Source organism: Bacteroides sp. AM54-2NS (genome assembly GCF_003602935.1).
Taxonomy (GTDB): domain Bacteria; phylum Bacteroidota; class Bacteroidia; order Bacteroidales; family Bacteroidaceae; genus Bacteroides; species Bacteroides xylanisolvens.
The window spans coordinates 115,343-171,747 of sequence record NZ_QTMZ01000002.1 but is presented as its reverse complement, the minus strand read 5'-3'; the positions used below and the strand labels follow the sequence as shown (position 1 = coordinate 171,747).

The 56,405-nt window shown below is 39.5% G+C and carries 66 protein-coding genes, 5 tRNA genes and 5 pseudogenes (2 of these 76 running past the window's edge); 3 read left to right on the top strand and 73 right to left on the bottom strand.

The annotated features are described in order from the left end of the window. The 66 genes and pseudogenes from DXA05_RS01805 to DXA05_RS01520 all read right to left on the bottom strand — a co-directional run. Positions 1-1,212, bottom strand: the 5' portion of a protein-coding gene (locus DXA05_RS01805; RefSeq protein ID WP_128858690.1) for an RNA-directed DNA polymerase. The gene continues 210 nt to the left of window position 1, outside the view; only the first 1,212 of its 1,422 coding nucleotides appear in the window; its start codon is at positions 1,210-1,212; its stop codon lies beyond the left edge, outside the window. A 14-nt stretch (positions 1,213-1,226) separates the two neighbouring features. After that, entirely contained in the window at positions 1,227-1,634 is a 408-nt protein-coding gene (locus DXA05_RS01800; RefSeq protein WP_004300306.1) for a four helix bundle protein, read from the bottom strand. A gap of 146 nt (positions 1,635-1,780) precedes the next feature. Beyond that, the gene (locus DXA05_RS01795; RefSeq protein WP_128858689.1) at positions 1,781-2,590 is read right to left on the bottom strand and encodes a DUF1566 domain-containing protein; all 810 of its coding nucleotides are present in this window, start codon (positions 2,588-2,590) and stop codon (positions 1,781-1,783) included. Between the two features lie 25 nt (positions 2,591-2,615). Continuing rightward, positions 2,616-3,403, bottom strand: a pseudogene (locus DXA05_RS01790) (Vir protein). Between the two features lie 2 nt (positions 3,404-3,405). Continuing rightward, a complete protein-coding gene (locus DXA05_RS26915) occupies positions 3,406-4,329 on the bottom strand; it encodes a hypothetical protein (RefSeq protein WP_284515369.1) in 924 nt (307 codons plus the stop codon). 167 nt (positions 4,330-4,496) lie between these two features. Further along, on the bottom strand, positions 4,497-6,251 hold the full coding sequence (locus tag DXA05_RS26910) for a hypothetical protein (protein WP_284515368.1): 1,755 nt from the start codon (positions 6,249-6,251) through the stop codon (positions 4,497-4,499). Further along, a complete protein-coding gene (locus DXA05_RS26905; protein WP_284515367.1) occupies positions 6,248-9,577 on the bottom strand; it encodes a hypothetical protein in 3,330 nt (1,109 codons plus the stop codon). Before DXA05_RS26905 ends, DXA05_RS26910 begins: the two co-directional genes overlap by 4 nt. A gap of 33 nt (positions 9,578-9,610) precedes the next feature. Further along, the gene (locus DXA05_RS26900) at positions 9,611-10,402 is read right to left on the bottom strand and encodes a hypothetical protein (protein ID WP_284515366.1); all 792 of its coding nucleotides are present in this window, start codon (positions 10,400-10,402) and stop codon (positions 9,611-9,613) included. Then, positions 10,369-10,854, bottom strand: coding sequence for a hypothetical protein (locus tag DXA05_RS26895; RefSeq protein ID WP_284515365.1), 486 nt, complete (start codon positions 10,852-10,854; stop codon positions 10,369-10,371). Before DXA05_RS26895 ends, DXA05_RS26900 begins: the two co-directional genes overlap by 34 nt. 4 nt (positions 10,855-10,858) lie before the next feature. Next, on the bottom strand, positions 10,859-12,850 hold the full coding sequence (locus DXA05_RS01775) for a hypothetical protein (RefSeq protein ID WP_004311560.1): 1,992 nt from the start codon (positions 12,848-12,850) through the stop codon (positions 10,859-10,861). A gap of 233 nt (positions 12,851-13,083) precedes the next feature. Then, positions 13,084-13,830: a hypothetical protein gene (locus tag DXA05_RS01765; protein WP_128858688.1), complete on the bottom strand. Its 747-nt coding sequence runs from the start codon at positions 13,828-13,830 to the stop codon at positions 13,084-13,086. A 232-nt stretch (positions 13,831-14,062) separates the two neighbouring features. Beyond that, on the bottom strand, positions 14,063-14,533 hold the full coding sequence (locus DXA05_RS01760) for an RNA polymerase sigma factor (protein ID WP_117512303.1): 471 nt from the start codon (positions 14,531-14,533) through the stop codon (positions 14,063-14,065). 385 nt (positions 14,534-14,918) lie between these two features. Next, positions 14,919-15,188 (bottom strand): hypothetical protein, encoded by a 270-nt coding sequence (locus tag DXA05_RS26890; protein WP_284515364.1) that lies wholly within the window; start codon positions 15,186-15,188, stop codon positions 14,919-14,921. Positions 15,189-15,205: 17 nt separating this feature from the next. After that, complete coding sequence (locus DXA05_RS26885) at positions 15,206-15,499, bottom strand: hypothetical protein (RefSeq protein ID WP_284515363.1); 294 nt, start codon at positions 15,497-15,499, stop codon at positions 15,206-15,208. A gap of 2 nt (positions 15,500-15,501) precedes the next feature. Further along, the gene (locus DXA05_RS01745) at positions 15,502-19,425 is read right to left on the bottom strand and encodes a phage tail tape measure protein (protein WP_128858687.1); all 3,924 of its coding nucleotides are present in this window, start codon (positions 19,423-19,425) and stop codon (positions 15,502-15,504) included. Positions 19,426-19,427: 2 nt separating this feature from the next. Further along, complete coding sequence (locus DXA05_RS26380) at positions 19,428-19,589, bottom strand: hypothetical protein (protein ID WP_004311558.1); 162 nt, start codon at positions 19,587-19,589, stop codon at positions 19,428-19,430. Between the two features lie 30 nt (positions 19,590-19,619). Further along, on the bottom strand, positions 19,620-20,141 hold the full coding sequence (locus DXA05_RS01740) for a hypothetical protein (protein WP_004300282.1): 522 nt from the start codon (positions 20,139-20,141) through the stop codon (positions 19,620-19,622). A gap of 49 nt (positions 20,142-20,190) precedes the next feature. Beyond that, positions 20,191-20,346: a hypothetical protein gene (locus DXA05_RS26375; protein WP_004300280.1), complete on the bottom strand. Its 156-nt coding sequence runs from the start codon at positions 20,344-20,346 to the stop codon at positions 20,191-20,193. Further along, positions 20,343-21,182: a hypothetical protein gene (locus tag DXA05_RS01735; RefSeq protein ID WP_004300278.1), complete on the bottom strand. Its 840-nt coding sequence runs from the start codon at positions 21,180-21,182 to the stop codon at positions 20,343-20,345. Before DXA05_RS01735 ends, DXA05_RS26375 begins: the two co-directional genes overlap by 4 nt. Beyond that, positions 21,179-21,750, bottom strand: a pseudogene (locus DXA05_RS01730) (hypothetical protein). The gene DXA05_RS01735 and the pseudogene DXA05_RS01730 overlap by 4 nt, the downstream one beginning before the upstream one ends. Beyond that, the gene (locus DXA05_RS01725; protein ID WP_004300274.1) at positions 21,747-22,289 is read right to left on the bottom strand and encodes a hypothetical protein; all 543 of its coding nucleotides are present in this window, start codon (positions 22,287-22,289) and stop codon (positions 21,747-21,749) included. Before DXA05_RS01725 ends, DXA05_RS01730 begins: the two are co-directional and overlap by 4 nt. Positions 22,290-22,297: 8 nt before the next feature. Beyond that, on the bottom strand, positions 22,298-22,720 hold the full coding sequence (locus DXA05_RS01720) for a hypothetical protein (protein WP_008770950.1): 423 nt from the start codon (positions 22,718-22,720) through the stop codon (positions 22,298-22,300). A gap of 4 nt (positions 22,721-22,724) precedes the next feature. Beyond that, positions 22,725-23,615, bottom strand: coding sequence for a phage major capsid protein (locus DXA05_RS26880; RefSeq protein WP_284515374.1), 891 nt, complete (start codon positions 23,613-23,615; stop codon positions 22,725-22,727). Between the two features lie 38 nt (positions 23,616-23,653). After that, positions 23,654-24,298, bottom strand: coding sequence for a hypothetical protein (locus DXA05_RS26875; protein WP_284515361.1), 645 nt, complete (start codon positions 24,296-24,298; stop codon positions 23,654-23,656). A 17-nt stretch (positions 24,299-24,315) separates the two neighbouring features. Continuing rightward, the gene (locus DXA05_RS01710) at positions 24,316-25,377 is read right to left on the bottom strand and encodes a phage prohead protease HK97 family (protein WP_004311553.1); all 1,062 of its coding nucleotides are present in this window, start codon (positions 25,375-25,377) and stop codon (positions 24,316-24,318) included. Next, positions 25,331-26,776, bottom strand: coding sequence for a phage portal protein (locus tag DXA05_RS01705; protein ID WP_004311552.1), 1,446 nt, complete (start codon positions 26,774-26,776; stop codon positions 25,331-25,333). Before DXA05_RS01705 ends, DXA05_RS01710 begins: the two co-directional genes overlap by 47 nt. A gap of 125 nt (positions 26,777-26,901) precedes the next feature. Beyond that, a complete protein-coding gene (locus tag DXA05_RS01700) occupies positions 26,902-28,917 on the bottom strand; it encodes a PBSX family phage terminase large subunit (RefSeq protein WP_128858686.1) in 2,016 nt (671 codons plus the stop codon). Between the two features lie 61 nt (positions 28,918-28,978). Next, on the bottom strand, positions 28,979-29,524 hold the full coding sequence (locus DXA05_RS01695; RefSeq protein WP_118313731.1) for a terminase small subunit: 546 nt from the start codon (positions 29,522-29,524) through the stop codon (positions 28,979-28,981). Between the two features lies 1 nt (position 29,525). After that, complete coding sequence (locus DXA05_RS01690; protein ID WP_128858685.1) at positions 29,526-30,089, bottom strand: phosphoribosyltransferase; 564 nt, start codon at positions 30,087-30,089, stop codon at positions 29,526-29,528. Further along, positions 30,058-30,849, bottom strand: coding sequence for an SDR family oxidoreductase (locus DXA05_RS01685; protein WP_128858710.1), 792 nt, complete (start codon positions 30,847-30,849; stop codon positions 30,058-30,060). The genes DXA05_RS01690 and DXA05_RS01685 overlap by 32 nt, the downstream gene beginning before the upstream one ends. 129 nt (positions 30,850-30,978) lie before the next feature. Then, positions 30,979-31,164: a hypothetical protein gene (locus tag DXA05_RS01680; protein ID WP_128858684.1), complete on the bottom strand. Its 186-nt coding sequence runs from the start codon at positions 31,162-31,164 to the stop codon at positions 30,979-30,981. Positions 31,165-31,545: 381 nt separating this feature from the next. Next, positions 31,546-31,866: an ASCH domain-containing protein gene (locus tag DXA05_RS26870; protein WP_284515360.1), complete on the bottom strand. Its 321-nt coding sequence runs from the start codon at positions 31,864-31,866 to the stop codon at positions 31,546-31,548. Between the two features lie 246 nt (positions 31,867-32,112). Beyond that, complete coding sequence (locus tag DXA05_RS01670; RefSeq protein ID WP_128858683.1) at positions 32,113-33,105, bottom strand: SAM-dependent DNA methyltransferase; 993 nt, start codon at positions 33,103-33,105, stop codon at positions 32,113-32,115. Then, on the bottom strand, positions 33,062-34,168 hold the full coding sequence (locus DXA05_RS01665) for a tyrosine-type recombinase/integrase (protein ID WP_077154465.1): 1,107 nt from the start codon (positions 34,166-34,168) through the stop codon (positions 33,062-33,064). The genes DXA05_RS01670 and DXA05_RS01665 overlap by 44 nt, the downstream gene beginning before the upstream one ends. A gap of 16 nt (positions 34,169-34,184) precedes the next feature. After that, positions 34,185-34,793: a hypothetical protein gene (locus tag DXA05_RS01660; RefSeq protein WP_077154466.1), complete on the bottom strand. Its 609-nt coding sequence runs from the start codon at positions 34,791-34,793 to the stop codon at positions 34,185-34,187. An 11-nt stretch (positions 34,794-34,804) separates the two neighbouring features. Beyond that, a complete protein-coding gene (locus DXA05_RS01655) occupies positions 34,805-35,311 on the bottom strand; it encodes a hypothetical protein (RefSeq protein WP_122138972.1) in 507 nt (168 codons plus the stop codon). A gap of 23 nt (positions 35,312-35,334) precedes the next feature. After that, positions 35,335-35,580, bottom strand: coding sequence for a hypothetical protein (locus DXA05_RS01650; RefSeq protein ID WP_004300227.1), 246 nt, complete (start codon positions 35,578-35,580; stop codon positions 35,335-35,337). Positions 35,581-35,668: 88 nt separating this feature from the next. Continuing rightward, positions 35,669-36,391, bottom strand: a complete 723-nt coding sequence (locus DXA05_RS01645) for a phosphoadenosine phosphosulfate reductase family protein (protein WP_128858682.1) — start codon at positions 36,389-36,391, stop codon at positions 35,669-35,671. Between the two features lie 344 nt (positions 36,392-36,735). Continuing rightward, complete coding sequence (locus DXA05_RS01635) at positions 36,736-37,200, bottom strand: hypothetical protein (protein ID WP_074911562.1); 465 nt, start codon at positions 37,198-37,200, stop codon at positions 36,736-36,738. 25 nt (positions 37,201-37,225) lie between these two features. Next, complete coding sequence (locus DXA05_RS01630; protein WP_074911564.1) at positions 37,226-37,876, bottom strand: DUF3560 domain-containing protein; 651 nt, start codon at positions 37,874-37,876, stop codon at positions 37,226-37,228. A gap of 48 nt (positions 37,877-37,924) precedes the next feature. Further along, positions 37,925-38,499, bottom strand: a pseudogene (locus tag DXA05_RS01625) (hypothetical protein). 111 nt (positions 38,500-38,610) lie between these two features. Next, positions 38,611-39,363, bottom strand: a complete 753-nt coding sequence (locus DXA05_RS01620) for a hypothetical protein (RefSeq protein ID WP_004300221.1) — start codon at positions 39,361-39,363, stop codon at positions 38,611-38,613. Further along, positions 39,332-39,988, bottom strand: coding sequence for a ParB N-terminal domain-containing protein (locus tag DXA05_RS01615; RefSeq protein ID WP_074909859.1), 657 nt, complete (start codon positions 39,986-39,988; stop codon positions 39,332-39,334). Before DXA05_RS01615 ends, DXA05_RS01620 begins: the two co-directional genes overlap by 32 nt. A gap of 60 nt (positions 39,989-40,048) precedes the next feature. Further along, entirely contained in the window at positions 40,049-40,342 is a 294-nt protein-coding gene (locus DXA05_RS01610; RefSeq protein ID WP_004318818.1) for a hypothetical protein, read from the bottom strand. 109 nt (positions 40,343-40,451) lie between these two features. Beyond that, positions 40,452-40,889, bottom strand: coding sequence for a hypothetical protein (locus DXA05_RS01605; RefSeq protein WP_004300218.1), 438 nt, complete (start codon positions 40,887-40,889; stop codon positions 40,452-40,454). Further along, positions 40,886-41,650: an HNH endonuclease signature motif containing protein gene (locus tag DXA05_RS01600; protein ID WP_009039411.1), complete on the bottom strand. Its 765-nt coding sequence runs from the start codon at positions 41,648-41,650 to the stop codon at positions 40,886-40,888. Before DXA05_RS01600 ends, DXA05_RS01605 begins: the two co-directional genes overlap by 4 nt. A gap of 27 nt (positions 41,651-41,677) precedes the next feature. Then, positions 41,678-43,395: pseudogene (locus DXA05_RS01595) on the bottom strand (ParB N-terminal domain-containing protein). 101 nt (positions 43,396-43,496) lie between these two features. Continuing rightward, positions 43,497-43,718, bottom strand: coding sequence for a hypothetical protein (locus DXA05_RS01590; RefSeq protein WP_117512283.1), 222 nt, complete (start codon positions 43,716-43,718; stop codon positions 43,497-43,499). Further along, the gene (locus DXA05_RS28280) at positions 43,675-44,091 is read right to left on the bottom strand and encodes a hypothetical protein (RefSeq protein ID WP_004318823.1); all 417 of its coding nucleotides are present in this window, start codon (positions 44,089-44,091) and stop codon (positions 43,675-43,677) included. The genes DXA05_RS01590 and DXA05_RS28280 overlap by 44 nt, the downstream gene beginning before the upstream one ends. A 579-nt stretch (positions 44,092-44,670) precedes the next feature. Further along, positions 44,671-45,030 carry a DUF6291 domain-containing protein gene (locus DXA05_RS26855; RefSeq protein WP_284515356.1) on the bottom strand — a complete coding sequence of 120 codons (360 nt, stop codon included), beginning with the start codon at positions 45,028-45,030 and terminating at the stop codon, positions 44,671-44,673. A 35-nt stretch (positions 45,031-45,065) separates the two neighbouring features. Further along, entirely contained in the window at positions 45,066-45,530 is a 465-nt protein-coding gene (locus DXA05_RS01575) for a recombination protein NinG (protein ID WP_004300212.1), read from the bottom strand. 5 nt (positions 45,531-45,535) lie between these two features. Next, positions 45,536-46,693: a DEAD/DEAH box helicase gene (locus tag DXA05_RS01570; RefSeq protein WP_008999323.1), complete on the bottom strand. Its 1,158-nt coding sequence runs from the start codon at positions 46,691-46,693 to the stop codon at positions 45,536-45,538. Further along, the gene (locus DXA05_RS01565; RefSeq protein WP_229070380.1) at positions 46,690-47,040 is read right to left on the bottom strand and encodes an HNH endonuclease; all 351 of its coding nucleotides are present in this window, start codon (positions 47,038-47,040) and stop codon (positions 46,690-46,692) included. Before DXA05_RS01565 ends, DXA05_RS01570 begins: the two co-directional genes overlap by 4 nt. 12 nt (positions 47,041-47,052) lie before the next feature. After that, entirely contained in the window at positions 47,053-47,613 is a 561-nt protein-coding gene (locus tag DXA05_RS01560; RefSeq protein WP_284515355.1) for a hypothetical protein, read from the bottom strand. 30 nt (positions 47,614-47,643) lie between these two features. Continuing rightward, entirely contained in the window at positions 47,644-48,096 is a 453-nt protein-coding gene (locus DXA05_RS01555) for a hypothetical protein (RefSeq protein ID WP_004300208.1), read from the bottom strand. Positions 48,097-48,102: 6 nt separating this feature from the next. Further along, positions 48,103-48,552, bottom strand: coding sequence for a single-stranded DNA-binding protein (locus tag DXA05_RS01550; RefSeq protein ID WP_004300206.1), 450 nt, complete (start codon positions 48,550-48,552; stop codon positions 48,103-48,105). Continuing rightward, positions 48,549-49,462: pseudogene (locus DXA05_RS01545) on the bottom strand (hypothetical protein). The gene DXA05_RS01550 and the pseudogene DXA05_RS01545 overlap by 4 nt, the downstream one beginning before the upstream one ends. A 5-nt stretch (positions 49,463-49,467) precedes the next feature. Further along, positions 49,468-49,725: a hypothetical protein gene (locus DXA05_RS26845; RefSeq protein WP_284515352.1), complete on the bottom strand. Its 258-nt coding sequence runs from the start codon at positions 49,723-49,725 to the stop codon at positions 49,468-49,470. 47 nt (positions 49,726-49,772) lie between these two features. After that, on the bottom strand, positions 49,773-50,249 hold the full coding sequence (locus DXA05_RS26840; RefSeq protein ID WP_284515351.1) for a hypothetical protein: 477 nt from the start codon (positions 50,247-50,249) through the stop codon (positions 49,773-49,775). Positions 50,250-50,476: 227 nt separating this feature from the next. Beyond that, positions 50,477-50,559, bottom strand: a tRNA-OTHER gene (locus DXA05_RS26370). Between the two features lie 101 nt (positions 50,560-50,660). Continuing rightward, a tRNA-OTHER gene (locus DXA05_RS26365) sits at positions 50,661-50,727 on the bottom strand. Positions 50,728-50,954: 227 nt separating this feature from the next. Continuing rightward, positions 50,955-51,052: transfer RNA gene (locus DXA05_RS26360), tRNA-OTHER, on the bottom strand. Between the two features lie 96 nt (positions 51,053-51,148). Further along, a tRNA-OTHER gene (locus DXA05_RS01535) sits at positions 51,149-51,219 on the bottom strand. Positions 51,220-51,281: 62 nt separating this feature from the next. Then, positions 51,282-51,473 (bottom strand): hypothetical protein, encoded by a 192-nt coding sequence (locus DXA05_RS01530; RefSeq protein WP_128858681.1) that lies wholly within the window; start codon positions 51,471-51,473, stop codon positions 51,282-51,284. Next, complete coding sequence (locus tag DXA05_RS01525) at positions 51,470-51,733, bottom strand: hypothetical protein (RefSeq protein WP_128858680.1); 264 nt, start codon at positions 51,731-51,733, stop codon at positions 51,470-51,472. The genes DXA05_RS01530 and DXA05_RS01525 overlap by 4 nt, the downstream gene beginning before the upstream one ends. 13 nt (positions 51,734-51,746) lie before the next feature. Next, positions 51,747-51,941 (bottom strand): hypothetical protein, encoded by a 195-nt coding sequence (locus tag DXA05_RS01520; RefSeq protein ID WP_008775948.1) that lies wholly within the window; start codon positions 51,939-51,941, stop codon positions 51,747-51,749. A gap of 109 nt (positions 51,942-52,050) precedes the next feature. Here DXA05_RS01520 and DXA05_RS01515 point away from each other — a divergent pair, with 109 nt between their 5' ends. Then, positions 52,051-52,404: a hypothetical protein gene (locus DXA05_RS01515; protein WP_032851135.1), complete on the top strand. Its 354-nt coding sequence runs from the start codon at positions 52,051-52,053 to the stop codon at positions 52,402-52,404. Positions 52,405-52,598: 194 nt separating this feature from the next. Here the strand turns inward: DXA05_RS01515 and DXA05_RS01505 are convergent, their stop codons facing one another. The 7 genes from DXA05_RS01505 to DXA05_RS01485 all read right to left on the bottom strand — a co-directional run bounded on the left by DXA05_RS01505 (position 52,599) and on the right by DXA05_RS01485 (position 55,482). Beyond that, on the bottom strand, positions 52,599-52,826 hold the full coding sequence (locus DXA05_RS01505) for a hypothetical protein (protein WP_009039402.1): 228 nt from the start codon (positions 52,824-52,826) through the stop codon (positions 52,599-52,601). After that, the gene (locus tag DXA05_RS01500; protein WP_128858679.1) at positions 52,826-53,635 is read right to left on the bottom strand and encodes an SPFH domain-containing protein; all 810 of its coding nucleotides are present in this window, start codon (positions 53,633-53,635) and stop codon (positions 52,826-52,828) included. The genes DXA05_RS01505 and DXA05_RS01500 overlap by 1 nt, the downstream gene beginning before the upstream one ends. 398 nt (positions 53,636-54,033) lie before the next feature. Beyond that, positions 54,034-54,243, bottom strand: coding sequence for a hypothetical protein (locus DXA05_RS01495; RefSeq protein ID WP_032856102.1), 210 nt, complete (start codon positions 54,241-54,243; stop codon positions 54,034-54,036). After that, positions 54,227-54,487 (bottom strand): hypothetical protein, encoded by a 261-nt coding sequence (locus DXA05_RS26355; protein WP_032856101.1) that lies wholly within the window; start codon positions 54,485-54,487, stop codon positions 54,227-54,229. Before DXA05_RS26355 ends, DXA05_RS01495 begins: the two co-directional genes overlap by 17 nt. Positions 54,488-54,514: 27 nt before the next feature. Further along, a tRNA-OTHER gene (locus tag DXA05_RS26350) sits at positions 54,515-54,647 on the bottom strand. Between the two features lie 274 nt (positions 54,648-54,921). After that, positions 54,922-55,158 carry a hypothetical protein gene (locus DXA05_RS01490; protein ID WP_008775951.1) on the bottom strand — a complete coding sequence of 79 codons (237 nt, stop codon included), beginning with the start codon at positions 55,156-55,158 and terminating at the stop codon, positions 54,922-54,924. Positions 55,159-55,173: 15 nt separating this feature from the next. Beyond that, a complete protein-coding gene (locus tag DXA05_RS01485) occupies positions 55,174-55,482 on the bottom strand; it encodes a hypothetical protein (RefSeq protein WP_009039399.1) in 309 nt (102 codons plus the stop codon). Positions 55,483-55,576: 94 nt separating this feature from the next. On the opposite strand from DXA05_RS01485, the gene DXA05_RS26835 reads away from it, so the two are divergent. Both DXA05_RS26835 and DXA05_RS01475 read left to right on the top strand, forming a co-directional pair. Next, positions 55,577-56,029 carry an XRE family transcriptional regulator gene (locus DXA05_RS26835; protein WP_284515350.1) on the top strand — a complete coding sequence of 151 codons (453 nt, stop codon included), beginning with the start codon at positions 55,577-55,579 and terminating at the stop codon, positions 56,027-56,029. 20 nt (positions 56,030-56,049) lie between these two features. Beyond that, positions 56,050-56,405, top strand: the 5' portion of a protein-coding gene (locus tag DXA05_RS01475) for a hypothetical protein (protein ID WP_128858678.1). The gene runs 301 nt beyond the window's last position; the window shows 356 of its 657 coding nt (coding positions 1-356); the start codon lies at positions 56,050-56,052; its stop codon lies beyond the right edge, outside the window.

Below are 56,405 nucleotides of genomic sequence, written 5' to 3'. Positions count from 1 at the left end.
GTTCATTGTACTCACAAACTTCTCAACATACGCTTCTGCAAATCCATTTTCAGCTATTTTATTAAATTTCCTGACAGCGTTATATGTGTTACCAACCACCCTGTTAGATACATAAATTCTACCAGGCAAAATGAACGCCCCAACAAACAAGACTCCTTTTTTATAATGCTGAAGATACAGTTTGCGTGGATGCAACCGTAAAAGGAGTTGTTCTTTCAGGAAGCCATCAAGAAGATGGACTTTGGACAATATTTCTTCCGGAGATTTCACCACGATACAAAAGTCATCAACAAAGCGTACATAATGCCTGAATCCTAATATCACCATTACATAATAATCGAAAACAGACGCCAAGAAGTTAGCTATGAGTTGCGACGGCAAGTTCCCGATAGCCACTCCCCTGTCAGGATCATTATGAAACAGACTCTTATTACTGGGAAGTTTGTCCCACATGGAGACGGGAGAGCGTCTGATACACTTATTTTGTGGGCAATGAAAGATAGTAACGGCTAGAAGATAAAGCAGACATTCAATATCATCGCCTTTATAATTGTCCCTTACGAATATGTTCAGCATTTCCCATACCAACGATTTCGAGATAGACATGAAGAAACTGAACAGGTCATCTTTGAAAATGTACGCATCGGCAGTATAATTCTCACTGACCTCGACTATCATGTTATTCAGATAGTGCACGGCAGACAGACATCCCTCACCTTTCCGGCAGTTCTTCGAGACGTTCCCTTGTTCCCGAAAACGTTCCTCTAAAATCGGCTCGATACGAAGAGCGATCCAGTGATGGACAACACGATCAATGAAAGCGGCGGCAAAAACCTCCCGATATACCGGGTAAGTCCGTATGAATACTTTTGAAAAGTCCGGTACATATTCACCGTAAATAATAGAATACCATAGCCGCACCAATGCAGACTGATAATCATTATAGAACTCAACACAATCCGTACTCGTTCTTTTCTGCCTGGCACAATCTTCGGATGCTTCGAAAATACTGCTAAGAAGTATGTCATAGATTATATTACCTGTTGCGGCGAGGGGACGAACCCGGTTCGCGTTCTGGCGGTTGTTCGTGTTGACGTTGCCGTTGTTGAAGTTCACGTTCCAACTGCTGGAAGCCGTTGCATCCGCTATCTTAGTCTTTCCCGGCTCATCACCGGGGGGATGCCCAATAAATAATTCTAATTGCTCACTCATAATCCCCTTGGCGATTATGACTCCGGCTTTGCGACTTGTTGCGATCCGTTAGCTTTTTGCCGTTGGAGATCTGCAACCGTTTTTTTGTACCAACCGGTACTTTGCTTACCGATGCTCTCTGCAAGCAGACAGATTTCGGCAGTTTGAGTCAGGCTGGTCAAATGTCGTTCTTCACACACTCTTAGCAGTAATTTCAATGCATCAAACTCACACAAAAACTTCATCAGATAATCTGCACGGTGCTCAAGGTTCATATCTGTATTTGCATAACGGATATATTCGCAACAATGGACGGCAAGCATCATCAACTCCGTACCAAATTCATACCGGAACGCCTTGGGGAATTGTTGCCGGGCATCAATGATAAGGTTCAGAAGCTTATACATCGAATTTGATATAGGAAGGTCTTGTGTAAGTGCCATGTTAATTTTTTAATATTTTGATGTACGTATTAGAAGACACAAAGTTAATAACTGTAAAGCAATTAACACAATTTTAGCTCAAAAAAGTGAAACTAAAAAGCCCCTGCCGGGGCTTTTATTTAGCTAACTCTTTAAGGGATAAAGAATTAAAGAGATAAAGAGTTTATTGCGGCGAGGGGACGAACCCGGTTCGCGTACTGGCGGATGTGCGTGGTGACGCCGCCGCGGGTGAAGTACACGCCCCAACTGCTGGAAGCGTCATATTCGGTACTAGACCAATACCAATCATTTGTAAATATATTTTGATTGCCAAACATAGAAGTTATGAGCTCATTGATTTCGGTTTTATACTTGGCCATAAGCATAAGTTCACCCAATGCGGGCAGGTTCCACACGGTTGTATCTTCAATTCCGTCAGATTCAAGCGTACAGGCTTTATAGGCTCTGGCAACTTCGGCGGCAGGGGCGCCGACAGTTCCCTGGGTGTCCTTGACGCCTGCAAGGGTTTCTATTATAACATCGGTATTTTCCTTGCCGTCGAAGGTATCATAGAGTCCTTGGTTACCACTGCCGTAGTTTTTCAGGCCGCGTAGGTCGGTACCGTAGCCACCCCATTTGAACGTTTTATTGCCGCCTGCGTCAACGCAGTCGCTTTTGGCGATAATGAACTGGTGGCATTCGGCGCGAAGTCGGATGCCGATACGGATATACTTGGAGCGATTATTCGCGCTCATGGAGTTCCATTCGGAAGCCGTGAAAAAGACTTGTTCACCGTCTTCAATCCGGAGCGTAGCCAAAGAAAGGTCAAGAAGCGTACCTGACCATTGCATATATTTGGCGATGTCGCTTGCGGGGGTGTTTTCATTCACGGTTGTAAAACCTATTGATTTTAAGGCTTCTATCTGGTCTTGTTTATTCAAGCGCAGAAGCATGGCGTTGGCGATATTTTTATCCATTTTATTGTATAATATTAAGTTAATACTATTCGGAAGCAACAGCTCTCACATGAAGAAGGGCTGAATTTTTGTTTTGATTCGTAATACGCCCGGTATTCAGTTCGAACGCCCAGGCGGAGTTAGTATCCCAAATTGTTGATGACCAGTAGTATTTATCAGTCATCAGCATACTGTCACTACTCCAAAAGGTACGCATCATCTCATTGATTTTATCGCGGTAGCGGTACATCAGAAGCATTTGGCCGGATGAAGGAAGGAACCAGTTGGATTCATCCTCGATACCGTCACTTTCCAAAGTGTAGGCACGGTATGCACGGGCGGCTTCGGCAGCCGGCGCACCGATTACACCGCTATTGTTTTGGTCTTTCAGGCCGGTGATAATCAGGTCGGTATCTTCCTCACCCGTGAAGCAGCCGTACATGGCACCCAGTCCTTTTTGGTTCAGCCGTCTATGGCTTTACCCTGACCGCCCCAATAGAAGGTAGTAGTCATATCGGCATTATAGCACTCCTGGGCGGCGATTACGAAGGAGTGTCCATGGGCACGGATACGAAGCCCGCGTTTGATATACAGTTGCTTATTAGCGAGCGTAAGGGAGTTCCATTCGGCAGCAGTAAAGTATGCCTTGGAGTTATCCGAAATACGATTACAGGCAAGATGCAGATCAAGCAGACCGGCGGCCCACTTGATACGTTGTCCAAATTCAGATGCGCGGGAATTCTCGGTGACATCCGAGAAGCCCACGGCGTTCAGTGCTGCCACTTGTGCCTGTTTATTCAAGCGAAGCAGCGTTGCGCTTTGTTCATTCGTCATAGTTACTTGTTGATTAAATCATTAATATCCATATTGTCTTCAGCGAAGCGTTCGAGATATTCTTCGTAGGTTTCGCCGTTATAATATTCAAGGACTTCATTGATGTTGTCCAGCGTTACGTTATCGTAGTACGGTTCTCCGCCATAAGACTCATTATTGAACCAGTTGATCAGGTCGATGTAGGCATCTATGACGGTAAGGATGACAAGGCCGTCGATACCGGATTCAAGGGATTCGATTTCATCCGTTTCACGGATAACTGTCAGTTCATACGTGCCGTTGACTACCGGTTTATCCTGTCTGTTGCCGTCCTCATCTATTCCGGCAACTCCATATTCGAGAATGGCAAGAAGCTCGGAGCCGTCAGCCTTCAGTGTCATGTTCGAGATACGGAGCATGGAAAGTTTACGGGATGCCGTTTGTGAAGCGAGGACGTCACGGAGCATCTGAATGGCGTCAAGTTTAGGCGACGTTTCAAGACGCAGGCGTTGGACGTTCGGCATGGATTCTATTTGCAGGCCGGACGGGGCGGAAAGACCTGTATAGGTCAGTTCAGGAAGACCGACAAAACGGAGGCTTGTCATTGTTGGTGGAAGAGAGATGTCATTAATCGGAGAAGTCTCTGCAAGAGTGATGTTCTCCAGTTTGCTACCGGACGCATTGATATGGGCGATACGTGGGCATTTGTCGGTGACGAGCGTAGCGATTTGTGTGTTCCGGATATCGAGTGATACGAGGAAGGGCATTTCGCCGCAGTTCAACGAGGTAAGCGGTGCGTAAGAACCGATGGATTGTTCCGTATGGGTGTCAGAGCCCAAGATAAGGGTTTCCACAAGTTGCATGGCGGAGAAGCTCACCGTACTTGACAGGGAGATTTCAGACAGGTCGAGCAGCTTCATGCGGTCAGCCTGATAGATATACAGCAAGGCGCCTTCCTCATGTGAGAAGTTGGTGAATACATATTCTTCGCCCGCTTCAAGGAAGCAGCTTTCGGAAAGGTTGCCGCTAGCGTCATTGCCAACACCGAAGTAACCGTTTTTAGCGGCGACAATCCGGATGGTGGCGTTTGGTTTGGAAGATACGCGCCCGGAAATTACACCGCTGAAGAAATCACCTGTTTGGAAATAGCCGTCACGAATACGCCAACGTCTTTCAATGAAGGACGGAAGGGCGGTAAGTCCAAGACCTTGCAGGGCATAGAAGTAAATAGCGTCAGAGGTGGCTGTATAGGAGATGTATTTCCGTTCACCGTCGTAAGAACTAACCAGTTTCTGCCATTTTTTGAGCCGTTTGTCAATGAAGAAATGCGTAGCTCCTCGGGTGAGAACGGGTGCAGGGTGACGCCGTCAATGGTCGCCTGAACGTTACGCATAGCGGCGGCAACAGTACGCAGGGAGAGTTCCGTACCGGATGAGTCAGTCCACACTACTTGCTGGAGATAGATGTTATTAAACAGAACGGAGCCGTAGCCAGCATAAGGGTTAGTGAATGTTTCATCGCTCGTCCGGTTGGGGTCCACCTCGGCATCAACCGTGCAACCACCGTCGTTGTCCTTGCTGTTGAGCGTATCGCAGTCATAGATTTTATTCAGGTACATGCGCATGGCATCCTCGGAGCTGTACACACCGTCTGTTACGGAAGCATACTCTTCCAAGAACCACATCGGCTGCATATTCTTGGCGCGTTGGTCAGTGGCGGCAAGGTAGTCGGTGAAGATGTCATAACTCAAGACACTTTCCGGGCAGGCGTATTTATACAGGTTTTCCTTCCATGTTCTTTGCCAGTTCCCGCCTTTGGAGTAATCGCAGGAATCACAGAAGCGCAACCATCGGTAGAGGTTATAGGGCACTTTCTTACCCAAAGCGTAATCAATGGCGAGCTGGTCATCATCGACAAGCGATTCAAAGTAGTAAGTCCATGCCGGGAAGGTATCAGCAGAGATAGTTCCGTTATCCACGAGTTTCTGAACCCATGAGGACTTGTCCGTTTTCATGGCCATCATGTCCTGAACGGAGCCGACGCCCTGGAACCAGTCCATTCCCTGGTAGTTCAGAAGTTCAAAGCCTTCGACCGGATTCAGGACGTCACCGGTGACATTCCATTTGCCGTTTTCATACTTCATGGAACCGGACTGCTTTTTCCATGAGCCGTCCTGATACCTCATTATCCGGTATGAGCTGCCACAATACAGGGAAAGCAGGTACACGCTGTCCGTATCGAGTCCGTCAGTCTGTTTGAAGCGTATCTCAATTGCATCTAAAGTTTCGTCAGGAGTACCGAAGAACTCTATGAAGTCACCATAATTCAGGCAACCTTTGTTATAGCCGGGGGTATCTTTGAAGCCGAGGGCGAACTGTTCCCCTTTGTCTTCTTTCCAGTTGCCTTTGGCATGGAAATAGACGTTTTGCAGGCTGTCATCCTTACACCGATAGGTGGCTACCGGGTGATTGGCGGTAGAGTGGTTCATCTGCAAGTCTTCGATATGCAAGTCACCGCTGTCAAATGTTCCGTCAAATGCACGTTGGACAGGTGTCATATAGTTACCACCTAAGGCACGGTATGTAACGTTCATCATTTCACAGGCGCCGCAGTCGTTCGCATTGCCGGAATCGGAGTAATCGACTTTTACGGTAATGACATCGACCGGGATTGTATTATCACCGACCTGTACTTTGTTGATGGCAGCCAAGGCTATTGCACGGCGTCCTTCCTCCGTCGTATCGTCCGGATTAAGTAGTATGATTCGAGTGTCCTTGTTTTTGCCTTTGCTCTTGGCGAGGTAGTAGCGTTTATTCTTTACCGGGCGTTTGGCAGAGGTGGTTCCCTGGTTGCGGGTTTGGACACTCACGGCCTTGAAGTTACGCCACGGGCGTCGGGGTCAAAGTAATAGAGCGTGATGTATATCTTCGTACTGGTGGAAGTGGTGCCGTCCAGTGCTTCTATATCGGAGCCTTCATAGGGGCATTCGACAATGTAAGGCATACCGCGTGAATAGATTTCGGCAGCCGACGGGCGGCTTTGGGTACTACCCTCGGCTGTCTGGCTTTTAAGGATGTCCTCAAAGGCGTATTCCTTCACCATTACCTCTGTATCGGTCAGACGGACAAGGTAGTTCTTGAACGCCTGTGCCCATTCCATATAGGAGTTCCAGGCCATCATGTAATAAAGATACAAATCACCCAGTTTGCCGTCCATCGTTATATACTTGGTCTGAATCAGGGAGCCGCCGCCCGGAACATAACCAAGGCAGGCGACTTCCTCACCGTTGAGGAAGAGTTTCATCATGGAATACCGTGTGCCGTCACGTTCAACGTAGTTGCTTGCAGGTTCAACAACCACGGCTACGGTTATCTTTTCACCCTGTCGATAGGCGCGTTCTTCACGACGGGAAACGCCATTGTTACAGAAGATGCCGACCACCCGGCCGGTGACATAGAAGCCGGCACCGGACGTTTCGTCATAGCAGCTAAGGAGCAGGGCATCATCATCGGTCACGTTCTTGGAAGCGAAAGCGAACTGGATGGCGGCACCGTTGGATTCGATGGACGAGCCGGCAAACGGGGCATGGTTTAATGACACGCCCACATTCTCGGCTACGCGAAGGCAGTTCTCACCCAAGAATGTGCCAAAACCGTTGGTAGTCCAGTTGGCACCGTCCACTTTCATTTCATAATTACCGCTGACAATGCTATGGTCAGTTTCCTGATTGGTACGGGATGAGAAGTCAAAGTTATAGATGGCGCCTTCTTTTATGGCGGCGTCAATGGCGGAACCGCTAACTGTCACCCGGACAGGTTCGCTAGTCACGTCCTTGCATACGGCGGTATAGTTGACCGTATCGGTGCCGTCAGCCTTGTAGCCCTGCAGTTGTTGTTTGACCTGATAGGTTTTGTTACGACTGGCAGCAATTTGTGTTACTTGCACGTCATTGGCTTTCACGCTGACGGGTGAAGTCATTTCCAACGGGTCATAACAGGCAACATCAAGTTCTACGGTTTCATACAGTCGGACTACTCCACCGTTTTTATCATCGTATCTCAAGGCGACAAGAGGTGTAGAACTATTCGGGTCAATTACCATGACAGCCGTGTAGATGACATTTCCTTTCACTCCGGATGCGACATCCGTTCCTTGGATTCGCAAGGGATAGGTACCGTGTTCTAGGCCGAGGGAAGCAGGGCGGATTACAACGGAGTGCGAGTAGTTGTCATTTACAACGGTGGTAGACAGGGATTGCCATTCACCATTAATCTTGATGTCAACCTGGGCACTGATACCTTTATCAGAGGTGTTGTTTCCGAACTTATAGAGTGGAAGGCTGAAACTTTCAGTTGTCGGAGTAAGCAGAGTTTCAGGGGTATAGTTGAGCACCTGCACACAGGTACAGGTAATATCAACAGCTGTTACATTGACATTCTTGGAACCGGTGTTGCCGCTTTCGTCAGTGGCTATCAGCTTGAATTTCCGAGTACCAGCAGCCGTAAAGTATGTGGTGAAGTCCAGTTCAAAGGAGAAGTCCTTCATGTCACCGGAAGATGCTTTGTTGACGGTTTCAGTCCAGACGGTAAGCCCGCTTTCACGGTCTACGAGTTCCAGTTTCTCAATCAGGTTGTCAGAGGATTCGACACCGTTCGAGGTCACGGAACGAATGGCGGCAAAGGTTCGTAGCGTGGAGCCGTAAGAGCCATAGACAGGTGTCGACTGGAAAGCAATGGCAACAATGGTACCACCAGTTTGACCGCCGCCACCCGTGCCGATAGCGAACTGCACTTCATCGCCAAGGGTTTCACCGGCAGCGTTCTTCATCTGAAGTTTTACAATGCCTTCTGTTTCCACGTTTACGTCGAGGTTGGCCGGAACATAGGCATAGGCGCCACCAGTTGAAAAGGCGTCCTTTCCCCCTTCCGCCGGTTCATCGGAAGTTTCAAAAACGGAACTGCCACCACCATTCCCGAAGGGTTTCCAAAGAGAAGGGGTCGCAAAATCGGACACAGCACCCTGGAACTGCCGGGTTTCCATTTCATACTCGCCTGTTTTGTAAGTAATGATGAGACCCGTTCGCTCATATTTGACGCCAGATTCCTGTTGATAGGAGACAATGGCGGCAATAGCGGTTTCAAGGGTATAGTAGCCGTCTTTCAATGGGCGGATCTCATCAACAATGACGATGGGGTGTGTTACATCGTCAGCGGGCGTGCCGCTCTTCATATCCTCAAGGGCTTGCTTATCCTCGGCGGACAAAAGGCCGGCTTGTTCAAGGGTAGCAGAAGGCAGACGGAAGCTGTCATCCGTTTCTTTACCGGTTGTTTTGGACACTTTCTTAAAATACACATTGAGATAGGAAGCGTCAGACAGGACGGAGAATGAATCAGGTTTGATTATGTCGGAAGGGATATTTGTCATTGCATCCTCTAAAGCCTTTCCACGGTCGCCGGGGAAGGCTTCATCTTCACTTTCCCCAAGAGACAACGGTTCAGGCAGACATTCAGAAGGGACTTTACTTTCTTCGTTCAAAGGAGCGATACCGTTCGCTTTTCCTATCCTTTCCTCAAAGTCATTTATTACAGAGGTCCATTTGCCCCATGTAACACTCTCATTGGAAACAATACCTATTCGTGAGATTGTACAAACTGTACCTAAATATACACCTTCGGCATTGTCTGACATGGTAGCCAGTTGTATACACGAAGTGAATGATTGACAAACCTTATCAAGCTCCAACCGTTCAATTTGTATATTTACAGGAATCTTAGACGAATCAACAGACAAAATACACCGATAATTCCCAATAGAAGAATCCCCGGAATACATTGTTTTCAATTTATCCTTAAAGCTACCAATAGTAGTAAAAGAGCCAATACTTTTGAATGGGTCAGTCAAAGGATTGGATTTATCAGACACTCCTGTTATACGTTTCAACAACTCGGCGTCTCCATTCGATAAATCTTTTGCAATCTTATTGACATTCTCCACTAATGCATCAAAATCCCCATTCACCATTTTAGCAATGGTACTTGAAAGCAAATCAATAGATATTTTCCGACCACCACTAACTTCAACATACATATCTCTAGATAGCTCTGTTGTATCAGCCAGTTGTTCTATTGTAAGACTGTTTGTCTTCAACGCTTGCAGCACAAGGCTAATAATTTGTTGTTTCTCTGACTCTGTCATTTTATTCTATCTTTATTGTTTAAAACTATTATATTAATTTGATGACGGATCAGAAACTTCATCAGAAGCAACAGGTAACGTATCAACAAATTCACCGTCCCAAGTCACCTCATAATAAGTCCTATCATCAGTTCCTTTCAAGAACTCTAATATACCTCCTGATAATAAATCAATATCGTATGAACTTCCCTTTTGAGAAAATTGAACTTCATTCGAATAACCTCCCAAGACAACTGTAATCTGATTAACTTCCGAAGTTACGACACCAGCGCTTGTGAGATTAAAAGGTATCATGAACGTCACCCCACTATTAGCCGGTTTATCCAAAATCACTTTACAACTATAATTATGAGATGTAAAAAGACTAGTCATAATCTTCTGATAATGCACATACAACTTACCGGTGATTACTGACGTATATTCTTCTACAGCTTCACCACCAGACTTTATGCTCCTCAACTCTCCACTGTCAGATGTTATCCTATAAGTATCATTTTGAATTCTTCTTATAGACATTTGGTTGTTCCACTCCAAAACAGGATTAATCGTTTTTACCCTCTGTAACATTTGATTGAATACAAAACTCTTCAATCCTTCGATTTGCTGGTTAAGTTCCGGAACATTACTTTCCTTTCTTGCATATCGAATACCATCAAAGTAGACGTAATTACAGCATAAGACACGATTCAATAATTCAGCAAACCATACAGGGCATCCCATCCCATTTCCAAGCGTGAATAATACTGTTGTATATTCGTGGCTGAATAGCTCAACAATATCCTCATCAGAGGTCACGAACTGCTCATTATCCACACCGACGTCCATCCGTTATCTTTGAAACCACCAGGAACGCGAAAATCAAAAAAGTATTGCATCCCATCTATCCACCAGACAGCATCAAGACGCTGCTTATTATCTTTCATTGAATACTGAATAAGGCTGGTTTCTGATAACTCACATTCATCGTCCGTAACTTTAAAAATCTCACTCGTATTCCCATTAACTGTTACAGTATAGTATCCACATGGAAGCAATGAAATGTTATAGAAATAAAGAATCTTATCATCATTCATCTTCCATGAGCTTAATGATACAGGTGTAGATATATTACTTAAAAGATTATTAATGTAAACTATAGGCTCCTGCTCTTTGGCTGTCAAAATCAATTCAACAAAAATCCTGTCTGTACGTGCGAATAATTGCACATATTTACTCTTCGCTCCAAATTTATCGGTAGACGGAGAAAAAAACAGTGGGGTAAACGGGCTTATAATCATATTTCTAGGCTTTTGTTATTGAACGGACAAATAAATCATACTTCACTCCCTCGTTTCTCTCAACTGTACTACTCACCTCTTTGATGTAGCCCTCGTAAACTAGATCATCTTTTAAGATTTTAATCGTTTCATCATCTGTTGGTGGAATATCTTCATTATAAGTTGTGAATGAAACATCTCCACAAGTTATAATACCACTTTCAACGTTAAAATCATCTTTCATTCCTATACCATTGACAACAACATCACTATTACCGTCAGAAGAAGAATAAGATAGTTTTTTAGTGAACATACCAATATAGCCGGCATTTGCTTGCAATATGCCTCCTTGCCAATACATGGTATTAAACATCGTTTCAGGATCAAGTACACCACTTATTTCCCAACCGCTCCTTATAAGCCTATACTCTTTATATGTTTGTACTCCGCCATTATCATGTAATGTAGTACTGGCACAAACAAAAAACACATCATTGTCACTTTCACTATCCGTTGTATCTTGGCCTCTCTTTTGCGATAAGAATTCAATTCCATAAACATCAGCACGGTAAGGGCTAATCAACTCTAATACATTATCAGTTATATCAATGCCAGTAGTATATTCAGTAGTAAATCGGAATTCGTCACGACCATTCATACTTTCATAGTCCTGTTTATCATATCCTACCCTAACCAAAGAATATATTCTTGATGAATCAACCTTATACTCAAAACTAGAAAAGCTGCTATTTAAATCCTTTACATTGTTATCACTAAACAATTTGTCCCGGTGTTTAAAAAAAACAGTGACACCATTGATCACAGGCACAAAGCCAAAAACTGTTTCCATCCAGTTTTTAAACTTCGTATAAGAAGTATATAGCTTAGCTTGAGGGATTCCACGAATACTTTCAGCAGCTAATATCACGCAATTATCTAACCTTTCATCAACACCTGAAGCTATTTCACCATAGATACCTTCATTTCCACCATTCATGCTTTTAAGCAATCGGTTTAACACATCAATAGGTCTTATTGCATCCACATAGATAGGGTTAGCTCGAGAAGTAAAGCGTGTCTCAAATTTGAAATTACGAAAATAAATATTGCCAGTAGAAGCATTAACTCTGTTAAATGTTACCTTCAAATCAAAAAATAAAGCCTGCCCTTTAGTCAGATGAATCTTGATGGATTCATTCAGATTACTTGGGGTAACATCCCCCTTATTATACCCCCATCTTTTCAACTCGACTAAACGACCATCTTCGTAACGCCCACCTAGAACAATTTCAGCTTTAGTTGTATACGCATCACTATAACTGATATAGTATTCAAAACTAAAATTCAATACTATATCAATGTCGGACAAGGCTTTAACAAATACATTTGGATCATCTTTCGATTCCTGTGGTGCATCATAAAACTCAAGAGGTGAATCCCGTGACGGAAGTTCACCACCAGAAATATATAAGGGAAGCGAATATGTTATAGCTTCTACATATATTCCTTTGTCAATTACAATATATTGCAAAGAAGCATCATTTTCTACAGTATTACCACCTAATGTATGCGGTTGACTATAATTCATACTTACAGAATCATAATAAAGCTGATATACATCTTTTATCTCATCTACCGAATATTCGTACTGCGTTCCTTTGTTAGCCTTTATGATATTAGCGACACTATCATCTATCGAATTAATAGAAACAGTATTTCCATCATAGGTCAATGAACCGAAATCCAGTCGGCAACTGAAGAATTCTTCATAAGTATGAGAATTAGTTATAGTATAAACAGTGATACTAGCATTAGAAGCCAGGTATTTGCTCAAATACTCCTCCAATATGAGATCATAGGCTTCTCCCACAAACTGGAATTTTGAAGTAAAGGTTCTAGTTATTCCTTCAAGTCCGGAGCGTTTACGGGAAAACTTTATTTCATCCCAATTCTGAATACAAGATTTGGGAATATCATAAGAAATACTATCAACGGTAAGTACATATTTACAAAGCATTTTAACTCCTTTTGAACGTTCACGAGCAAATATATAGAAAAAGCCAACCGGTTTCCCGATTGGCTAAATTCTTGAAAATCATGCTTTGCTAAAATGCAATATAACTATCTGTTTTTCAAAACAATATCTATACCAAGGAATAAAAAGGACTTTTCAATGTCCTACATACTAATCTTTCCCTTTTAAAATGTCATAGAAATGTTCTACAGGTTAAATATGCATTATAAAAACAATTATATTAATGCAGAAACAGTACGTACCCCTTTAAATAGTTTCCCTAGTTCCTTATGTTTAGTAAAACACCAACCATGAACTTTTAAAAATAAATCTAATTCTGCTTGTTTAGGTTTAGCCGTATATGCTCCTAATACATTCTTCCTATTTGTTTTAAATTCAATATCTGACAATTTTATTGCCGGTATATTGCAAATTGTATATATAAATGGAGAATCAATTAACTGATATATTACCTTATATATTTCAGGAGGAATGTAATATGCATATTTCACTAGAATTTCTCTTCCTCCATCTATCATTCTTTGATTCTCGGAAAGTAAATATCTTTCCCAAGATATTTTTGGGGTAACAGGAGCAATAGCATCAAGTTGCAAAGAATCATAAATTCTTCGAAATTCATCTTCCAAGAAAATACCTTTATCTGTTTTAGGGGCATAATATCCACAATCACGGTAAGCCGTTTGCCAAAAGCTAATAAATTTATTACACCAAAGAGTTACATCATTATATGCCGCAAACTCAAGCGGTTTTTTCTTTCTAACTTCAATTCTTCGATATAATCTATCAATTACCAAAACTGTCAGAGCAGTCGTGCTCACATTTACAAAAAGGCTTATTCCTATATTATTAACAAGTTCTTCTTCTCTCAACATCAATACAAAAGAAAAAATCAATAGTGATAATATCACTAATATTATCATTTTATAGTCATTCCAAAAATCTTTCATATCTATTCTTTTCAAAAATATATCTATTAATCCAACAATAATTTATTCACCAATTCACCCAATAGCATTAAACTCGGATATATTACAAATATAAGTTTTTTTTGTATATCCACATAGAATATACTTCCATAATTCATTCTATTGCTATAAATTTACAAATATAAAGACCCTCAAATTTTGTAATTCAGAACACTTTGCAGGTTATTATGAGCATATATAAGTTACCATTTTGAAACCTTACTCATTATTATCCTATTTCTTGAAGTATAAGCTTCCTGCCAGAAGAAATACGACTTCTTACAGTTCCAACAGGAATGTTCAGGATTTCACTTATCTCATCATAAGAATATCCACTAGCATAATACATCACACTATCAATACAACGGGATTTTTTAGCACACCGTTGTATTGTGGAAACCAAATCATCAAACAGTATTGAATGAGCTGTACAGTTAGAAATGGCACTTCCGTCTACCATATCAAGCCCTGTAAAATGTATAAGGGAATTTCTATTGTATCTTATTATATAAGTATTCCTCATTATAATAAGGCACCACGGTTGAAGTGGTTTAGAACAATCAAATTTATCACGATTCACAAGTAGCTTATAAACTGTATCACCGGCTAAGTCTTCAGCATCTTGCATGGAACAGCAGAATTTTCTTGCCACCTTTAATATCCAAGGATATATTTCTGATAATTCCTTTTCAAAGTCCATTGTCAGCCCTCCTTATTAGGTGTATCTTCGGTTCGCCATTAATGCACCTTTCCACGTATTCCCGGTGCATGATACTTTGCTCGTGCATTTCCTTAGCAGAACGCTCGATTGAACTAATAAGAGTGCCTATATCGGGGGGCAATAAGGCAATCATTTTTTTTACCTCGGACACTTCTGCTGTTATCCGATTACACTTCGTCTCTAATGTACGTAATTCTGACAATAAAACATTGTATAAATGCCTATTTATACAATGGATGCTGTTTTTTCTATTCATAAAAAAGTCGTTTGTGATTCTAAAGGAGATGTACAAACGACTGTATGAAATAATTCGCTTTAATTAAAAATTAATCGAATTACAGCATATATGTAAATACCAATATTATCATGTGCTTCTTTTTCTGAACGATATTTCAACATCGGCTTGATGAACAATATTTGCGTAGACAGCAGCATTAATTACACGGGAATCTATACTCATTTTAAAGAATGTCATTAGAAAAGCAATCTCGGCATCGAAAGAAGAACGAATTTGTTCAGGAGTAACCTTATTTCCTTTATGTTCCTCACTGCGTCTTTCCTCATTCCGTTTTTGCTCAAAAATTGCAGAATGAAACAAATAGTCAATCTTCGATGTTACCTGTTCATCACTCATATTCCGAGAATCTACATTTAGTTGTTCCAATACCTGACGAACATCATCATAAAAGCCAAGAGAAACAAGAGTCTGACATATACGAGGCTCAATAGTTTGGCACGTTCTTTCAGCATATCCTCCTTGTCCATTACCATAGCCTTCATATTTGAAGGATTAACAATACTTCTGTATTCAATGAGCAATTTAGATGCTATCTCTTTAAGCGTGCTCTCTGACACAAATTCGCGATCCGAAAGCAAACAAGCATAGTTTCCACATGAAAGCTCAATGAAATCATTCAATGTTATCTGATTTAATCTTTCAATCATGACTATTTCAGTTTAGATAACTTATACAGTTCAAATTCACGGTTAGAAGCATCCTGGCGTTGCATTTTTAGACTCTTCATTAAAAGGAGATTTGTTCTATCAACCCTTTTTTCTAACCGGGAATAATCATTGAAAACAATGGTGTTACCGGAAGAGGATGCTAAATATGTCGGTGAAAATGTAGGAAAGTCCCAATCCGGCATATCAAAATTAGAGATATCTACCTTATCAACATCAGGAAAGACTTGCGCACCTTTAGGAATATCAACTAAAGTTGGAGTATCAGGAGTAATCCATGCTTTTCCGGAATACATGATAACTTCATGTTTACCGGCATCACCAACCAAAGCAGCACCGCCGGGGTGCCTATCATTACCTTTAGTACCTTCTGCATAAGAAGGAATAGGAGTGGCAAGAATTGTTGCTACTTGCATAGCCCCCATCGCCCCGATAACAGCAGCCATTACAGCACCGGCAATCGGACCTAACTGGAAAGCTTCCATAATACCACGAGCTGTTGCAATTCCAGTTTCTGCAACTTGTACTCCCTTATGCCAAACAGCTTGTTTATGGGCAATCTCTTGCTTTTGTTTTTCCAACTCCTTATTCTTGGCTTCTGTCTGATCCTTTGCTGCCCGTTTACGCGCTTCCGCTTCCTCTTCGGATATAGCTCCAGACTCTGCCAGATTCTCAATTCGTTCAATATCCTCATCATACTTTTCCTCATTAGCTTCCCGCTCTTCTTCTATTTTCTGAATCTGACCATCATAAATAGAAGAGACTAAGTTTCCAATAGCTCCCACAGCTTGAGATGCAGTTTGAAGCCATTTTTTCAAGTTCTTCTGACGTTCTTTCTGTGCTTTCTCATCCGCTTTAGTAACTTTATTGATAGCATCTATTTCCGCTTCTGCTTCTTGCTGGGAAAGGTCCGCTTTCAATTTCTGTAACTGCTCTGCAATCTTTGCCCTATCCTCTGCACTCAAATTTTCGTTTCGAAGTTCCAACTCCAACGCATCAATTGCAGCTTCGGTTGTTTTACGTACATAATCTAATTTTAACTGATACTCAAGTTCTGCATACTCTTGCTGGGTTATTTCCTTAGAAGCTAACTGTTTTTTAAGAGCAAGCGTATCCATAACATATGCAGCATCCCGGATTTCCTGCTCATGCGCCGCATTCTCTGCTATTAATTGCACCTGATCGGATGCATGTCTTTCGTAAAGTTCTTGTTTCTTTTTTGCATATTTTTCGTCAATGAGAAAAACATCTTCACCAGTTTTCTCCGCTGCATCAATTTCTGCTTCACGTTGCAATTCCAACTGGTGCAATTTCAAATCAAGTTCTTCCTGGGACCCCTTTTTTACAACAGCAAGAGCGTTCTCAACATCCTTCTTCTCACGATCAGAATTATACTTAATAGTAAACTCATCTAGCTTTTCCTGCATTTCCTTAGCTAAATTCTGACGTGTAGCAATTTCCTCTTTGCTATTACCCTTGACGGCAGCAATCTTCTTCGAGTAAGCAACACCAATTTTAGCAAGTTCTTTCTCCAGTCCCTCATCCATAAGAGCTAGTTCTGATTCCTGATAAGTTTCATGAATTTTCAGCTTCTCTTTGAGAGCTTTTTCCTGTTCACGTTTTTCTTTATCAGTAAGGACTGTTATACCTGAACCATTTTTGTCGTTACCCTTTGGACGGAACTTTTCTGCAATCACATCAAGTCCACGATTAAACTCATCGCTAGATGCTATTTTAAATAAGTTTTTAGAAAATTCCAACTGAGCCTTATCCGCTTTTTCTGCTTCCGATGTGTAATAGCCAAACATTTTAGCAGCACCATTCTTTATCCAAGACATATCTTCAAACTCTGATGTTGCATATTGAGCACGAGTTTTCATCCGTTTTAAAGCTTCTCTCTCTTGGGCCGTTACTTCAATACGTTTATTTTTCATTTGAATAACAGCTTTTGTGTATGCTTGTTCCTCTGTATCACCAGCATCAATAAGCCTCTTATATTCTGCCTGAAAATCTTTTTCTACTTCCAATAACTTTTTGTTCGCATCTTTTTTTGCAAGTGTTCTAAAATTATAATCTATCTTTTCTATTTTTTCTTCAGGAGATTTCAAATCATTGGCGATACCTCTTATTTTATCAGCCATCCAATTAAGAAACTCCTTAGCAGGTCCCGTTGACTCGGAGAAAGAAAGCATAAACGCTTCCCATGCTGAAGATAAGTTAGCAAGAGCTCCATGAACATTATCTCCCATCGTGTGAGCCATATCGCCCAATTCACGTTCTACACCAGTAATCTGTTCTCTAAGTGGTAATATTTTATCAACAGCGGTGAGAAAGGCATTAAAAGCGGCAACACTACGCTTATCAGTTAATTCAAGAGTAGTATTCAAGTCTACCCCTTTTTCTTTTAGCGATTTCAATCCTTCAACTAACTCAGGCAATGTTTTAACGGGCTTACCTAACGCCTTTGCCAGCTTTCCATTACTATCAGCTAAATTTAGAAAAACATTACGGGTAGCAGTAGCAGCCATTGAAGCATCAAAGCCGGCATCCGATAATTTACCCAACAAAGCCAAAGTATCTTCAATACTGAAATTAAAGGCTTTTGCAACCGGTCCAACAATTGGTAATGCAGTAGCGAGATATGAAAACGACAATGCGCTTTTGGTTGTTGCGACAGCCATCGCAGACACATATCTTTCAGTTTCTCTTGTATCAGCATTAAACATACGAAGAGAAGCACCTGCCAATGAAGCCGCATCTGCTAATTCTGCCCCGGTAGCTTGTGCAAATTTTAGAACGTGCTCTGTTGCATCTAATATTTCTTTTCGAGTAAAACCTAGTTTAGCAAGTTCTATTTGCAAATCCGTAGCTTCGGATGCAGTGTATTTCGTTGTAGCACCCAAACGTTGAGCATCCGCAGTTAACTCCTTCACTTTATCAGAAGTGGTTCCTAATATTGCAGCAAGCCTACTATTAGCTAATTCAAATTTAACAATATCACCTACTCCTTCACGCAGTTTTGTAAATAAAGCAACAACTCCACTAACAACAGCTTGTGCACCAATATATCCAGCAGCCCACCCTTTCAATCCTGCACCAACTTTGTTTAGCCCAGGAGCCATCTCGTTTAGCATCATTCCAGCATTCCGGGCAATAATTCCCATGTTCTGCATGGACTTATTACCGTTCTGTATTTCAATCCATGCCGCCTTTACTTCTTCCCGATATGCACCAATGGTCATTTTCTGTTGACTATATCGATCGGAATTTCGCTTTATGTAATCAGTGTTGATTCCAATAGTAGAATTAAGACGGGCAAGTGTACGAATATAGTTTTCATCCGTATCTTTCAAAACATCAACAGCCTTTTGTAGCTGCTTATTCATTTCCTTTGCTTGTGAACGGCTATGTACTTCCTGATTAGTCAAGGTAATAGCAGTTCTGATAAGTTTTAAACGTTCTTCTTCAGATAAAACAGCTTTCTTACGAGTAGTATTACCGGCATTCTGCGCTTTTGTCAAGTTAGCTTCCGCTTTAACAGCCTTTTCCAAGGACGCAGCATTATCCGAGTTTGCCTTGGTTAGTTTCTTCAATTCAGCAGCAGATAATTTCTCTACATTTAGCTTTTCCTCTATCTTCTTACTGACAGTTTGAGTTATTTCAGACTGTTTTCTAAGAGCCTCGGTTAATTCAGCAGATGCAGAGCCAGCCGTTTTTGCTTGGGTATTATAAAGATTACTCAACTTTTCAAGATCAGCAACGCCTTCTACATTTAGTTTCAAACCTTTTGCTAATTCTTTGGCCGCATTAACATAATCAGCCCTCACACGCTCAATAGTATTATCAAGCTCCACCAATTTCTGCAAATCGTTCTCATCAACGAAATCTTTTAATTTTAAATCTGCCATAATTACAGGTAATGTCTATATTCAACAATCTTTCCTTTTATCTCAACTCCTAGTTTATCAAAAGCATAGGTACCATCTTCTTTCTGATAAACGACATACATGCAACCATCCAAGACAGCTGCTTTCTTTGCAAGATCACTGATACGTTCCAGTTCACTCTGCATCTTTTTTATTTCGCAACTACAAGCCATTTTCTACCGATATCCACATTCTGAAAAGAAACGTTCCATCCAGGGACGGAGATACATAATATTAAAGTACTCTTTAGCTGTATCACCAATGCCTAAAATCTGCTCACCGTATTTCTTCTCAATAGAACTACCGTCCGTAAATCCTTTCGTTGAGAATCGAAGCCCGGAATCAATTCTATCGGCAGTTATGCTATCATAGAAAGTACCAGTAATAAAAAGGTTAGGTACCTCAACCGGACGCGGTGGCAAATAAAGCATCTCACTTCTAAGAGGCGGAGTTATCCTCTCCTTCCATCGTTTATATTGTTCCGCACGGTTCTGCCAGGGACCGGGCTCGTTAAAATAGGTGTCAGTATCATAATCAGGATTCAATAGATGTTCGGTACCGTCCAAGCCGGAATATAATTGTTCCTGAATACAATCAACGAGCACATTCTTATGTTCTTCCATACACCTAATACATTCCTCTTCAAACCCGGATGCAATGGAATGAATAACTCTATGTAATTCATCAAAATCTGCCATACAGTAAAAATATAACGGGCTGGGCTGTAATCACACCCCAGCCCGTCGGTTACTTAGTTATCGCATCGTACACTTCCGAGAGCTTCTTCTTGCGGTCAGCTTCCTTCAGTTCCTGCCACACGACTTTAATGTGCGCATTAATAAACTCTTCCTTCGTCATGCCCTTCACAGCAACCTCGACGAACGTAACATTATCTACCTTCATGACACCTGCTCAATACCTCTGATTCCTTTTTCATACAATACAGAAGGAGCTTTCAACGAAGGAACCGCCCCAGCTTTAGGAACAATGGTAATGATACCATCCGAATACGTAGCAGAAGTTACGTTATTCATAACTTCAGCAGCACCATCAGCAATAAGACTGCCAAATTCTTCTGTACGGTCATAACCACCAACAACTTCAACTATTTTGTAAGTATTTTCGGCCTCCAACTTTTGAAACACAACATCAACCAAGCCTTTAACGAAATTCTTGGGATTGAAGTCTAACTGCACGTAGTCAAAGTGCAATTGGCTGTCTTCCACATCTTCATGTGAAAAACTAACAGTCATCGCAGACTTAGCACTACTGGTCGGGTACTGTGTCACGGTCGGATAAACAGTAGACATCGGAATACCGGCAAGGATATCAGTGTCATCATTATAACCGATCAACATATTATCCTGATTCCAAAAGTAAACGTCCCATCCTTTATTGGCACATTTCAGAAGCTGGGCATTCAAAACCTCATCAAATTTCTTCAAAGTGAAGGTGTCTGTTTGAGCGCTAAGCCCGTTGTATTCACTTGCACCGTACCCTACAGGATTAACTTGAGGCTCTCCACCATTCTTGGCATACTCCAGGAATGGCAAAATAGGGTAAATACGCCCGGGACGGTCTGCATGGCACAATTCGAGCAACTTCTCACCTGTTATATCAGCAGGGAGTTTGACACCATGTTCTGTCAAGATAGCACCTTTGACCTTTTTCCAGTCAATGCTACAAGCAGAACTACCAGTGTTCATCCGGGAACCCTTACACGTTCTAATCTTTCTCATTTTCTTCTACAATTAAGATTATTAATTTTTATTTCCATCGAGCGTATATTTATGGCATCAATCGGCTCGCTCACAGCCTCACCGGAATCTGTATAGGCTCCGTATCTGCCATATGAATAGTTTTCTGAATAACTATGTTTCACTTTTTCGTCATAGTCGCAGTCGAACCGAGAATCTTCATATAATACTTCCAATAAACGTTTATAGATTGGCCGAGGATATTTTTAAAAGATGTGGTTCTGCGCATCTCATTGCTCCACTCTTTACAAGAAGAACATGCTATAATTAACGAAACCTTTGCTTTTGAAAAATAATCCGCATCACCTCTATCCTCACTAATTGGAGTGAATAGTGCAACCAATGGAAACTTCCTTTCAGACTGGGCAGAAGACTTACTGTATTCATCTAAAATATCTTTGATATATTGACTGCTACCGAAGATGTAATTCAACCTTGGGGACTTCATAACTTTAGTTCCCCCTTTCCCATTTGGATAGAGAATTTCAAGCCCTTCTGGAAGTTCCTTTACAATCTCCTCAAACAGTTCTGTTATATCTAAATCTATCATAAATTGAAAGCATTAATTGGGGTCAAAAGATTCTTGGTTATTTTCACATCGAAAGGACAATCATTCGACATAGCCCATTCAACAAACTGTTTATTCTTCTCTACCATGCTATTCCATGTGCTTACTTGTCTCTTCAAAGGAGCTATATATTCATTAGCACATTTCAAACGGACAAGCCCGGTTATTGTAGCCTGGGTGTTTGCGTCACGAAGAATATGATAAAAGACATAGTCAGCGAACGGTTCACACAGCTTCTCGCATAATACTGCATATCCGGACTGGGGGGCTTCCTTCTCTTCTGAAATATCAACTTCATCTGAAGAATCTTCCTTTTCCCGTTCAATAAGCTCCAAATAATCTGTGATAGCTTGGGAAAGAGTCACACCAACAACATTCCGGAGAAATTCGGGCTGAAATGCCTTAATATACCCATTTATCACCTCATTCACAGCAAGAGATTGGGGCGAAGGCATTTCAGCGACCGAAACATTCTCAATATGCCTGGGACCTGACATAAAATATGAAACATCAATCAACATAGCGATAGTTATTTAGAAGTCTTGCTTTTCCCGGTTTTCTTTTCATCTTCCACGGAAACGGCTTTATCATCTGTAACAGTTACCTCCTTGGCATCTTCCTCTTGCAAATCTTTTGAATCGGCAACCGGAAGATTCTTTTCATCAGAAGGCACCTGTACTTCAAGTTCTGCAATGCGAGCTTTCATTGTTTCACGCTCTTCTGTCAGTTCAACAATTGTCTTATCTTTCTCTGCAATGGATGCAGTAAGCCTGCCAATCTCTTCATTTTTCTCTGCAAGCATACATTCCAATGTCTTTCGGGCATCTTCTTCTGTAACAAGACCACATTCGGAAATAGGGATGAGTTGAATCATCCCTCTATTAATCCGAATGCGTTGCTCTTTAAGCACATTGGTTACATCCTTATCGTTACCTCTAAGTATGTAATCCATAATCCTACGCTTTAGTTATTGCAGTCTTCAATGCGGCCAAATCCCCATAAGCGAAAGCCCACGGCATATAAATCGGGAAGATAACTTCTTCTTGTGCCATCAGCACAACCTCATTGCAAAGCTTGGTCTCCACATCTTCAGCCCATTCAAGTGTCAAAGTGGTATAATCAACCAAATTTGCGGCTTGGTTAAAGTCACCCAAAAGATACTTACCTGGAAGAATACCACCATACTCGATAATCGGACGACCGGCAATATATTTCACCCCATCAACCATTTTAACGATACCAAGATTACGTCCTGTCGTATCTTTCTCTGATTCCATACCGTTAACAGTCATTGGATTAAGAATAATAGCATTCGGAAAATACTGGGCATATGTCATTGCGGCGAAAGCTGTTTTCACTACATCTTCAGAGTTGGGTTCCTCAATGTTCTTAAAGCCGGCTTCATGAACACTGAATGTCATTTTATCCGTAGCCGTTTCAGCACCGGAGAACGCGACACCAGGAATAAGGATACGACCATCTTCCATTTTCACAAGAGCGTGTGTTTTGTTCAGTTCTGTAAGAACAGCGGCACCAGCGAACGTGATACTCATTCCATCAAGAATCAAATCCTGTGGTTCTGCAAACTCTACAATCACATCCTTATCACCGTTATATCCGGTAATAGCTTTTACAGCACCGGCGGCACCTGTAACAATGGCTGTACTGATAATCTTCTCTACAGAAGTCACCCCAGTATTATTAATAATACCAAGCAAATTCTCACCATTACCGTCACCAAACAAGATGTTCCAGTCTTCTGCCATCCAAACAGCTTCAGGAAGCATGTTCAAGATGTAGGAACGAATGTACACTCTTGATTTCAACATACGTTTTGAGATACGGATATGAGTACCAAGGCGCTTAGTTCCTGTCTGTATCTCTTTTACCTTGATGCTTGATTCAGCAAACGCCCATTCTCTGTTACAAAACGGGCATTGCGGTTGAAAGCATATACTTGTGCATAGGCAAGTTGAGGGTATGTAGGATCAGCAGTCAACGTCGTTAATACATCACGCATATGCAACTTTTTGTTGGCAACCTGAGTCACAACACGTTTCTGTTGTTGAGTAATCAACAAATCACCGGTGTAATTGTCAGTCATGGAAACGACATCTTTCAAGGAGAAGCCGTCAAATTCTCCTGATTTGCGTGTTTTTCCTTCTGCGAAATCTCTGAATTTTTCAGAATCAAGCATCTCGTTCAACTTCTCATCGAACTTGTTGATAGTATCCATAGAAAGACCTTTCTGCTTCATTTTCTCGATACTTTCACCTAGAGTTTTAACTTGTTCTACAAGTTGCTCGTTGTCCTTTACCAATTGCTGGAACTTTTCTCCATCATAGGCTTTCAATAGATTATTGATGTCACCAAACTGTTTCGTTACCTCCTCCGGTGAGGCAAATCCTTCAAGTGACTTGTTAACTACTTCACACATCATGCCGACAATGTTTTCCATGAAAGTTTTCTGTTCTGCCGGCAGACCGTCTGTTTTCAGATTAAAATCTGATACTGTAAATTTTTTAGGCATAAAATTTAAATTTTAAGTTATTTATTCTCGAAACAGCTATTCAAACTCTTGAAATCGAGTAAAGTGCCATTATCAGCGGCTTTAATCGTTACTTCATCGTTCCCATTTTCCCCGTCATTCTTTTCTTGAGTGTCAACAGACGGCTCATTTTTTCCGGTGGTATTTTCAGAAGTGTTTTGCAGAATAGCATTCGAACGATATACTTTTCCCCAACAGTGGGGACATCTTACATAATTCATAAGGTCTTGTAGACCCTTTTGAGTAAATTCTTTCTTTTCTGATTTGACAGAATCAATAAGAGAAATTACTTGGGTTCTAATCTCCGGAGTGAGCTTCTCCATTTCTTCCCTTACAATGTCCTGTGTTATCCATCTCTGATAATCAGCAGCATAATCTAATACCTGTTGGGCAAAGGTATGCTCTGTTTCTGCATCATAATCAAATTGATAACCACAATGAGGACATGAGACAACGGCACCACCGTTGAGGCTCTTCAGTAATAAACTTAATTCCATATCGTATCCTTTTAAACGTTCATCACTATATCCATGCTGCAAGAACGCTTTCCGGACGAAATCAACAGCTTCCTTTACCTGGTCAGCAGTAGCAGACTTGATATTCACAAGGAACGTCTGTGGATTACTCCCCCAACTTGTCAATGTTGAATATTCCATCATACGCCATTCAAGCACCTTACAAGGATCGATAGAATCCCTTTTGATGGCTTTTACTCCGATAGAGTGTTCTAGGGTTCTTCCATTCTCTGCAAACAGTTTATAATCAGCTAACGTATCACGGCCAATCTGTTTTTCAAGATTTAACTGACCGACCATAACCAAATTACCTTCTGTTTCCTTACCACTCAACGGAACACCTAACAACTGGTCTGTACGATGATTCAGGAACCAACGCATCCGACCAATATTTTCTTTCAATGTTTTATTGAATGAGCCGGGCATAGATATGTCATTTTGTGAGTCCTTCACACCGATACCGTTCACCGCAACGGTAACGATACCCTTCTCATCAACATCATTTGCCTTTGTCTTGTACTGAAGGCTTTTGATTTTCTCTTCCATCTTTTTCATCTCCACTTTTAGTGTTAAAAACTCGATTTACTTTATCCAGTTCCTCATCTGACATATCAAATTTCAATTTGTCAAACAAGGGATTTTCTATCATACTTTCGCCTATTTGGGCACGCCAGTCATTGAGTGTTATAAGCCCACATGAGAATTGTTCACGACAACGTTTATTTATATTTGTCTTTACGTCCTCGGATTCTTTCAATCCTTCCTGCAAACAATCAACATCAGAGAAATCACAATCCAAATAATATCCCCCTCCTTCAAGACCAAGGAAAGCTGTAAAATCCTTGCAGAATTGTTTGGCCATAGGAATAACAGTTGAACAATATACGCTCTTTTCAGCAGTAGCCTGATTGCTAAATGTGGACTGGTCTTTTCGCGGAACAAGAACGGCAGGGATGCCGTATGCCCCTGCAATATTTATTGCATCAGCCAAAGTCTCTTCAAACGGCTGTAACTCTGCAATAGAAAGATTAGTACGAACAAAGTCAATGTCTGCATCTGAAATACCATAAGGTACCTGGCCCTTCCTTACACCATACTTCTCAAAATTTTGCTTCAAAAGCTGTTCCTTTTCATCGTCAGTCAACGCTATTGAACCGGTAGCATCAGTTTTCTTACTTACAATAAAGCCCAATCCACCCCGCTTTACATAAATCACATTTCTAGCTTCATATACAGCTATTAGATTTGACATTGGCTTATTTTGGGAAGCAAGACGACTTTTGGACTTCAAGAACATAGCCCCTGAATAGAACTCTGCACTTCCGTCTCTATCATGCCATATTTGGTATGGAGGAATTTCCAAACTACCATTCCAACCATACTCCAAACGATAGCTACGAATAATATCTTCTGTTTGGGCAATGCCAAACAATGGTATATTCCCGTAAACAGGTTCTACAATAGTCTTATCAGAAGGTAGCACCCAATAATTATCGCAATATCTCCATTTTTCAGCTGTAGAAAAGACATCAGGCATAGCGGCACGAATAAAGCTATTCCCTGTACACAATTTATAAATATGGTGCTGATAAATCAATTCTTTCCAACGCATCAAACAATTAGGACGACTAAGTATGCCATTCATTCGTTTATTCGCCCATACTATACTGTCATCCTTAGTTTTCTTCAATTGAAAATTAGCACCTGCAATTCGCGATGCAATATAATCGATCGGGAAAAAGACTTCAGGTATCGTACTGAATAGCGTTAGATAGTTACTGCCCGCTACAATAGGACTAGTAAGGTCCTCAATGTATGCAACTGACCATTTTTCAGCCTTGCCACTTTGAGTATCTATATCCTTATTTTCAGATGAAGTAACTATTTCAACTTCACCTTTAGTCTTAGATTTCTTTCCAAATAGATTATCAAAAAAAATATTCATTGGGTTCCTTTTTGAGCAAAACTAAGTAAAAAGAAAACCGTTTTCCAAAACACTAAAATCTTGAAATTACGAAAACATAATATCAACAATACAACATCCTTATTTTCAATCACATATAACGCAATTCAATTCAAACCTAATTTTACAACGAACTGTACTAGCCCACTCAAAACAGCACTGGCCTCTTTTGTTTCACTATCTTTATTATAGTCCATCAGATTATTCATGAAGGCAACATATTCCGTATCAGATTCTACTTTTGATGCAGAAAAAAGAATACTATTTTTCACATAATCAGATGTTGCAGCAATACGCTTATCTACATCCGGAAACTCTTTCATTACACGAATCTCCTTGTTTGTACTAGAACGGAGTTCCCGGATAAAAGGGAAATAAGCATCTGTACATTCAATTACACATGAATCAGATTCATGGGACAAAATAGAAGAACGTATATCTTCTGTTGAAGTAGTATCCATAAATACGACATCAACAACATGCCATTTATTTCCACATCTAAACGCTTGTATAAGGACAAATTTCCCATTAACATTCGGCATCACATATAGAATCTTCTTAGTGTATTTACATTCGGTATCTGGATTGAAGAAATTAACAGTGCCATTACAAGCATACAAGTTTCTTTTTCGCCGGTTACTAAACTCTATATACTGCTCACTACACAAATCCACAACGACATATCGGAACGTATCAGACAGGTGCCCGTGCTCCTCATAAGTCTGCAAGGTAGTTTTATTCTTGACCTTAGTTTTAAGAATGGCACCGTTAGCATCTTTCTGTACGCTCATGTAGTCCTCAATAGATACCGAACATGATTCGTCAATGTATATCTCTATACCGGGAACAGTACAATCAAAGATAGCATTGATAAACTCACCGGTCATGGCAACACTCGGATTCTTATTGCCTACCTTATCCTCAATCTCGAATCCTTCTTTCTGCAATGTATCTATGAATAAGTCCATCCAAGAACGTTTTTCATCATCAATGCTATTGGCCGCCTTTGTTGAGGCATCCCCGTGTAGGTAGACTTTATCACTATACCTGATATCTTTCAGATACTTGGCTACAAGTTTAGAGGACTTCTTTACTGTATTGTTAGGACTTTCCGCGCATGTCTCATGGAACTGCCAAACCTTGATACCGGTAGTGAAATCTACTTGCCAGTACGACACACTGATATATGGCAGTACGTTATTATCTACTGATAGATGAATAGGCAGGTCCGGGATATATTTATGTTCACCGGAATGTTTGCCACGATTGAAGGAACCGAAGAACTCACTACCGGTACGAATGACACCCCATTCTCCCAATGCGTACACATTATAATAATCCGGGTCGTGAACTCTATCATATTCAAAGTCGGCAACACATTGCTCATCATAAAAACCGTATGTGCCATCAGGACTACCAACTACCCAAAAATTATTCAGATAGGTAGATTGGATAATAACTGTATTAGGTGCCTGTTCCTCGATTTGCTTAGTACGAAGATTAAGTATTTGCCTGGGTGCATTCTTCTTTACGGATTTGACCTTGGTAAGTTCTTTCGGCAACTCTTTGCCGGCAATGGTAACCGTCATCGGTACATCATGCCATTTGTCTTTATCAATGAACTCTTTCTTTATCCAGTGGCTTTCACTGATCGGATTAAAGGTACAAATAATTTGCTGCCCTTTCTTACCACGCAAACGCTTACGTAGCTGCTTGAAATCCGGATGCTCGAACTCTGACCATTCCTCTAACTGAACACGCTTATAATTGGAGATACCTTTTATCTTTTCCGGATCGTCAAGACCGGAAAAATCTATCTTCGCACCATTAACCAGACACTTAATAGTATTCTGTTGGAACTTGAACAAATGGGATATGCCAAGACCGGCCGCAGCGACTTTATAATCTTCATAAATGGTTTTGAGAATAGAAGCTCCTACTTTACGCATGACAAGAGTGTTCTCACCATCCTGTAATGTCTGTATCAGTATTGTTTGTGCCACACTATACGACTTACCGGAAGATGAACCTCCATAGAGAATGATAAAACGGATAGTCTCATCATTCAAGTACTTCAATAGATAGAATCCGTTAGGATTTAGCTTCTTATAATTTATAACCATATTGTTCTAAAAGTAAGGTTTCTCCGTAGGGTGAATACTGGATTTTGCAGTTCAAATTGTTCTATTCTTCCGAATCCTCATTATCTTCAAATCCGATACGAAGTTCACCGACTTTATTTCCGTCTCCACCTTTGATGTTGACATTCTTATCGGCTTCCCATCCATTCCAGGCACCAAGAATCCGGGCGGCTTCTGTCTTGCCGTTGAACTCATAATTAACCACTCCTCTATTATTCTGAATCTTCTTCAACGCATTACGGGCACGCTTTGGAAGTTGGGACGGACTTCTCATCTTTGTTTTCCCGGTAACAGGGTCTACATAATGTAAATCATCGGGATCAGCGAGTACAATATCCATTAATACCTTCTCAACCGTTTTCCTCTCTACTTCAGTCTCTTTCGCCCTCTGTTGCTTAATCTCACTTATCCTTGCACTAACCTTGCTATTGGCTAACAATCTGCTAGCAGCACTCCAAATCGTTTCAGGTTTCATCTTTGACGCATCATAAGACATCCTATATGCTTCACTAGCATTACCTTCTGTATCAACGTAGTATTTACAGAATTTCTCTTGCTTGAATGTTAATGGTTTCTCTTGCTTTCCCATATCAATTGTTATTTATTCCTACGAGAAAAAGAAGCTGCTCTCTATCCTTTAAAAGCTCATAGGTGGCAAGCAGTGTGCTGCCAGTTGTTAATATGTCATCGTACACTATTATCTTCTTTTCCTTTATCGGACGAAGAAGAAAGAATTCCGGATTCAATCTATCTTTAGTTAGGCACTGAATTGCATTCTCATAGAATGGTATTTTCACCGCCCCAGCTATTTTCGTGCAGATAGAGGTTGCAAAATGAAAGCCCTCGTAGTGTCTCCGTCGCGGTGTGGTGACTATACACCATCCTTCATATCCCCCTACAATGAAGCGGTGGAGAAACTCACACGCTCTCTCTGCAAAGAATGATGCAAGTTCCTCCGACTGTTTAATTTCTGAAAAGCTGGTACCAGTCTTGGAACGGGTGAACTGAGAGATGTAATAGATATCACCCTTTTTATGAAGTGATACCTTTTCTTTCAGATCACATAACCGTTCCTGATGAGACCAGCTCTTACCTTTCACCGCTTCCGGCTTATCCCAGTCATCAATACGACATATCTTTCCCTTTCTTTTCATCAAAAATCTTCTTTACTCCATCCTCGACAGATGTATAAGACAAAGGTACTAAATAGATATCCCGGTTCACCGACTGCTCCAAATTGTCAAAAGCCCGTTTTTCATTAATTAGCTCAATTTCAAGCGGTTTGTAGTATTTTACTAAAGAAGCAAAATACATAGTAGTCACAGGTTGGACGTTACAAATATTGATAAGTTGCCGGTTACAACCCACCGAATAGATAAACCCCTCAATGACATCATCTATGTAAGTGAAGCACCGGATATTCTGACCACAGTTGTATAATGACACGTTTTCCTTTTCCATCAGGAACCAGAGAAGAGTTCTTTTTCGCGGATTAGGTCCATATACATTATGCAGCCGACACCCGGTCGCAGCCTTACAATAGATAGATGCATACTGTTCATCGAAATACTTGCTTATTCCATACATGGAAGTGGTATTCTCCGGATTCGCCGTTGACGAACTGGCGTATACTAACTTCACATGATACTGGTTACATGCATTAGCAACTCGCATGAAGGTATCAATATTATCTTTCCTGATTTGTTCCAGGTTTCCATTAAACACGCTGGTTTGTGCCGCCAAATGGAATACACAATCAATCCCCCCACTCTTCAGAAGCTCGCATACTTCCGTAGCTTCAGTACCACACTTTCGATCAAGTCCTATGACTTCAACACCTCTTTTTACTAATTCTCGGCAAAGGGCTTTACCTATAAATCCCTCACTACCGGTTACAATCATTTTTTTCATCATCACAAAAAAATAAGGGTGCATCTTGTTTAAAGACACACCCAAGTTCAACAAAAAGGCTGTTCCAAAATTAATTGAAACAGCCTATATACTTTACATGGCAAATATATTTCAGCCTACTTTTTAATTACTTCATTCGTTTGAACATAAATAAATTGATAATACAAACATACTTAAACCCACTAAAGAAAACATCAATAACAGATTTCCATTACTAGCCTTAACTCTTTCAAGCTCTTCTCTAGTAGCATGCAATCCTGCATATGCTCTGTTTCTTTGTCCTTTTAAAATTTCATTTCTTGTTTGTAATCTATTCATATTTTTTTTAATTAATAAATACATGAAAGCATTCAAAAGAACACATTCCCTGTCATTTTCCCGGGATGACACTGCAAAGATAATGTAAATCATCTATCAACAAAATTATTTCTAGGAAAATTTATCTCAGATTTTCGAAATATGAAAAACTCTCTATAAATCACCTAACTATATTCCATTCACTTTCCATAATCACGTGTTCACACTTATTGCACCTATGCAAATAAGTTGGAAAAGGGGCTGTTGTATAATCTTCAACTGCTATCTCTATGTTACCACATTCTGGACACTCAATACTTACGTCTTTGATACCGGGATAGTCCCAGAAAGATAGTTTCCCTTTTACATTTTCGATAGGTTCTTCATAAATAATAGGATTAGCTAACACCCAGTTATAAACTTTTTTTCGGCCCAGATAGAAGAATGATTCTGTACACAATCCACTATCTCAACGCTACCGATAATGGAGCCTGTACAAAAACTAAAATCTTTCCACTCTTTGTTTTCTGGTAATGCCAATAACTGCTCATTGGTAAGTATTGAATCATAGAAATTATCGTAATTCAAAGGTTTACCGCTTGAATGAATCAGTATCCTCTGTCCTAAGTATTTCTTAGGACACGGCCAAGCTCGATTTTCGATGTCTTTAATACCGTGGATTATCAAAGAGGCCCACGGCTGTTTTATTGTTATTGCTTTCATTGTTCCAAACTTTTTTTGTTGCTACTTGTTTAATTAAAAAATAGATTATATGAAACTAAATTACTACTTACGTTATTCTGCATATCATTATGCCTTAACATTACTTCATGTATGTCGGTGAGGGTTCACCCACATAAGGATAAAACAATTCCTCCAGGACAAATAAAGAAAGTAACAGGCAGTAAGTCTGCGAGATATTATACTCCGGGGCACAATAAGTAGAGTCGTTATTTTATTTGATTTGAATCACTTTTTTATTACAACTGCCATGGTGCTAACAGTCGTTCCACTTTCCTTGAATTCACCTGCTCCGATTTCAAAAACTTCTCCATGAACCTCTTCCAACCATTCCCGGAACTCAACACATTTCTTTTCAGATGCGAATTTCCAATGCTGGCTGGTAATAGCAGCAAGAGTTCCACCTTCTTCCAAGCGTTCATACATAAGTCTTACATGGTCAATATCCTGATTACCGGAAAATGGAGGATTAGCAATAATCTTAGTGTAATTTCCTACACTATCTTTAGTGAAATCCTCACCAAGCAATATTACGTTATCAAGTGTATGAAGGAACTCCCTGTTTTCCGGCATCAGTTCATAACATTCAACTATTACTGACGGGCATGACCGATGGACCGCTTTTATCAGAGCACCGCGTCCGGCACTTGGTTCAAGTACGGTATCTGTTTCGTGAATTCCACCGGCAAGCATTACCAACCAGTCTGCAATATCAGCAGGTGTTTCAAAGAACTGAAAGTCTTTTTGCAAATCGCATCGCTTACCTTCTTTCAAGATGGAGAACACACGTTCCGGATTAAAAGGAAATGTGAATCCCTGTATCTTACCTCCCTGCCATGAGCCGCCAGCTTCTTCTATCCATTTCTTTGCTTCAGCATAGGATTTCTTATTGAATTGTACTTTCGGAAGTTTAAGAACACTATCCTCAAGAGTACAATGCTTCAGTATCTCTTCCACATTCCATTTCTTACCTTCATCAGCCTGGCTCTTCCTTTCATCAACCGGAGCGTCCGGCGCTAACAGTGAGGATATTTTCGTAATAACCATATTACTCGCATCCATAAAAGTATTAACACAGGAAAGCGCTTCCATAAGAAATTCAGTATCAACATATCCGGCAGCGTCATAAACATCTATGCCTTCAGTCATATCCGACAATTCATTGAGCTGGGCTACACTACCACGTAACGTTTTTATTAAAGTCTCTTTGTTGTTCATCATAACTTTTTTGTAAATAAATTCTTGTTGTATCTACACTACCATGACCAAGAAGGTCTGCTAATTGAATTACATCTTTGGTTTTCTTCAGGAACATTTTAGCAAAGAAGTGCCGGAAGGCGTGAGCGTGCATTTTTTTCGAATCAATACCACAATGTTTACCCCATACTTTCAGATGCTGTGAAAGACCTCTTTGAGTCAACGGCCCGAATCTCCCAACAGCAAGAGTACCGGACTTGCCTGTCTCCTTTATATAGTCCTTCACTTCCCTCTGCAATTGCTTTTGGAAAAAGAAACGCCGATACTTGTTCCCTTTCCCTTTCAAAACAACTTCGCCGGCCGCTATATCCTCCCACGTGAATTGCTGAAACTCCGAGAGCCGAGCTCCTGTAGTACCCAATACCTTAATGAAGAAATAGTAATCCTTGTTGAGTTTTGTTTTCAGATACTCCAGTAACCTATTATATTCCTCTTCTGTCGGCACATTGTTTACATCCAACTTGCGTTTCATTCTAGGTCGTTTCAGTTCAATAGGTTTCTTCACCCATTTGGAGAACTTCTCAATGGCTGTAATACGTAATCGAATGGTAGCTGGAGAAAGTTTTTCCTCTTCAAGGCTTTTTATAAATCGTCTGCAATTATCCATATTTAGTTCATTGGCGTATTCAAAATATTTTCTCAACGAGGTATAATAGACATCAATTGTGTGAGAGGAATAATCATTGTTATCAGTCAACCATATTATAAAATCATTAAGCAGTTTCTTATTCTTCTCTGAAATAACCTCAAGTTTCTCCAAAGGCTTTACAGCCTTTTCCCGTCGGCCATATCCGATTTTAAGATAAGACAATAAATCACAAACAGCCTCACACATAAACGAATGGCGCACCATAGCATCAGCATTTTTATGTTTATATTTATAATAACCATGACGATTGATTTCTTCGGAATTTTCAAGAAAATCAGTCACATATTTGATGTATTTCCCGATGCTATCATAGCTCCTACCCGTCGTATACAGGTAGGATATGTAATCTACCAATATTTGTTTTCGTTTATCATCCATTTTTTTGATTTGAGAGTTAATACTTCATCCCGTGCATCTTTTCACGGAGTTCGTTATACTTCATTTTCTGCTCGATGTGCCAAAGCAGGTTTATATCTAAGTGCTTGGCAAGCCCGAAGATAGATAGTATCATATCATTCACGGCTGTAGGAAAATCAAATATTCCGTCATACCTAACAGGAAGTGTAGAGATGGAATAGATTGATTCGGTAAAAGTTTCGCCTTTACAGGCTTCTGCCATATCTTCAATACAGTCATCAATATCTCCATTGGCAAGTTCAAGGTTTATTCCTCGAAGTCCTGCAAGATCAAGCAAGCGGATAACAGCATCAGCTAATTCTTCTTCGATTGAACCTTTAATGGTTTCGTTATATGCAACTTCGTAACCGCGCTCTTTGGGAATGTCAGAATCCAATCCTTGACAAATGCGGCTGTTAGCAATCTTCTTATTATACCGATCAACATTAGCACGCCTTCCTTTTCTATCTGCTTCCACAGCTTCCATCAGTTCAGAAATCACAAGGCAAAGAAAATGATTGTTACTTAGCTCTTGATCGTGAAACCCATGTTCACAAGCTGTTTTATATGCTTTGTCTCTTAATTCATTTAAATTCATTTTACTCATCCTTGTAATGCTTAAATATATCTATCCAATTCCTTTTCTAATAATTCTCCATCTATTTCAGGAAACAGCCTCAGAACTAAATCCAAAGATTTACAATAATTGTTACTGTATTCTTCAGTATCCATTAATCGAAGTACCATAGAACAAAAGATACTTTTTGTGTCTCTTAATTCGCCTTTCATCAGCAACTTTGATAGTTCGATAATTTGACTAGCAGGATTATGAAATTTTCCGTTTATATATTGAAAAATTATTCTTCCTTCAAATTGGCATATTTCACAATCTAATTCACAATCAATGTACTCTATTTTACTATCTATGAATTCACAATAAACACATTCAGTATTAGAAGCAAATAAAATTGCAAAATCATAGATATCATCACTATTACCTACAATTATTGAAGTAGATTCAAGAGTTTCCGAAACACCATTATTCCACTTTGCATCTTCAATAAGTTCCCTCACATATTCTTGAACTCTTGTAATGTTCTGCTCTATTAAATCTTTTTTACTCATAATTTCAATTCAATTAAGTTCGATTATTTTTTTGCAATATTCTCCCAAAAAGCAACGCCTTCAGGAGTACCATTAAAAGGGAATGAGATAGCTAGAAATCGATGAAAACAGCAATCAACATCTAACAAATTGTTCACCCGCTCTTCATTTGTCATTGAGAAGTCAGGACACTCAATATTAAATGTATCATTTGCTCTTTCTGTGTTATATTTCCATTGATTGAAAATACCTAGTCTTTCTAATTTTTCTATTTTTTCATTCCTCTTCATGTTGATTGACTTTTAATGCTTTACGTCTATAAAGGTAATCGTTATTGACAAGTTTAGCAAACAGAAACTTCGCCATTTTAACGCCATTTTAATCAGTTTTTTTCTTCAACAATTCACGTCTAAATCTTTCCTCTAAATCAAAAATGGTTTCTCCACTATTACGACGATAGGGCCTATCGGTATTTAACTGAAGTTCTTTCAGCTTTTTCCAATACCATGGAAGATACAAATACATATTCTTCAACTCCTTCAAGTTCTTATTTCCACAACACCAGCAACTCACACGATCAAGTAGCTCATATAGCCTTACTCCATCCTCATGCCAAACAAAACCTTTTGTGTAACAATACTGGAGTGCATCTGCTTCAGTAATACCCCAATCACGAAGTGGTAAAACCCGATTAGGTCGATTTTCCTTTTCAAAGCGATGGGTCTCATCGGCAGCAATACCGACATAATCAATTCCGTCTTTTGTGTGAGCTTTCAATGCACGAAGTTTTTCACTCGTTCCCCACCGGCATGTTCCCCCACACCAACTATATCCCTTTTTATGAATAATATTGGTCCCTCTTTTCTTAACCGGCCTTTCAAACATTGTCCAAAGAAAAGGTTGCTCCGGATGCAGTTCGGTATATTTAATGCCAAGTTTTTTAAGAATTGGAAGAACAGCATCACGAGTGTTATAGATTGCCTGAAATTCCATACCTGTATCATAGAAAACGACTTCATCCAACTGATATCCTTTTTCTATTAGCATGAAAAGCATTGCCAAGGAATCCTTTCCAAAGCTGACTGAAGCATAATATTTCATACAAAAAATTTAATAGACAAATCACTTTTTCTTCTTTGCCCTCTGATTATTAATCTGTGACATACACATACGGCACCAGGAAGTCAACAAATGATATTCCTTACCTTTTCTCACCACTATACGATTGTAGAACCGGTTCAAGTAGAAGTAATTTCCGCAATGGGTACATCTTTTCATTTCACGTCCTGAATCATCTATAATCCGATTACGCGGCTTACGATGAATTAGAGTACAACTTTTACACTTCTCATCAGTTTCGCGGTGCCGCCGGCAATGTGATAAGGATTTTGCTCCACATTTAGCAAACACCTTACAATCTCTACGAGGTATTGATTGACACACATTCATGGCTTCCTTGCATTCAAGAATTTATTTACTACACGAGAAAGTACATCCTCATTCTCCGGCATCAGCCATTCTTTTGCAACGTTCCAAGCAATACTCATAGTAGGATTGAAGTTATCCTTCCTGACAGTGTGATGAGACAAACGTCCTTCAGTGGGCTTCAAACCCTTATCATGTAAGATACACAGTCCATTCTCGAAAAAAGCACAATACTCCTTACCAGCAACGGGCTGAATCATCGGAATAGCAATATTAATAACCCCTAAGAATATACCAGCAGCCCAGTTCGTCAGCGCTAACCTGTCGGCATAACCTGCATCAATAATTCGTTCAATATCATCAGGAGTACCTAAACATGGCGTATGACATTGTTGTTTACAAACACTGCATGAGCATTGTACAGGTACACGACCTGAAGCCCTCATTACCCTTTGTAATGAGATTTCTTTAGATAATTCTCTCATAGTAAATTATTTGAGATACTACAGATTAGTAAACATCGCCCCACAGTTTTATTGCAAGTTCGTATTTCTTTTGCAACTCATTCACTTCTTTTTTTGCATAAGTGAGAGTGTAAGAGTGGCTACGTGGATATTTGCCGGACTTCAATCCTTCATGATATTCTTTTGCTTGTTCCAACTTATGTTCGTAGAAATCTATACTTTCCGGCATGGACAAGTTTATCGTATTAGCCCTTTTTTCCCAATACTTCGCAACTCTTTCATGTTCGGCAGCCTTATCACTAAGCTCAACGCTTTTCCCCATGTTATTCCAGGCATCATCTATCATTTTGCGATGTCCTCGTTCGCTATGGTGTCCAACTTTGATAGGCTCACCCAAAGAAAGGAAATCACGATGCTTATTTGATTTCTGAAAATACTCATTACTTTTTTGTACAGCCGATGACGCCCATTCATGCCTGCGTTCCGCTCTTTGCTTAGCCCATTCTTGAACATTAAAGCCGTCAGCTCTAACGATGGAATAATAGTAAAACCCATCTTTTTCGAAGATTAGGTTAAATACTATACTTTCGTTCTCCTTACCATACTTGGTGGTAACTTCAATAGTTTCACCTTTTTCGTGCTTCTCATCACACTTTGCCAAAAATACATTTGGCGCAAATTTGTAATACGTGTTCATTTTTTTAATTAAATTGGTTTGACTTATATGAAATATGAGAAACCACAGCTACTTAGCCGTGGTTTCATCATTAAATAACTTTGGTTGACTGGGTTGAACCAAATCATCGAATAAACCAGGAACACGAGGTTGTAACGCCTTGTATTCTTCCTGAAAGAATTCTTCTTTGGTTCTCCCATGTTTTTTACCCTTTCGTGTATGTACATCGAAAGTGTAATCTGGGATAGGAATAGGGTAACGCCTGACATCATTTATCCACTTTTCTATATCAATATCCTTTCTATCATAGATGAAGTTTTGCAAATGATCCGCATCACGATTCTTTCTACATTCACAAAGGAGAATAACAGCTTTACTCACAAATATCCTCCCTTTGGGTTCAGTAGCAGTCTTGTTTACCAGCTCATGCCCCTGCCACAATGCTTCTATCTCTTTAGTAATGATTCCATAGCAATCTTCAGCACTAATGGTAAACAGACGCTCCACACATAGTCGCGGTACCCACTCGCCCAAAGTTCCAATGCAAAAAAGCCGGCTACCCCGGTGTCGGCTCGCCTAATGGCTTTCTGCATTGCAGAACTCACCTCAAAGAAATCATATCCGCAAACTGTTCTTATAATCATAATTCTAATTTAATGGTTTGACTTTTAGTTTATTACATCAGTAAAATTAGCTAAAAAAGGCGAATATGACAAACAGAATGGACGCCATTTAAACGCCTTTTTTACAGACTATTAGAATTTGAATTTGCATGATATATTATATTGAACGAGCTGCTTTGTTTTGTCTTTCCCATTAGTGGTTGCACTCTTTAGCAAAATACTATCACCAAAATTCTTTTTGATAAAGAGGATAGATTTACGTTCCTCTTCCTGATTCCTTATAGAAGCAAGCCCACCAGCGTTTACAAAAGTGTTCTTTTGCTCAAAATTATACCGCAAATCGGTTAAAACTTTACGTTCTTTGTACTTCATGTAACAAGAAATCCAAAAATCTTCCTTCAAACGTATTTCCTCATTCCACCAAGTGTTTTTGTTATAGATTACTCCATAACTGCAACCGGTTATCATTTTCGAAAGAGAAAGAAAAGCGGATTCATCATACATTACCGGCGATATCCGAGCGGTGAAGCCAAACAGATGTACATCCATCATACTGGCCATCTCAAATAATGACTGAATGATATTGGTTATCTTATCTTTATCCTTTATCCGGCTAGGTTCTCCTTTTTCCACATAAATAGGTTTGCAGGCATGGACATCATCATCAAGCATGAAAAGTTCTCCAAAATGCTTTGCCATCCAATTACGTTTCGGGATGAGGCCCATAACGTCGTCAGGATGAGTAACAATTTCACATTCCGGGTTAAATTGCTGATATAAGTCAGCTTGACTTTCAGCAACGCAAATGATAGGATCGTTCACCAACTTTTTAGCGAACACCCGGTCATGGCGTTTATGACTTGGTATTACTATCTTGCAGGGCATGGCGAACGTCTTTTATATCAATTACATTGGATTTACTTATTTTCCCGGTCTTGTACGACTTCATGTGCTGCATGTCCAGCCTTTCACGAAGCCAGTTGCTATCTACCTCATTACTTGAGGTGATGATAAACAACTCATGTTTTTCGTCATACTTTGGAATGAGAGGATAAATGGCTGTATCATCCGTGATGGCATCGAAGCGCTCTTTAAATTCATCCTCTTTCCTCTCCGGGGCAAATTCGATGCCCCAGTCTTGGAGTTCCGCCTTATTCCACTCGTTTTCCATAACGTCCAAATCATTCTCACCAAAATTGACATTATCTTTAGTGGCATATTCCCTCAACTTCTTAACGGGGGTATCAGGTGCCAGAATTTTACAAGGCAACTCTTTATAACCTAACTCCTTGCAAGCCCGCAAACGTAAATTACCACAAACAACAATATATCTGCCATCATTGTAGGGAAAAACTATAAGTTCTCGAAGCTCAAGCATCTCTGGCGAATCCTGAATGCTTTTCTTCATCGCTTCAAAGCGGTAATCACGAAAAAAACGTGGATTTTTCGGCAATCCCGTGAGCTGCCCCTTATTAAAATCAAGTAGGCAGACTTGAATAATCTCTGTCATAACTAACTATATTAAAATCAACAACACAAAATCAACAACACAAACAGTCAGTAACAACACCTAATCATTTTTTCTATCATCGAACTCTATCTTATCTTTGATAAGCTGTTCAATGTCCTCACAACCAAATCTTTTTAAATAGGCAACAAGGTAAATTATCATCTCGGCTGCCAATTCTTCATCTTCCGAATATTTAGGAAGATTATCACTCCTATATTTAGAAGCAATATCGAATTTTCTCCAAACGGCTTCAATTCTTATGCTAAACGCTTTTCTTGAGCTATGCTCATTCATCTTAAAGCGCTTCCTCATGATATTCAAGCATCTCTGGGCAAACCTATTCAATGTTATCATATCGATCGGGTTAAATTGTTAGACTATGAATAATCTCACACGATTCTATTAGGTTGGTCTCTGATGCGAAACCAATGAACATATTCTTTATCTATCAGCATACTATTATTTATTTTGAGGGGTCTGTTGTATCTAAATATTTCCTGTATTCCAATTCTGTTTTGGCAAGATTGATTACGGTATTAACCCCTTGGAAAACTTGTTTTGCTTGGCTCACTTTACTAGGATCTTCTTTCACATCCTTAATTTGTTGAAGAACCAAATTCCTCAAATCTTGTAAAATGGTAGGGTTCACTGTAGACACCTTATTCAACCGTTCATTTGCCAACACGACAACAGTATTTGTTATTGGCCGGAAACGGTTCAACTTGGAAGCCAAATCAAACATACTAAACACTAACACTTTGCCATTATTCAAGTATATCTCAACTTCGGTACCATCATCACCGGTACCGTCACAGTAATTGAGAATTACAACTTCTTCATTCTGATAAAGGAATGGTTTATTAACCATTTCTTTCAATCTATCTATTGCTCCATCAGTCATGATTCATTCTTTTTTGTTGCTTTATTAATTTGTCTATTCAAAGCTCCTTTTAGCTTGATTAGGTACTGAACATCTTCCGGATATCGGGCATACAAAGAATTCTCTTTTTTTAATTGTTCAGAACGACTAATCATGTAAAGGTTCTCAATGGAAACGTTTTGCCTGTTGCCATCTTTAAACTGAATATTATAACCAGGGGGGATTTCTCCATTATGCTCAATCCATACAAGCCGATGTTTAAGTTCAAAGACATTCGGTTCGGCAGTTTTCACTTCAATGTAACCGTCACGAGTTATGCGTTCATAACCGACTGGTTTATGATTTTTGGGGACATGTCCTTTCTTAAATCGAGTAGCTTTCGTTTTTGCTAATTGTTCCTCTGACATATATTCCGTTTGCTTACGTCCCTTGTTCATCGGTTGGTGGCCTTTGGGAAAGAAGCTTTTAGAAGCGCATTGAAATTTAAATTCTTTAGATTTAAAGAGCCGTAATTTAAATGCAACTCCATTTACAGCAGAATAAGTGGTACCTAATATCTGTGCTATTTCCTCATTAGTATGATTGGGATACAACTTTTTCAATTTATCAAGTCTCTCACTATTCCAAAACGAGATTCTCGGAGAGCGCCTAAGTTTTCGAATCAAGGCCTTTGTTTTAACAGCACTAAGTGTTTTATCAAGACGCCTAGCAAGTTCTTTTAAATCAGCAGTCGGGTACTCACTGTCAAGTATAGCAAGTTGTTCGCCAGTCCACGTTTTCATAAGTGCGTCAATAAAGAGAGGAAACCACTAGGCTTCCTCTGTGTTATCGTTATTTAGCTCTTTCAGTCTTTCTTTGAGCTTCTTTTCTTTCTTATCATATGAATCCGCAAGTTTCTTAGAGAGCGCTTTGAAATCATCCGGATATTGTTCTGCAAAAAGGATTTTCTGACACTTTTGCAAATAGGAGTAGAAATTCACATTATTCGATGATAAGCATTCAGCAATAAAGGCTCTATACCATTGGTGTCGGTCAGCTTGGTTGTTTTTAACATAATTTACAAAATCACTCTCACCATTCCATTTTTTCAAATTCAGTTTTTCAAGATAAGTACTGCTACAACCGCTAAGAACCAGCACATCAAAAACAAGTTGTTCATTTTCAGAGAATTCTTTTGTTCTCTGATAATATGTTTTCTCTTGCGCCCACTTACGCATTTCTTCAGCAGACTTCTCCTTGACTATATCCTTCGCTCTTTTTAATTGGGCGTTTATTTTTTCCCTTTCTATCTCTTTTAGATCGGCAACGGCGGAAGTAGAGGAAGCCGTTTCTTTTCTAACATAATAGAACTAACGTTAAATTCGGGAGAATAATGTCCAAAAAATGAAAGACAACGATAAACTTCTCCATCTTCAAGCATTTTCAAAGTGCGTTCATCATCTTCTGAATACCAGCACTTACATCTAAAGATTTCATCAGGATCAACTATTTCAAATCCAAGTTGTTTAACAGCTTCCAAAGTTTTTTCATAGAAAACCTTTCTATCTTCTCCCCAATATGTATCAGGACGTCTAGCGATAATTACTGTTTTTCCAAATGAAAGAGGTTCGCCAACTTTAACAAGATGTTCATATTCTAGTTGAATTTTCCGCGTCACATAAGCAATCTGTTTTTTCTCATAGCAAGCAGCATTGATACATCTAGCATCCTTACTATTCATTTCATAGAACAAACAACCATGATTACACGTATTATTCTCACATTGAGAACATGATTTAATATCAGTATTTTCCCAATTATCGGAATCATCTTTAATCCAAGGTGCGTTACCAAGCTCCATGAAAGAATTACTCACAAATTCTCGAATCATAGCAGTAGTACATTGTTCTTCCTCCTCCTCATGAAACTCTTTTTGAGTATCTTCATCCAATTTAGAAAGAATCATAGCACCGGACAATGGTATATCTCCATTTCTTACCCGCTCTTTTAGTTCAGGAATAAGAGAATTCAATTTAATACGGTCAAATACAAACCGGGTAGACTTTCCTATTTTAAGAGCGATATCTTCCAAAGTTCGTCCTTTTTCAGCCAACTGCGCAAAGGCAAAAGCTTCTTCGATGGGATCAACATCTTTTCTTTGAAGATTCTCGGTAATCATCGCTTCAAAAGCCTCATCATCTGTCATTTCTCTGACAATGCAGGATATTGTCTGAAATTTTTCCGACTTTTTTCGATGGGCTTTGATTTTTGCAACATTCGCTTCATCTTCCTTTGCTTTCAAAAGTGACACAGCCCGGAAACGACGCTCACCGCAAACAATTTCGTATGTGTAAGGTAATGGGGTAACATCTCCGGTTTCTAGGTTAGTCATCTCCTCGGATTTAGCAACTCTGACAGTGACAGGTTGCAATAAACCTTGCTTTTCAATGTTGCTTGCAAGCTCTTCAAGAGCTGCTTCATCAAAAGTCTTTCTCGGATTCAAAGGAGAAGGACTGATAAGGTCAATTCTAATGTTTTGTACTTCCATAATTTAATTATATTGGTTTGACTTTTAATTCATTACATCAGTAAAGTTATCGTAAAATGACAAGTTATGCAAACAGAAACTTCGCCATTTTAACGCCATTTTCATGCGGGCTTATTACGTATTTGAATGAAGCCACGTTTTTCCGTTTCCCGAAGCAATTCCATATCTTCCTCACGGATATAACAATCCGTTTCACCATTAACAGTTGTGTGATTAGGAATACCAAAACGCTCCCGTATTCTTCTTTTCACTTCAGGAATATCTTCAAGTTTGATATGCCTAGTGTTCCAGTAAATTGTCACCTTCTGCTTCTTGTTTACCATATTCTCTTTTGTTTAGATAAGAGATTATTTCATTTGAGAGACTTAACGCTTTAGCAGCTTCTTCATCTCCTTGCTCAACTCTAAGTTTGAGTTCGTTCCGGTATTCTTCATACGACAAGCCACTTGTATAGCCCACTTCCTCCGACAAATTCTCTTTATGAAAATTCCATGACTGATTATCAGCAACAGCACAACGTTCTTTATTGTATTCACGAAGCCAACTCATGATGACCTGACCATCAATTCTATTATAGATATTGCCATATTTCATTTTCATTGCGTTCTTGAAACACAGTTTAAAATCATCAGTTTTCATATATGGATATTCTTCAATGATTAAATCTACTGTAGTAGCGACTTGTGTAGCCGACATTGGATTACCGACATTGAAAAACTCCAAGGCATCAGCTATCAATATGACCAACACTGCTCTGGCTTGCGGCTCACCAAACTTTCTTATAATAGTGCCAATAGAAGGTTCATCACTTTGAAATACATCTTCAACCTTCTTGGGGCATAGAGCTTTGCAATAGTTTTTCGGCGAGGTCCGTAAGACTGCTAACCGATTCTCTTCTTGTGGCCGCAGTATCAGTTCGTTTTCCATTGTAATTTCCTTCTAAAATTTTAGTAAAATTCGCAGACTTGAATATCCAGTCAAAAGTGCACCTCCAATTTTTATCGTTTTGTCCAAGCAAGAAAGGACTGTCTAAAACCAATTGGAACACATCGAATACAGCTTGCTTTCCGTATTGTGCGACACGTGCTTTAATAGCTTTCTTTCGTTTTGCATCTATGGACTTTATAGCAGGAAGTTTACCTTTAAACGTGGAATTAAAATAATCCATTAGCCCACCCCAATCAATCTTTTCCTCGGGGAACAAAGAAAGCTCGTCTTTCTTTGATTCTCCTTTAGGAGAAGTTTCTTTCTTTTTTAAATGAGAATCATTATCATCTACATAATCATTATCATATTCATTATCATTATCGGGTTTGTGGGTTCTTTTGGGTTTCCAAATAACCCAGTGGGTTTTGTGGGTTCTTTGGGTTCTTTTGGGTTTTCACTTTTCGGACGTCCCCCCTTAGAACCATTGCTCTTATTCCTTTCCACAATAGACATATACTTTTCAGTATCCCTGTCTATATCTATCTTTATAAAGTTGAAAGCAATATTTGCCATAGGTTTCAACCCCCGAAGATTTCCCGTTGTCGCATACTCAATTATGCTTTCGTAAATCTCCAGCCTGACATCATCCGGCAAATCCTTGATTGCTTCTCTCCACCCTTTATAAAAGATGAATGAATTTCTTTCCATATTTTAAGGGATTATACTCCGATTAGTAATAAAACTCACAGACCTTTTGCTTCCTTCAGTTTTTTCGCTTCTTCCTTGTAATGAGTAATCAGCTTTTCTAATTGAAAGTCACTAAATTGCTTAGTAACATTTTTCTTGGCTTCCAGGATCAGCACATTTCGTTCACCATACTTGGCAACTAGACGTCTGCGATAATCCTGAATATTTCCTTCCATGAAGCGGTTACAATGTGAACATTGAGCATTGCAGTTCATTTCATCAAAGCGAGTACTCATGTGTTGGCGGTTGATGTAATGACCGCAATCTGCTTTATTGAAAGGCTTTATTTTACCACATGAAATACACTGAAAATATCCATTAGGCATCGTATCACGATAACGGATGAATAAACTAAATATTCTGTCTAGTTTATCGACAAGATCAGGTTTCTTCTTGACCTTAACACCTTCTACCTCGAAAAGAGGCTTTTTCTTTTCTTTCTTCTTGTAATTTCTCCACATGATAATTAAAATACTACATTGGTTAATTGACGGCCACGACTCATTATACACCATTTTCCCTTTTCAGGCTGTTCTATGCGTAACTCTTCAACACGCCCAAAACGCCGGAAATTCCCACTCAAATCAACAACCCAACCCTCTTTACCTTGGCAGGGACGAATAACACGACCGACCATTTGATAATAGAGGGAAAGGGATTTGGTTGGACGTGCAAGAACAATCGTATCAAGCTCCGGGTAATCGAATCCGGTTGTAAGTACTCCGACATTAGCAACAACTTTTATTCTTCCATCTTTAAAACCTTTCAGAATTCGTGCCCTTTCCTCCTTTGGAGTAGAACCGCTAACGATCGCACAATTAGGAATTTCGGAAGCCAGTTTTTCAGCTTCACGAATAAACCTCGTGAATATTAAAATACCTTTGCGTGGTATGCCCGATTTGGGGTTCAACAGACGTTTTGTCCATCCAACTATATCTTTGTATATGTCCACACGTTCAAACTCTTGCAGAAGACTTTTTTCATCGTAATCTGCACCAGTAGAATTAGTCCTGACTCTACTTAAATCCAACTTTGTAATATCATAGTATTTCAAACTTGCGAGAAATCCTTTAGCAAGCAGTTCACTCACCTGACAGTGATAAATAACATCAGTGAAAACCTTTGGCCGGGTACGAGTTATAAATTTAAGCATAGCACCACCTCTTCCTGAACATAATCTGTAAGGAGTCGCTGTCAGCCCAATAACTTTCCTTTGCTCATCTTCAAAGAATTCCTTATACATTCCTTTCTCCGGATTCACTAAATGACATTCATCAATCAGAACGTGCTTGAAATGTTTGAAGAAACTCATGTGTTTCATCACACTACCAATCATAGCAAACGTAATACGATTGATATCCTTTCTTCCGGCAGAAGCTGAATAAACTCCACAATCGAATATGCCGTATGATTGAAGTTTCGCAAAATTTTGTTCGAGTATTTCCTTGCTAGGCTGGAACACTATCAGCGGCCCGTCTATCCGTGCAGCTATATTGGCAATGACAAGGGACTTCCCGGCACCAGTGGGAAGAACTATCACGTAGTTTTTCTTTTCCTTGGATTTAAAAACGCTGACCGCTGCATCACTAGCACTTTTTTGGTAGTCTCTTAACTGGTATGTCATAATTTGATGTGATATTTATGAACTTTCGAATGACAGTCACCACAAAGGGTAACGAGACAATCAAGATGTTCAAGCTCATGACCAACGATTGATTTTCCGTTAACCCTGTATGTTTTGTGGTGAATCTCTAAATTAAAGTCTTTACCGCACATCTGGCATTTATGTCCGTCCCTAATACGAACTTTACGCTTGGCTTCTTCCCAATCTGGATTATTCACAAGCCGCTTCACATAGTTGGACTTCCTGCCTTTTTTGTGCTGCAATCTACTCATCGTCTTCCGGTTCTTCTTCAGGAAGTTTATCAGACAGGTCTTCTTCGAACTTGTCCCCATAATCTTCTGTATCATCAATAGGACGTTCTACTTCAGGATATTCAATACCAAACAAATCAAGCATCGCTTTCTGTTTCGATCTTCCTGTGCCCAAAGAGAACGTTTGTCCCAATCAGGAATTTTTTCAGCTTTCACAAGCTTAAACTCACCGTTCACCCATGAATAATACAGGAAATATCCATCAAGAGCAAACCGGATCGTATTCTTACTTGAAAGATGATACTCCCTCGTCCCCTTTTTGACCTCGGCAGCCAGGTCTTTAATTTCAGTCTTAATAGAAGCTAACCTGTCTTGTGCATCACTCTTAATTTTCTTTGCACGTTCAATGGCTTCCAACAGTTCACGTTCGCGTTTGGGGACCTCATTCTCTTGCTTGATGCAATACTCTTCACGAATTTCGGAAATCTCAAATTCATCCAGTAAACGTTGTGTCACCTCACTTTCAGGGAATGTAGCATTGAAATGCTCATTCACCAACTTTATCAATTCATCTACATTCGTAGAACCCTGAAATAAAACAGGGGGAAATTTTTCCCGAATAGAATCGGAAACTACAAACTCGATTGTCTCGGGTTCGTAGTTTCTCAAATTTGCAATCATAAATTATAAAAGGATTAATTAGTACCGGTTTTGGTACTCATGAATAAAATCTAAGTAATGCTGGTCTTCAGGCAATGGAAGTGTAATACCAAACTCGGTGGCCGCATCTATTTTCACGCTTTCCATGAAATTATGCATCTCTAAAGTATTAAGTTTACTTGTTCCTCGCACAATAGTTTCCACCTTACCATTCACATGAACCTGTTTCACAAGAAACTTCTTACAATACAAGTCATGTATATCCTGAACTCCAGCAGCAGTGCTCCAATACTCTTCACCTGTGTATTCACGCAAACAGGCACCAATACACTGAAACCATTTCCACATGAGAGCATTTTGATTTAATGTTCTCGGCTGTGTTTTTTTCTTAATGGTTACAGTGTATTCTCCATTACGAAGTGTGCTGCACATGAACTCGAAAGACTTATCCATTTGGATTTTGCCATCTTTCTTCGTCAATGTTGCTTCCATAACCTATCAGAATGGCAAATCGTCCTTGGTCGGTGGTGGCGGTGGCGGGCACTCATTCACCGCACTTCGAGTCTGATTATTGGTGTGTTCCGGAAGAGGTGGCGGTGGTGGCGCTTGTTGAGGCTTAACAGAAAGCATCTCCATATTATCAACAAAAAGTTCTGTAATATACCGTTTAATTCCTCTGCTATCATCATAACTCCGAGTTCTTATCTTTCCTTCCAGATACAACTTGTCTCCCTTATGGACATACTTCTCAACAACATCGGCAAGACCACGCCAAACAACAATATTATGCCATTCAGTTCTTTCAGGAACCTGTGTTCCATTGGCAAGGGTATAACCTTTTTCAGTGGTGGCAAAGGAGAAAGTGGCCACTTTAGAACCAGCTTCCAAAATTCTAATATCGGGGTCTTTGCCAACATGCCCGATAAGCATCAATTTATTTAAACTCATGATTTATCCTCCCTTATTGTTACACGGATACTATCAGCTTTAGGAACTGTTTTGATATACTTAGAATATAATTCCGGATAGTCAGCCTGAAACTTTTTAGTATCAAAATTGTCACTCGTAGAAGCGGGTGTATAACTAACTCGCAATCTTCCGGCATCCCATGACTTGACACCATTCTCACGCATAGCAGTTTTCAATTTTGCCTTATAATCTTTCTGAATCTTGGTTAGATCTGCAAGTTCTTCCTCAATCCCGATTATAGTATTTACAAGCTGCATTGGAATAAGTAACTTGTCATCATCAGGGCAGGAACGGGAAGATTGGATAGATATTGCTCACCCTTCTTCTCGCATTCCATTAACTTCTTGACTTCTTTATCAGACTTACGACTAATTTCAACAAATTCATGTTTATTACCACGCAACCAAGTGCTAAACAATTTATCAACTTTGAGTAATGGATTTTGAAGTTCAAAGAAATAAGCATAGATTGACAACTGCCAACTTAAATACTCCTTATCAAGATGAAGGGTAGTTTTGATGTCAACAAGACTAATTCTACCGGCTTTCTCCCAAACACAATCTATATTCGATGCAAAGTATTCGTTATCAGAAACGGTATATTCATTGGCAAGCGCCTTATATCCGGCATTTACCCTCATTCTGATATAATTCTCTGCTTCAATACTTTCAGGAGGTAAGCCTGTTACATCAGCAAACTGGCATTGAGCATGAATAAGGCTACCCTTCTCTGCAGCTCTCTTCAATACAAAATCGGGGACATCTTTATATTTGTCAGGGAACAACTGCCGGCTAATCATACCGGTTATACCTTGCAACTGTTTTTCACCGAGCATATAAGTGTGGTTTTCCTCATTGAAAACCACACTGGATTTCACTAATTCTATCATTATTATCAATTTCTAGGAGGATACGTTTTCTGCATGTCAATAGTTATGTTTCTGAACTCCTTATTATTGTGAAGTTCGGGATGTTCAGCCCAAACTCTCTCAAGCTCTTCGCGGCTTTTAACACCAGTCATTTGTTTAATTGCACGATCCAGGTCTACACCAGTATATACTTTGCCCGAAGCGTTTGAAGCAGAAACATTGGGAGCATATACTTTTTCCTTTGTATTACCATAAGCAAAACGAACGCGGTTTTTATTGTCCACAATAACAAGTAAAATAATCTCCTTTTGCTCGTTATAACCAATCTCTTTTACACTGAATTTGGTGTATAGAGCAGGAGAACCTGTTTTGCTCTGATATATTTCATTTTTCTCAAGTGGAATCCAAATGAAAGGACCCGTATAAAGTTCACGCCCAATTCCCCAGTTAAATCCTGCACGTTTAAAGGCGTCCGAAGCCTGCCCTTTCTCTTTTTCTGTGCTAGATTCTGTCCCAACATCCTGTTACTCACCCATTCCTTCTTTTCATTATCCCAAATGGACAACGTACAGAATAGATTCCCATTAACGACATCATGGTGCCGTTTCCAGTTCATTTCTCCGAACACTTCATCAAGTATTCTCATGTCTACTCGAGCATCCTTGTATAATAGCAAGGAGCAGCCCGAACCGTCCGGTTTCATAGTACCAACCCTACATTCAATTTCAGAAGCTAGAAGCGGTCTGATAGAATTTTTCTTCTTCTCTTCATTCTGAACCGTTGATACAGTGTTTTTTCTCGCTGTCATAATTCTAATTTAATGGTTTGACTTTTAGTTTATTACATCAGTAAAGGTAATCGTTATTGACAAGTTTAGCAAACAGAAACTTCGCCTTTTTAACGCCATTTTCAGGTAGTAAAAACTGCCTGTACAATATCGTACAGCAAAAAATAAGAATAATCCAATGTACCTTATGGAACGGCTACGCTTGAAGGGTGTACGGCTCCCTGATTTATACATAATGTAAATGCTAGTGGACGGAACCGGAGTCGAACCGGTCTCACGGAATATTGGTGCACCTCACCGCAGTTTCAACCAACGATATACATATCCGCCCGATTAATTAAAAAGGTGCACTATCTTCACAGACCATACACCCCAATCACAAACACAAAACAAAACTCATGAACTACTATAATTTAATTAGGATCAGAAGGGTGAATGGCGTGGGGATCGAACCCACATCACGCATATCTGCGTATGCTGCCAATTACACCAGCCATCCGTTTCAAGTGAACTATTCTCACGAACCATTCACTTAGAACACAAACACAAAATAAAACACGACATTAACTATTAAATAGCACTCTCACGAGCTTCTTGCTTCCGGATAGCCGTTCAAAGCACACCGGAATAGTATAGAACAATTAAAACTCAAATAACAGGGGCTTTAACCCTACAGCGTCCTTTTCGCTGGCAACATTAGTTAAACATAAAAAGAAAAATTCTCTGTGAAGGAACCCGGACTCGAACCGGGATGACAGATTACCTATGTATGACTTTCTTCAATCTATCTGCATACTTGCGTCTACCAATTCCGCCATTCCTTCAGGTCGTAGCCAGACGCTTCCGGCTACATTGATTGAATTGTTATTGATACAAACATAATTTTCCCCCTCACGGGTTACTTAACTCTGATTGAGTTGAGCCGGGAAACGGATTCGAACCGCTGACCTCATGTAGAAACATGCGCTCTAACCAACTGGGCTATCCCGGCAGATGCCCGGCGAACCGGGCTAAATAAACATGACAAATACTAAAATTAAGCAATGCAGACCTTCACAGGCTATCTTTATTTTGTTTCCTATCTTCGTAGTATCGAAAACAGATATAATTCACTGATACGACAGTCACCAATACAAAAGCAGCAATAAATTCTTTCTTGCTAACTTCAATGCTATCTATAAGATACAGTGTTGTCCATAAGGCAATGAACATCATGACATACTGTATCACTTTAATCTTTTTCATTTCTTCCGTTTTTTAGATTTAACTTTCCTTCCCGCACATCGGCAATGAAGTAATACTTGAGCAGCATTACAATGCCACTTGCCGTTTTGGACATTAGTGGGCTTATCACTTTCAATCTTACCCGCTTCTATAAGATTCATCAATTTCTTTTCCCCACCCACATAATACGCAGACTTATCTTTTCCAAACGTTTCTGTAGAAAACAGACGGAGAATATTATCTAGCAATATTTCAGCCATTTCACCTCTAATAGTTTCCATAAGCTTTAATTACTTACTCAACTCGCGTGACCGTGACAATACCGCTGTTCCTATCAGACTTAATACCCCATTTTTTATCAGGCTCCTTCTCCTTTAACCTGTAAGAAGTCAGATTCAAAAGATACGCCCTTTTGGAAATGGGAAAGTCTTTTTTGTCATCAATCTCCATTTCACGGAGAATGCACATAATACTCTTTTCTTTTTCCATACTGATTAATTTTAAAATAAAAGCTCCCCCGAACCAATTCGATCGGCAGCATCACGCTTTATTCGGAGGATTTACTTAACTTTGGGGTGTATAATCAAAATTAAGTAATATGAGAGCTGAATTTTACAAAAAACATGCAGAAGATATACTTTCTAACCTTGAAAGCATACGAGCAACATTTAAAGAATTGGTTGATTCTAACAAGATAGCGCCCAAAAGCTATAAAGATAGTACTCCAGGAACAAATGATGTATATTCATGCAAATTCAAAGAAGTACAAGATGATTTCATCAATCTTGTACATGCTTTTGACCAAGAAATGCCATTTTACAAAAAAATGATGTCAGAACCTCGACCTCGATTTGATTCAGGTTTTTTAGATCATTATTACAATGATGATTGCAACAAGCTCAAATCACTCATAGAAAAATTCATTCATTATCTCTCTTTTTATCTCGATTAAACCCGACTTTACAATCTGAATAATCCCGAAAAGCTTTCTGTATCATAGCAGGAAGCTTTTCGGCTACTACTTTAGCTGATTTTATCGGCATATTCTCTACACTTAATGAGAATGTGGCATCTTCCAAATTCTCATTCCTATCGTTTTTAATTGTTACTTGAATCATAAATATGTTGATTAATTAATGTGGCTACTCAATGAGTAAGATAGTCCAATAACCGTTCCCAATCAGACTCATCGCCTGACCCACATTCATCTTTGAAATGGGTGACACACCACAATCGGATGCGCCACTCTTTCAAAGGTGCGTTAATTACAAAAGAGACTGCTTTTTGGTAATCTCCATCGGGTTGTATTTTCTTAACAACTCGCATCTTAATCATTCGGATTAAGTATTTACGGATAAACTTGGGTAATTTCATTATTGAGTTATTTTCAGAAAATCAGGAGCAATACCATAGAGCGGTGTTTTTCCATCCCATTTATCAATAAACTGCTTATACAGGATTTCTTTAGTCAACCCTTTCGATGTAATAAGAGCCTGTTCCGTTTTCAATCGTTCCAATTCATTTTGTTTCTTCTGCTCTTCAATTTTCTGATCGAGAACAGATATATTGGTATTTACTTCATTGCGACTATCAATCTTATCACGAACAGCTCTTGAAAACTCCAACTGTGCAGAAAAAGTAAGTAATTGTAATCCTCGTTTATCAAACTCTTTATCTACTATTTGCTCCAGTCTCTTTTCAAAAACTAACGAACCACCATCCGCCATCAGGCTATCAGTCTTATGTTTTCGGCTTTCCTCCTTAATAAGGTCATAAATACGAGGTTCCAAGATATTATCTTCCAACGATTGCATAAAGCCATCCTTTCCTGATGGAGTATCGGCTTTATCAATATGCTTGTTGTCAAATACAATATCAATAGCCCTATTCTTCATCACCTTATAGGAATAAGTCGGACGTGCTGTAAACTCCGTATTGTCAGCAGCCTTTAATGTTACTGGCTCTGCGAATTCTCCACGTTGGTCAAACAAAGGAACTTGAAATAGCTCCGTACCCCATTCCCATGTAGATACTTTGCCCGAAACTACCTTAAAATCATCTTTCCCCTGTTTACCGTAATTCTCCATGAGCACACCGGCATAATTAGGAGCAACTCTTTCACACGATGCAAATAAAATAATGGCAATCAATGCCAAAAACAGATAATCAATCTTTCTTCTCATTTTTCAGTGCTTTTATTAATTTATATGTGACAAAAAATATCGTGAACAAGATTACACCCACACCTATCCACGCATTTACATGATTAAATATTCTATTTCCAACAAATAGACCGATGATGAACATCACAATTAGAGTTATGTAATTCTTCATAATAATACGCTTAATATTAATTGATTAATAAATTTCCCCCGTTCCAAGATTATTCGCTAATAAAAAAGGAACGGGGGATTTTCTTATTTTTGTAGAACCAACTTAAAAAATAAGAAAATGAACAAATTTATTGAGATTACCGAAAACGGTAAACGCATCCTTATCAATCTAGGATGTGTTATTAAAATTGAGGACCATAGAAAACAGTGTATCCTACATTTCATTGATGGAACACCGCCATTAACAATCACTCTTGCTTATGAGAGTTTGAAGTCGATTCTTCAGGATCCCAATCATTCAATCTATGGGTAATTCGCTTAATGGGAATGCCAAAGAAAGTTATCACCTTGTAGCTTTCAAATACTTTCACGCAATCCCTGATAGGTTTCCCTCTTCCCCTATTGATGTCGCCTATCTCTCGAAAGGCGACATCTTTAATTTCAATTATTGCTTTCATATCTCTTTTTTATTGCATCCAACTTATCTGAAAATGCTTGTAAGGCATTCATTAATATCCGGAACATTCCGTATGTAAATAGAGCACTTACCGCACCGAGAACAAATGAAGCTGTTCTTTCTTCAAAATCACTCAACGTAAATGTTGTAATAAAAAAGTAACACGAAGAAACAATAGAAGCGAGTAACATAAGCACCGCTCCTAATATTATCCCAACTATTACAAACTGGAAAAACCTTGTCATAACTCTATATTCTTTAATTAAACATTGAAGCGATGGGCGGATTCGAACCGCGACCTCTGCTTGTGGTGCTCTTCCGTTAAGCTAAGAGTATTTCTTGAGAGACTCGAACTCTCAACCATCCACCACACACAGCGCTCTAACCTGCCTGAGCTACATCACCTTTATATACATAAAGCAAATACCTCGATTTGCCGACAAACGTCTAACTGATTTAGTTTTACAACGATACGGCTTGACCATTAACCACAGCATTATATCGTTGAGAAGCCCGCCTACGTCAGTAATCCCTTTCGGCACGTGTCGGCTTCCAAAACACCATTTTACCAATATGTCAAAGAACTCTTCTCTGTTGTTCCCAGTCTCCCTTCAAGGGCAGGCTCAAAGACCGGACTGGGTACCGGATAACCGGCGGTTTGGTTTGACTTTAGTGAGGGTTAGAGAATACTTTGGTTGTTCTTCAAAACTATATCCATTAAGTTTCTTTGCGATTCAATAAATTTCTTCAAATCATCACATTGGGAAACTTTCTCTCTATAAAATCCACGTTCTGATTCTAAATCTCGTTTGAGTTTTTCATTTTCACCTCTCAAAGAGTTGATCAACGCGTCTCGTTCTTCAATCACAGCTTCATATTTGTCTCGCTGTATTTCTAGTTCGGTTCTTTTATCCATTGTTGTATAATTTGATTAATCTCCGACGTAATGTGCACCGTAATGAGTACTATTTGGGTTGTAGTAAGCGGAAGCGGGTATATTAAGATTATTGTACCCCTCATGCCTTGTAGCTTTAGCCGCTTTACTCATTACCTCGTTTCTTTCTGATAAGAATTTATCCGTTCTTGCTTTCATGGCTTCCTGTGAGAAATTTTCTTGAAGTTTAGCAAGTCTCCAAGTAGCTTTCAGAACCTCTCCAAAAGTTTTTCCCTGCTTCTTGCCTGAATATTTATAGGTTCTATGAGCATTTCTCATTATTTCGGATAAATCAAATCTTTTCATGTCTGTCACATTTATTGAGTTTCACATTTGTTTTATCAATCATTTTTTATACTTTTGGAGTATTGATTGATTGATGATGCAAATATATTCTCGTTTGAGAGAATATGCAAATTTAAAACTTAAATTATTCTCTCATTTGAGAGAATTTAACTTTTACAAACTGCATATGATTACAAGAATTAAAGACATTATTGCATACTACGGACTTAGTACAAGAGCATTTGCAATGAAATGTGGATTAAAAGACAACACATTCTCCAACCAATTAAATGGAATGAGAGAACTTAGTTTGACTACAGTCAATGCTATATTATTCTCAAATGAAGAAATATCCGCAGAATGGCTGTTAAGAGGAAAAGGCTCCATGCTTCTTCAAAAAGAAGAAACAGAACCAGGAATGGACAAATTGAAAAGTATTGTATATACCATAGCCAATCTACAAGATGAGATTAACGAAAAGACAATGCTCACTCAACGTCTTTTGGAAGAAAACCAAAAATTAAAAGGTGAACTGGCTATGTTGAAGAATGAAAGAAATATTGGATAATCTAAAATTTATATACACTAATGAAAACATTATTATTTATCGTTGTATCAGCTACTATGTTATTAAGTGGATGCAAATCTAAAGAAGAAAAAGCTAATGAATTAATTAAGGACGACATGTTTAAAGTCCTATATGATTTTGCCAGCTATGAACCTATTGAAACCAATATAGACAGTGCTTTTACATCTGTATATACAGATTCAATCATTACAAGACATGCCTATTTCATTAAAATAGCTATTGAAAAAGCAGATGAATATCTAGATGAAATGAAAGACGCACGAAAAACCATGGAGATTTGGAGTGATGGCTATTCTTCATATAGTAACTCTAGATATTATGAAGCTAAAAATAAATTCAATGAAAATCTGGAAAA

Excerpts from the sequence above, each read along its gene's own strand:
- DXA05_RS01570 (WP_008999323.1), bottom strand. The coding sequence starts at position 46,693 with ATGACATACCAGTTAAGAGACTACCAAAAAAGTGCTAGTGATGCAGCG.
- DXA05_RS01720 (WP_008770950.1), bottom strand. The coding sequence starts at position 22,720 with ATGGATTACATACTTAGAGGTAACGATAAGGATGTAACCAATGTGCTT.
- DXA05_RS01760 (WP_117512303.1), bottom strand. The coding sequence starts at position 14,533 with ATGGACTTTGAAAAGGAATTATCAGAAATATATCCTTGGATATTAAAG.
- DXA05_RS01615 (WP_074909859.1), bottom strand. The coding sequence starts at position 39,988 with ATGACAGAGATTATTCAAGTCTGCCTACTTGATTTTAATAAGGGGCAG.
- DXA05_RS01555 (WP_004300208.1), bottom strand. The coding sequence starts at position 48,096 with ATGGAAGCAACATTGACGAAGAAAGATGGCAAAATCCAAATGGATAAG.
- DXA05_RS01550 (WP_004300206.1), bottom strand. The coding sequence starts at position 48,552 with ATGAGTTTAAATAAATTGATGCTTATCGGGCATGTTGGCAAAGACCCC.
- DXA05_RS01515 (WP_032851135.1), top strand. The coding sequence starts at position 52,051 with ATGAGAGCTGAATTTTACAAAAAACATGCAGAAGATATACTTTCTAAC.
- DXA05_RS01645 (WP_128858682.1), bottom strand. The coding sequence starts at position 36,391 with ATGAAATATTATGCTTCAGTCAGCTTTGGAAAGGATTCCTTGGCAATG.
- DXA05_RS26380 (WP_004311558.1), bottom strand. The coding sequence starts at position 19,589 with ATGCAGAGTGAACTGGAACGTATCAGTGATCTTGCAAAGAAAGCAGCT.
- DXA05_RS26885 (WP_284515363.1), bottom strand. The coding sequence starts at position 15,499 with ATGATTGAAAGATTAAATCAGATAACATTGAATGATTTCATTGAGCTT.
- DXA05_RS26895 (WP_284515365.1), bottom strand. The coding sequence starts at position 10,854 with ATGATTATAAGCCCGTTTACCCCACTGTTTTTTTCTCCGTCTACCGAT.
- DXA05_RS01490 (WP_008775951.1), bottom strand. The coding sequence starts at position 55,158 with ATGGATAAAAGAACCGAACTAGAAATACAGCGAGACAAATATGAAGCT.
- DXA05_RS26890 (WP_284515364.1), bottom strand. The coding sequence starts at position 15,188 with ATGAGTGATGAACAGGTAACATCGAAGATTGACTATTTGTTTCATTCT.
- DXA05_RS01660 (WP_077154466.1), bottom strand. The coding sequence starts at position 34,793 with ATGAGTAAAATGAATTTAAATGAATTAAGAGACAAAGCATATAAAACA.
- DXA05_RS01735 (WP_004300278.1), bottom strand. The coding sequence starts at position 21,182 with ATGAGAAAGATTAGAACGTGTAAGGGTTCCCGGATGAACACTGGTAGT.
- DXA05_RS01745 (WP_128858687.1), bottom strand. The coding sequence starts at position 19,425 with ATGGCAGATTTAAAATTAAAAGATTTCGTTGATGAGAACGATTTGCAG.
- DXA05_RS01505 (WP_009039402.1), bottom strand. The coding sequence starts at position 52,826 with ATGAAATTACCCAAGTTTATCCGTAAATACTTAATCCGAATGATTAAG.
- DXA05_RS01500 (WP_128858679.1), bottom strand. The coding sequence starts at position 53,635 with ATGAGAAGAAAGATTGATTATCTGTTTTTGGCATTGATTGCCATTATT.
- DXA05_RS01680 (WP_128858684.1), bottom strand. The coding sequence starts at position 31,164 with ATGAATAGATTACAAACAAGAAATGAAATTTTAAAAGGACAAAGAAAC.
- DXA05_RS26375 (WP_004300280.1), bottom strand. The coding sequence starts at position 20,346 with ATGAAGGTAGATAATGTTACGTTCGTCGAGGTTGCTGTGAAGGGCATG.
- DXA05_RS01690 (WP_128858685.1), bottom strand. The coding sequence starts at position 30,089 with ATGAAAAGAAAGGGAAAGATATGTCGTATTGATGACTGGGATAAGCCG.
- DXA05_RS01590 (WP_117512283.1), bottom strand. The coding sequence starts at position 43,718 with ATGGTAAACAAGAAGCAGAAGGTGACAATTTACTGGAACACTAGGCAT.
- DXA05_RS01610 (WP_004318818.1), bottom strand. The coding sequence starts at position 40,342 with ATGATAACATTGAATAGGTTTGCCCAGAGATGCTTGAATATCATGAGG.
- DXA05_RS26875 (WP_284515361.1), bottom strand. The coding sequence starts at position 24,298 with ATGCCTAAAAAATTTACAGTATCAGATTTTAATCTGAAAACAGACGGT.
- DXA05_RS01635 (WP_074911562.1), bottom strand. The coding sequence starts at position 37,200 with ATGAGAGAATTATCTAAAGAAATCTCATTACAAAGGGTAATGAGGGCT.
- DXA05_RS01740 (WP_004300282.1), bottom strand. The coding sequence starts at position 20,141 with ATGGCAGATTTTGATGAATTACATAGAGTTATTCATTCCATTGCATCC.
- DXA05_RS01495 (WP_032856102.1), bottom strand. The coding sequence starts at position 54,243 with ATGAAAGCAATAATTGAAATTAAAGATGTCGCCTTTCGAGAGATAGGC.
- DXA05_RS01605 (WP_004300218.1), bottom strand. The coding sequence starts at position 40,889 with ATGACTGATGGAGCAATAGATAGATTGAAAGAAATGGTTAATAAACCA.
- DXA05_RS26840 (WP_284515351.1), bottom strand. The coding sequence starts at position 50,249 with ATGACAGCGAGAAAAAACACTGTATCAACGGTTCAGAATGAAGAGAAG.
- DXA05_RS01630 (WP_074911564.1), bottom strand. The coding sequence starts at position 37,876 with ATGAACACGTATTACAAATTTGCGCCAAATGTATTTTTGGCAAAGTGT.
- DXA05_RS01485 (WP_009039399.1), bottom strand. The coding sequence starts at position 55,482 with ATGAAAAGATTTGATTTATCCGAAATAATGAGAAATGCTCATAGAACC.
- DXA05_RS01565 (WP_229070380.1), bottom strand. The coding sequence starts at position 47,040 with ATGATACAGAAGATTATGGGGACAAGTTCGAAGAAGACCTGTCTGATA.
- DXA05_RS01525 (WP_128858680.1), bottom strand. The coding sequence starts at position 51,733 with ATGGAAACTATTAGAGGTGAAATGGCTGAAATATTGCTAGATAATATT.
- DXA05_RS26855 (WP_284515356.1), bottom strand. The coding sequence starts at position 45,030 with ATGGAAAGAAATTCATTCATCTTTTATAAAGGGTGGAGAGAAGCAATC.
- DXA05_RS01700 (WP_128858686.1), bottom strand. The coding sequence starts at position 28,917 with ATGGTTATAAATTATAAGAAGCTAAATCCTAACGGATTCTATCTATTG.
- DXA05_RS01695 (WP_118313731.1), bottom strand. The coding sequence starts at position 29,524 with ATGGGAAAGCAAGAGAAACCATTAACATTCAAGCAAGAGAAATTCTGT.
- DXA05_RS26905 (WP_284515367.1), bottom strand. The coding sequence starts at position 9,577 with ATGACAGAGTCAGAGAAACAACAAATTATTAGCCTTGTGCTGCAAGCG.
- DXA05_RS01705 (WP_004311552.1), bottom strand. The coding sequence starts at position 26,776 with ATGAATATTTTTTTTGATAATCTATTTGGAAAGAAATCTAAGACTAAA.
- DXA05_RS26355 (WP_032856101.1), bottom strand. The coding sequence starts at position 54,487 with ATGACAAGGTTTTTCCAGTTTGTAATAGTTGGGATAATATTAGGAGCG.
- DXA05_RS26900 (WP_284515366.1), bottom strand. The coding sequence starts at position 10,402 with ATGGACGTCGGTGTGGATAATGAGCAGTTCGTGACCTCTGATGAGGAT.
- DXA05_RS01795 (WP_128858689.1), bottom strand. The coding sequence starts at position 2,590 with ATGGATAAAAATATCGCCAACGCCATGCTTCTGCGCTTGAATAAACAA.
- DXA05_RS01685 (WP_128858710.1), bottom strand. The coding sequence starts at position 30,849 with ATGATGAAAAAAATGATTGTAACCGGTAGTGAGGGATTTATAGGTAAA.
- DXA05_RS01530 (WP_128858681.1), bottom strand. The coding sequence starts at position 51,473 with ATGAAAAAGATTAAAGTGATACAGTATGTCATGATGTTCATTGCCTTA.
- DXA05_RS01670 (WP_128858683.1), bottom strand. The coding sequence starts at position 33,105 with ATGATGAACAACAAAGAGACTTTAATAAAAACGTTACGTGGTAGTGTA.
- DXA05_RS01655 (WP_122138972.1), bottom strand. The coding sequence starts at position 35,311 with ATGAGTAAAAAAGATTTAATAGAGCAGAACATTACAAGAGTTCAAGAA.
- DXA05_RS01600 (WP_009039411.1), bottom strand. The coding sequence starts at position 41,650 with ATGAAAACGTGGACTGGCGAACAACTTGCTATACTTGACAGTGAGTAC.
- DXA05_RS01620 (WP_004300221.1), bottom strand. The coding sequence starts at position 39,363 with ATGCCCTGCAAGATAGTAATACCAAGTCATAAACGCCATGACCGGGTG.
- DXA05_RS26870 (WP_284515360.1), bottom strand. The coding sequence starts at position 31,866 with ATGAAAGCAATAACAATAAAACAGCCGTGGGCCTCTTTGATAATCCAC.
- DXA05_RS01775 (WP_004311560.1), bottom strand. The coding sequence starts at position 12,850 with ATGCTTTGTAAATATGTACTTACCGTTGATAGTATTTCTTATGATATT.
- DXA05_RS01710 (WP_004311553.1), bottom strand. The coding sequence starts at position 25,377 with ATGGAAGAGAAAATCAAAAGCCTTCAGTACAAGACAAAGGCAAATGAT.
- DXA05_RS01725 (WP_004300274.1), bottom strand. The coding sequence starts at position 22,289 with ATGTTGATTGATGTTTCATATTTTATGTCAGGTCCCAGGCATATTGAG.
- DXA05_RS28280 (WP_004318823.1), bottom strand. The coding sequence starts at position 44,091 with ATGTCGGCTACACAAGTCGCTACTACAGTAGATTTAATCATTGAAGAA.
- DXA05_RS01575 (WP_004300212.1), bottom strand. The coding sequence starts at position 45,530 with ATGTGGAGAAATTACAAGAAGAAAGAAAAGAAAAAGCCTCTTTTCGAG.
- DXA05_RS01650 (WP_004300227.1), bottom strand. The coding sequence starts at position 35,580 with ATGAAGAGGAATGAAAAAATAGAAAAATTAGAAAGACTAGGTATTTTC.
- DXA05_RS01520 (WP_008775948.1), bottom strand. The coding sequence starts at position 51,941 with ATGGAAAAAGAAAAGAGTATTATGTGCATTCTCCGTGAAATGGAGATT.
- DXA05_RS01800 (WP_004300306.1), bottom strand. The coding sequence starts at position 1,634 with ATGGCACTTACACAAGACCTTCCTATATCAAATTCGATGTATAAGCTT.
- DXA05_RS01665 (WP_077154465.1), bottom strand. The coding sequence starts at position 34,168 with ATGGATGATAAACGAAAACAAATATTGGTAGATTACATATCCTACCTG.